At 71.8% G+C, this 56,205-nt stretch carries 55 protein-coding genes and 1 pseudogene (1 of these 56 only partly in view); 32 read left to right on the top strand and 24 right to left on the bottom strand.

Going from position 1 to position 56,205, the window contains the following annotated elements:
* Positions 1–511 carry the 5' portion of a helix-turn-helix domain-containing protein gene (locus tag ABNF97_RS30615; RefSeq protein WP_130460528.1) on the bottom strand. Its footprint begins 86 nt before the window's first position, so only the first 511 of its 597 coding nucleotides appear in the window; the start codon lies at positions 509–511; its stop codon lies off the left edge, out of view.
* Between the two features lie 191 nt (positions 512–702).
* On the opposite strand from ABNF97_RS30615, the gene rapZ reads away from it, so the two are divergent.
* The 8 genes from rapZ (at position 703) to ABNF97_RS30575 (ending at position 7,760) form a co-directional block, all read left to right on the top strand.
* Positions 703–1,704, top strand: coding sequence for an RNase adapter RapZ (gene rapZ / locus ABNF97_RS30610; RefSeq protein ID WP_130460527.1), 1,002 nt, complete (start codon positions 703–705; stop codon positions 1,702–1,704).
* Positions 1,701–2,687, top strand: a complete 987-nt coding sequence (locus ABNF97_RS30605; RefSeq protein ID WP_130460526.1) for a uridine diphosphate-N-acetylglucosamine-binding protein YvcK — start codon at positions 1,701–1,703, stop codon at positions 2,685–2,687. The genes rapZ and ABNF97_RS30605 overlap by 4 nt, the downstream gene beginning before the upstream one ends.
* 75 nt (positions 2,688–2,762) lie before the next feature.
* Positions 2,763–3,743 (top strand): DNA-binding protein WhiA, encoded by a 981-nt coding sequence (gene whiA, locus ABNF97_RS30600; protein WP_107263068.1) that lies wholly within the window; start codon positions 2,763–2,765, stop codon positions 3,741–3,743.
* A gap of 268 nt (positions 3,744–4,011) precedes the next feature.
* On the top strand, positions 4,012–5,016 hold the full coding sequence (gene gap / locus ABNF97_RS30595; protein WP_130460525.1) for a type I glyceraldehyde-3-phosphate dehydrogenase: 1,005 nt from the start codon (positions 4,012–4,014) through the stop codon (positions 5,014–5,016).
* On the top strand, positions 5,013–6,212 hold the full coding sequence (locus tag ABNF97_RS30590; RefSeq protein ID WP_130460524.1) for a phosphoglycerate kinase: 1,200 nt from the start codon (positions 5,013–5,015) through the stop codon (positions 6,210–6,212). Before gap ends, ABNF97_RS30590 begins: the two co-directional genes overlap by 4 nt.
* Before the next feature lie 32 nt (positions 6,213–6,244).
* Positions 6,245–7,009 carry a triose-phosphate isomerase gene (gene tpiA, locus ABNF97_RS30585; protein ID WP_130465587.1) on the top strand — a complete coding sequence of 255 codons (765 nt, stop codon included), beginning with the start codon at positions 6,245–6,247 and terminating at the stop codon, positions 7,007–7,009.
* Positions 7,010–7,060: 51 nt separating this feature from the next.
* Positions 7,061–7,315: a preprotein translocase subunit SecG gene (secG, locus tag ABNF97_RS30580; RefSeq protein WP_130460523.1), complete on the top strand. Its 255-nt coding sequence runs from the start codon at positions 7,061–7,063 to the stop codon at positions 7,313–7,315.
* 100 nt (positions 7,316–7,415) lie between these two features.
* Entirely contained in the window at positions 7,416–7,760 is a 345-nt protein-coding gene (locus ABNF97_RS30575; protein WP_130460522.1) for an RNA polymerase-binding protein RbpA, read from the top strand.
* 94 nt (positions 7,761–7,854) lie between these two features.
* On the opposite strand, the gene pgl is transcribed toward ABNF97_RS30575, so the two are convergent.
* From pgl to tkt, 6 genes are all read right to left on the bottom strand, one after another.
* Entirely contained in the window at positions 7,855–8,619 is a 765-nt protein-coding gene (gene pgl, locus ABNF97_RS30570) for a 6-phosphogluconolactonase (protein ID WP_130460521.1), read from the bottom strand.
* On the bottom strand, positions 8,616–9,599 hold the full coding sequence (locus tag ABNF97_RS30565) for a glucose-6-phosphate dehydrogenase assembly protein OpcA (RefSeq protein WP_130460520.1): 984 nt from the start codon (positions 9,597–9,599) through the stop codon (positions 8,616–8,618). Before ABNF97_RS30565 ends, pgl begins: the two co-directional genes overlap by 4 nt.
* A gap of 39 nt (positions 9,600–9,638) precedes the next feature.
* Positions 9,639–11,153 (bottom strand): glucose-6-phosphate dehydrogenase, encoded by a 1,515-nt coding sequence (gene zwf / locus ABNF97_RS30560; RefSeq protein WP_130460519.1) that lies wholly within the window; start codon positions 11,151–11,153, stop codon positions 9,639–9,641.
* Positions 11,154–11,202: 49 nt separating this feature from the next.
* A complete protein-coding gene (locus ABNF97_RS30555; protein WP_130460518.1) occupies positions 11,203–12,876 on the bottom strand; it encodes a phosphoglucose isomerase-related protein in 1,674 nt (557 codons plus the stop codon).
* A gap of 144 nt (positions 12,877–13,020) precedes the next feature.
* Complete coding sequence (gene tal, locus ABNF97_RS30550) at positions 13,021–14,199, bottom strand: transaldolase (protein ID WP_130460517.1); 1,179 nt, start codon at positions 14,197–14,199, stop codon at positions 13,021–13,023.
* 15 nt (positions 14,200–14,214) lie between these two features.
* The gene (gene tkt, locus ABNF97_RS30545) at positions 14,215–16,353 is read right to left on the bottom strand and encodes a transketolase (protein ID WP_130460516.1); all 2,139 of its coding nucleotides are present in this window, start codon (positions 16,351–16,353) and stop codon (positions 14,215–14,217) included.
* Positions 16,354–16,615: 262 nt separating this feature from the next.
* On the opposite strand from tkt, the gene ABNF97_RS30540 reads away from it, so the two are divergent.
* From ABNF97_RS30540 to ABNF97_RS30530, 3 genes are all read left to right on the top strand, one after another.
* Positions 16,616–17,563: a heme o synthase gene (locus tag ABNF97_RS30540; RefSeq protein ID WP_349340641.1), complete on the top strand. Its 948-nt coding sequence runs from the start codon at positions 16,616–16,618 to the stop codon at positions 17,561–17,563.
* Between the two features lie 195 nt (positions 17,564–17,758).
* Positions 17,759–18,094 (top strand): hypothetical protein, encoded by a 336-nt coding sequence (locus ABNF97_RS30535; RefSeq protein ID WP_130460514.1) that lies wholly within the window; start codon positions 17,759–17,761, stop codon positions 18,092–18,094.
* Positions 18,095–18,096: 2 nt separating this feature from the next.
* Positions 18,097–19,014 (top strand): ATP-grasp domain-containing protein, encoded by a 918-nt coding sequence (locus ABNF97_RS30530; RefSeq protein WP_349340647.1) that lies wholly within the window; start codon positions 18,097–18,099, stop codon positions 19,012–19,014.
* A 54-nt stretch (positions 19,015–19,068) separates the two neighbouring features.
* On the opposite strand, the gene ABNF97_RS30525 is transcribed toward ABNF97_RS30530, so the two are convergent.
* Positions 19,069–20,019: a COX15/CtaA family protein gene (locus ABNF97_RS30525; RefSeq protein ID WP_502930573.1), complete on the bottom strand. Its 951-nt coding sequence runs from the start codon at positions 20,017–20,019 to the stop codon at positions 19,069–19,071.
* A 107-nt stretch (positions 20,020–20,126) separates the two neighbouring features.
* On the opposite strand from ABNF97_RS30525, the gene ABNF97_RS30520 reads away from it, so the two are divergent.
* The 10 genes from ABNF97_RS30520 (at position 20,127) to ABNF97_RS30475 (ending at position 29,236) form a co-directional block, all read left to right on the top strand.
* The gene (locus ABNF97_RS30520; protein WP_486484441.1) at positions 20,127–20,891 is read left to right on the top strand and encodes a helix-turn-helix transcriptional regulator; all 765 of its coding nucleotides are present in this window, start codon (positions 20,127–20,129) and stop codon (positions 20,889–20,891) included.
* Positions 20,888–22,318 carry a Fe-S cluster assembly protein SufB gene (gene sufB, locus ABNF97_RS30515; RefSeq protein WP_130460511.1) on the top strand — a complete coding sequence of 477 codons (1,431 nt, stop codon included), beginning with the start codon at positions 20,888–20,890 and terminating at the stop codon, positions 22,316–22,318. Before ABNF97_RS30520 ends, sufB begins: the two co-directional genes overlap by 4 nt.
* Positions 22,319–22,376: 58 nt before the next feature.
* On the top strand, positions 22,377–23,540 hold the full coding sequence (gene sufD / locus ABNF97_RS30510) for a Fe-S cluster assembly protein SufD (protein ID WP_349340639.1): 1,164 nt from the start codon (positions 22,377–22,379) through the stop codon (positions 23,538–23,540).
* Positions 23,540–23,869, top strand: coding sequence for a Rieske 2Fe-2S domain-containing protein (locus ABNF97_RS30505; protein ID WP_130465585.1), 330 nt, complete (start codon positions 23,540–23,542; stop codon positions 23,867–23,869). Before sufD ends, ABNF97_RS30505 begins: the two co-directional genes overlap by 1 nt.
* Positions 23,866–24,639: a Fe-S cluster assembly ATPase SufC gene (sufC, locus tag ABNF97_RS30500; RefSeq protein ID WP_130460509.1), complete on the top strand. Its 774-nt coding sequence runs from the start codon at positions 23,866–23,868 to the stop codon at positions 24,637–24,639. The genes ABNF97_RS30505 and sufC overlap by 4 nt, the downstream gene beginning before the upstream one ends.
* A 22-nt stretch (positions 24,640–24,661) precedes the next feature.
* The gene (locus tag ABNF97_RS30495) at positions 24,662–25,969 is read left to right on the top strand and encodes a cysteine desulfurase (RefSeq protein ID WP_349340638.1); all 1,308 of its coding nucleotides are present in this window, start codon (positions 24,662–24,664) and stop codon (positions 25,967–25,969) included.
* Positions 25,969–26,460, top strand: coding sequence for a Fe-S cluster assembly sulfur transfer protein SufU (gene sufU, locus ABNF97_RS30490; protein ID WP_349340637.1), 492 nt, complete (start codon positions 25,969–25,971; stop codon positions 26,458–26,460). The genes ABNF97_RS30495 and sufU overlap by 1 nt, the downstream gene beginning before the upstream one ends.
* Positions 26,457–26,834, top strand: a complete 378-nt coding sequence (locus ABNF97_RS30485) for an iron-sulfur cluster assembly protein (protein WP_130460506.1) — start codon at positions 26,457–26,459, stop codon at positions 26,832–26,834. Before sufU ends, ABNF97_RS30485 begins: the two co-directional genes overlap by 4 nt.
* A gap of 181 nt (positions 26,835–27,015) precedes the next feature.
* Entirely contained in the window at positions 27,016–28,458 is a 1,443-nt protein-coding gene (locus ABNF97_RS30480; protein ID WP_349340636.1) for a CBM96 family carbohydrate-binding protein, read from the top strand.
* A 130-nt stretch (positions 28,459–28,588) separates the two neighbouring features.
* Positions 28,589–29,236, top strand: a complete 648-nt coding sequence (locus tag ABNF97_RS30475; RefSeq protein WP_130460504.1) for an acVLRF1 family peptidyl-tRNA hydrolase — start codon at positions 28,589–28,591, stop codon at positions 29,234–29,236.
* Positions 29,237–29,293: 57 nt separating this feature from the next.
* Here ABNF97_RS30475 and ypfJ read toward each other — a convergent pair whose 3' ends face one another.
* A complete protein-coding gene (gene ypfJ, locus ABNF97_RS30470) occupies positions 29,294–30,199 on the bottom strand; it encodes a KPN_02809 family neutral zinc metallopeptidase (RefSeq protein ID WP_349340635.1) in 906 nt (301 codons plus the stop codon).
* 280 nt (positions 30,200–30,479) lie between these two features.
* Between ypfJ and ABNF97_RS30465 the strand changes: the two genes are divergently transcribed.
* The 4 genes from ABNF97_RS30465 (at position 30,480) to ABNF97_RS30450 (ending at position 35,803) form a co-directional block, all read left to right on the top strand.
* Positions 30,480–32,087: an ABC-F family ATP-binding cassette domain-containing protein gene (locus ABNF97_RS30465; RefSeq protein ID WP_349340634.1), complete on the top strand. Its 1,608-nt coding sequence runs from the start codon at positions 30,480–30,482 to the stop codon at positions 32,085–32,087.
* 553 nt (positions 32,088–32,640) lie between these two features.
* Complete coding sequence (locus ABNF97_RS30460) at positions 32,641–32,868, top strand: helix-turn-helix domain-containing protein (RefSeq protein ID WP_007462679.1); 228 nt, start codon at positions 32,641–32,643, stop codon at positions 32,866–32,868.
* A gap of 40 nt (positions 32,869–32,908) precedes the next feature.
* On the top strand, positions 32,909–33,679 hold the full coding sequence (locus ABNF97_RS30455; RefSeq protein WP_502930572.1) for an enoyl-CoA hydratase/isomerase family protein: 771 nt from the start codon (positions 32,909–32,911) through the stop codon (positions 33,677–33,679).
* A gap of 168 nt (positions 33,680–33,847) precedes the next feature.
* A complete protein-coding gene (locus ABNF97_RS30450; protein ID WP_349340645.1) occupies positions 33,848–35,803 on the top strand; it encodes an ABC transporter ATP-binding protein in 1,956 nt (651 codons plus the stop codon).
* Here ABNF97_RS30450 and mug read toward each other — a convergent pair.
* The 7 genes and pseudogenes from mug to ABNF97_RS30415 all read right to left on the bottom strand — a co-directional run bounded on the left by mug (position 35,788) and on the right by ABNF97_RS30415 (position 40,509).
* Positions 35,788–36,375, bottom strand: a complete 588-nt coding sequence (gene mug / locus ABNF97_RS30445; protein WP_349340632.1) for a G/U mismatch-specific DNA glycosylase — start codon at positions 36,373–36,375, stop codon at positions 35,788–35,790. The two genes, ABNF97_RS30450 and mug, sit on opposite strands and share 16 nt — an antisense overlap.
* Complete coding sequence (locus ABNF97_RS30440) at positions 36,372–36,497, bottom strand: hypothetical protein (protein ID WP_349340631.1); 126 nt, start codon at positions 36,495–36,497, stop codon at positions 36,372–36,374. The genes mug and ABNF97_RS30440 overlap by 4 nt, the downstream gene beginning before the upstream one ends.
* Positions 36,498–36,595: 98 nt before the next feature.
* Positions 36,596–37,357 (bottom strand): SDR family oxidoreductase, encoded by a 762-nt coding sequence (locus tag ABNF97_RS30435; RefSeq protein ID WP_130460499.1) that lies wholly within the window; start codon positions 37,355–37,357, stop codon positions 36,596–36,598.
* 41 nt (positions 37,358–37,398) lie between these two features.
* Positions 37,399–37,880 (bottom strand): annotated as a pseudogene (locus ABNF97_RS30430) (SCO6045 C-terminal-like domain-containing protein); the annotation flags it as partial.
* 80 nt (positions 37,881–37,960) lie between these two features.
* Positions 37,961–38,815: an MbnB/TglH/ChrH family RiPP precursor modification enzyme gene (locus ABNF97_RS30425; RefSeq protein ID WP_502930571.1), complete on the bottom strand. Its 855-nt coding sequence runs from the start codon at positions 38,813–38,815 to the stop codon at positions 37,961–37,963.
* Positions 38,803–39,729 (bottom strand): TIGR04222 domain-containing membrane protein, encoded by a 927-nt coding sequence (locus ABNF97_RS30420; protein WP_349340628.1) that lies wholly within the window; start codon positions 39,727–39,729, stop codon positions 38,803–38,805. The genes ABNF97_RS30425 and ABNF97_RS30420 overlap by 13 nt, the downstream gene beginning before the upstream one ends.
* Positions 39,730–39,930: 201 nt before the next feature.
* Entirely contained in the window at positions 39,931–40,509 is a 579-nt protein-coding gene (locus ABNF97_RS30415) for a TetR family transcriptional regulator (RefSeq protein ID WP_130460495.1), read from the bottom strand.
* Positions 40,510–40,615: 106 nt separating this feature from the next.
* Here ABNF97_RS30415 and ABNF97_RS30410 point away from each other — a divergent pair, with 106 nt between their 5' ends.
* The 3 genes from ABNF97_RS30410 to ABNF97_RS30400 all read left to right on the top strand — a co-directional run bounded on the left by ABNF97_RS30410 (position 40,616) and on the right by ABNF97_RS30400 (position 43,457).
* Positions 40,616–41,482 carry a carbon-nitrogen hydrolase family protein gene (locus tag ABNF97_RS30410; protein ID WP_349340627.1) on the top strand — a complete coding sequence of 289 codons (867 nt, stop codon included), beginning with the start codon at positions 40,616–40,618 and terminating at the stop codon, positions 41,480–41,482.
* Positions 41,483–41,564: 82 nt separating this feature from the next.
* Entirely contained in the window at positions 41,565–42,209 is a 645-nt protein-coding gene (locus ABNF97_RS30405) for an HAD-IA family hydrolase (RefSeq protein ID WP_130460494.1), read from the top strand.
* A gap of 297 nt (positions 42,210–42,506) precedes the next feature.
* Entirely contained in the window at positions 42,507–43,457 is a 951-nt protein-coding gene (locus ABNF97_RS30400; protein ID WP_502930570.1) for a serine protein kinase RIO, read from the top strand.
* 4 nt (positions 43,458–43,461) lie between these two features.
* Here ABNF97_RS30400 and ABNF97_RS30395 read toward each other — a convergent pair whose 3' ends face one another.
* Complete coding sequence (locus ABNF97_RS30395; RefSeq protein ID WP_130460493.1) at positions 43,462–43,707, bottom strand: DUF2630 family protein; 246 nt, start codon at positions 43,705–43,707, stop codon at positions 43,462–43,464.
* 271 nt (positions 43,708–43,978) lie between these two features.
* Between ABNF97_RS30395 and ABNF97_RS30390 the strand changes: the two genes are divergently transcribed.
* Both ABNF97_RS30390 and ABNF97_RS30385 read left to right on the top strand, forming a co-directional pair.
* Entirely contained in the window at positions 43,979–44,623 is a 645-nt protein-coding gene (locus tag ABNF97_RS30390) for a hypothetical protein (protein WP_349340626.1), read from the top strand.
* Positions 44,624–44,629: 6 nt separating this feature from the next.
* Positions 44,630–45,586, top strand: coding sequence for a nucleoside-diphosphate kinase (locus ABNF97_RS30385; RefSeq protein ID WP_349340625.1), 957 nt, complete (start codon positions 44,630–44,632; stop codon positions 45,584–45,586).
* Between the two features lie 15 nt (positions 45,587–45,601).
* Here the strand turns inward: ABNF97_RS30385 and ABNF97_RS30380 are convergent, their stop codons facing one another.
* The 5 genes from ABNF97_RS30380 to ABNF97_RS30360 form a co-directional block, all read right to left on the bottom strand.
* A complete protein-coding gene (locus tag ABNF97_RS30380) occupies positions 45,602–46,384 on the bottom strand; it encodes a TIGR03089 family protein (RefSeq protein ID WP_349340624.1) in 783 nt (260 codons plus the stop codon).
* A gap of 196 nt (positions 46,385–46,580) precedes the next feature.
* The gene (locus ABNF97_RS30375) at positions 46,581–49,427 is read right to left on the bottom strand and encodes an aconitate hydratase (RefSeq protein ID WP_502930569.1); all 2,847 of its coding nucleotides are present in this window, start codon (positions 49,425–49,427) and stop codon (positions 46,581–46,583) included.
* Positions 49,428–49,627: 200 nt separating this feature from the next.
* Entirely contained in the window at positions 49,628–51,169 is a 1,542-nt protein-coding gene (locus tag ABNF97_RS30370) for a PfkB family carbohydrate kinase (protein ID WP_349340623.1), read from the bottom strand.
* A gap of 43 nt (positions 51,170–51,212) precedes the next feature.
* Entirely contained in the window at positions 51,213–52,826 is a 1,614-nt protein-coding gene (locus ABNF97_RS30365) for a PfkB family carbohydrate kinase (RefSeq protein ID WP_130460488.1), read from the bottom strand.
* Positions 52,827–52,882: 56 nt separating this feature from the next.
* Entirely contained in the window at positions 52,883–53,095 is a 213-nt protein-coding gene (locus tag ABNF97_RS30360; RefSeq protein ID WP_130460487.1) for a hypothetical protein, read from the bottom strand.
* 55 nt (positions 53,096–53,150) lie between these two features.
* Here ABNF97_RS30360 and ABNF97_RS30355 point away from each other — a divergent pair, with 55 nt between their 5' ends.
* On the top strand, positions 53,151–53,795 hold the full coding sequence (locus ABNF97_RS30355; protein ID WP_349340622.1) for a hypothetical protein: 645 nt from the start codon (positions 53,151–53,153) through the stop codon (positions 53,793–53,795).
* A 2-nt stretch (positions 53,796–53,797) separates the two neighbouring features.
* Positions 53,798–54,472, top strand: coding sequence for a cellulose-binding protein (locus ABNF97_RS30350; RefSeq protein ID WP_349340621.1), 675 nt, complete (start codon positions 53,798–53,800; stop codon positions 54,470–54,472).
* On the opposite strand, the gene ABNF97_RS30345 is transcribed toward ABNF97_RS30350, so the two are convergent.
* Together ABNF97_RS30345 and ABNF97_RS30340 are read right to left on the bottom strand one after the other, a co-directional pair.
* The gene (locus tag ABNF97_RS30345; protein ID WP_349340620.1) at positions 54,432–54,896 is read right to left on the bottom strand and encodes an ankyrin repeat domain-containing protein; all 465 of its coding nucleotides are present in this window, start codon (positions 54,894–54,896) and stop codon (positions 54,432–54,434) included. The two genes, ABNF97_RS30350 and ABNF97_RS30345, sit on opposite strands and share 41 nt — an antisense overlap.
* Before the next feature lie 135 nt (positions 54,897–55,031).
* On the bottom strand, positions 55,032–56,045 hold the full coding sequence (locus ABNF97_RS30340) for a phosphotransferase (RefSeq protein ID WP_349340619.1): 1,014 nt from the start codon (positions 56,043–56,045) through the stop codon (positions 55,032–55,034).
* Between the last annotated feature and the right edge of the window lie 160 nt (positions 56,046–56,205).

Here is a 56,205-nt window from a genome sequence, read left to right as displayed (position 1 = left end):
GCCGGGTCGACGGGTCGGTCAGCCGTTCGTCGTACTCGGCGAGCAGGGCTTCGATCCGTCGGGTCAGTTCGGCCAGTTCCGCCGCGGTGACGTGCACGAGCGCGTCGCCGAAGCCGAGCACCGCACGCCAGTCCGCCGGTTCGTAGGCCCGTCGGGCCAGGTGCGCCCGGGCCCGGGCGACGTAGTGGTCCAGGATCATCGCGTTGAGGTGGTTGGCCGCTGCCCGGGTCTCCGGATCGTCGGAGAGGTCGTCCCAGGAGGTGCTGAGCGCGGTCGCCTGCCAGGGTCGCTCCCGGGCGTCTGCGCCCTCGGACCGTTCGGCGAGACCGTACTTGGCGAGCTGGCGCAGGTGGTAGGAGCAGTTCGGCACGCTCTCGTCGAGCCGGTCGGCGGCCTGGGTCGCGGTCAGTGGGCCCTCCCGGCGGAGCAGCCCGAGCAGGGCTATCCGGAGCGGGTGCGCGTACCCCCGCAGGGCTCGGGGGTCGGTGAGTTGGATCTCCGGCCTCGACATACCCTAAAGATATCTCTAGAAAGACTTCTCTAGCAAATGTCGGCGTTCACTCGCCCGGGCCCGGTGGCCGGGGAGATCCCGACGGCCGGGTAGATTACGTCTCCTACCTCGCCGGGTGGTCGACCCTCGCCGGACCCGCCCCCGGGCGGCGTACCGTCGATCCGGCAGGCGGGTATGGCTGGGGGTGGAACATGAGTGAGACTCGGCTGGTAGCCGACGAGTCGCCGACGGGCGCGGAAGACCAGAACAGGGAGTTCGGGGGAGAACCGGCATCGGACCTCGGGCGGCCGACGCGGGCCCGGTCCGCGGCGGAGGCGGCGGAACCGACCCGCTCGGACACCACCCTGGTGGTGGTTACCGGGGTCTCCGGCGGCGGCCGCAGCACCGTCGCCCGGGCACTGGAGAACGTCGGCTTCTACGTGGTGGATAACCTGCCCCAGGCGTTGATGATCGACATGGCCGAGTTGGCGTTCCGGGCCGGTGGTGCGGCCCGGAAGACCGCCATGGTGCTCGACGTACGCAGCCGGGCGTTCTCCACCGACCTCGCCGGGGCGATCCGGGCGCTCAAGGACCGCGGCTTCCAGCCCCGGGTGGTCTTCGTGGACGCCGACGACGAGGTGCTGATCCGGCGCTTCGAGAGCGTTCGGCGCTCGCACCCGCTCCAGGCCGACGGCCGGCTGGCCGACGGCATCGCGATAGAGCGTGGCCTGCTGGAGGAGGCTCGCGACCAGGCCGATGTGATCATCGACACCTCGCACCTGAACGTGAACCAGCTCCGCCGCCGGGTCGAGGAGCTGTTCGGCGGCGAGGACGCCCGCCGGCTCCGGGTGACCGTGCTCTCCTTCGGCTTCAAGTACGGCCTTCCCCCGGACGCCGACTTCGTGCTCGACGCCCGCTTCCTGCCCAACCCGTACTGGGTACCGGAGTTGCGCGAGCACACCGGCCGGGAGGAGGACGTCAGCCGGTACGTGCTCGGCCAGCGCGGCGCGGTGACCTTCGTCGAGACGTACGCCCGGTTGATCAACGCGACCGCGCCCGGCTTCGAGCGGGAGGGGAAGCGCTACCTGACCGTGGCGGTCGGCTGCACCGGCGGCAAGCACCGCAGCGTGGCGATCGCCGAGGAACTGGCCGCCCGGCTGCGCCAGGCCCGGATCTCGGCCACGGCGCACCACCGTGATCTGGGGCGCGAGTGAACCTTTCCCGACCTGATCGGCGACAGCGGGTGGTCGCCTTCGGCGGCGGCCACGGCCTGGCGGCGTCGCTGCGGGCGCTGCGCCGCTGCGCTCCCGAGTTGGACCTCGACATCACCGCGGTGGTGACCGTCGGCGACGACGGCGGTTCCAGCGGGCGACTGCGGCTCGAACGCGGCGCGCTGCCCCCCGGTGACCTGCGGCAGGCGCTGGTCGCGCTGGCCGCCGAGGAACCCGGCACCCGGCGCAGCGCCGCGCTGTTCCAGCACCGGTTCGTCGGCAGCGGCCCGCGTCCCGACCCGCTGGCCGGGCACGCCGTCGGCAACCTGGTGCTCTGTGGGCTGATGGAGCTGCTCGGCGACCCGGTGGCCGCCCTCGACCACGCCGCCGCCATGCTCGGCGCGATCGGTCGGGTGCTGCCGATGGCCTGCCAGCCGGTCGGCATCGAGGCCCGGGTCCGCGGCGCCGACCCGCGCCGGCCCAGCGCGGTGCAGACGGTACGCGGACAGCACGCGGTGGCGGTGACCGACGGCCGGGTCGAGTCGGTCCGGCTCACCCCGGAGGGGCCGATCGCCTGCCCGCAGGCGGTGGCGGCGGTTCGCGAGGCCGACTGGCTGATCTTCGGCCCGGGAAGCTGGTACACCAGCGTCATCCCGCACCTGCTGGTGCCGGAGCTGGCCGCGGCGATGGTGGCCAGCCCGGCCCGCCGGCTGGTGACGCTCAACCTCGCCAACGAGGCGGAGACGCTCGGCCTCTCCCTCGCCGACCACCTGGCGGCGCTCGGCTGGTACCTGCCCGGGCTCACCGTCGACGTGGTACTGGCGGACGGAAAGGCGGTGGGTGACCCCGAACCGGTACATCGTGCGGCAGAATCCCTGGGTGCGCGGCTCGTGCTCGCCCCGGTGGCCGTACCGGACGGCGGGCCCCAGCACGATCCGGCAGCGCTGGGCGCCGCGCTGGTGCCTCTCCTGGGCGCCGATCGTTAAGCACCTACGAATCAACAACCAAGCACCTACGAATCACCGGCACCCGCCGGGACCGGCCCACGAGGTGACGACAAGATGGCGATGACGGCTGCGGTCAAGGACGAGCTGAGCCGGGTGGACGTACCCAAGCCCTGCTGTCGGCGGGCGGAGATGGCCGCCCTGCTGCGCTTCGCGGGCGGACTGCACATCGTCTCCGGACGGGTGGTGGTCGAGGCGGAGCTCGACACCGGCGCGGTGGCCCGCCGGCTGCGTCGGGAGATCGCCGAGGTCTACGGATATCCGAGCGAGATCCACGTACTCGCCTCCGGTGGGCTGCGCAAGGGCAGCCACTACATCGTCCGGGTGGTCAAGGACGGCGAGGCGCTGGCCCGGCAGACCGGCCTGCTCGACGTACGCGGCCGGCCGGTACGCGGGCTGCCCCCGCACGTGGTGGCGGCGAACGTCTGCTGCGCGGTCTCGGCCTGGCGGGGTGCCTTCATGGCGCACGGCTCGCTGACCGAACCGGGCCGCTCCTGCGCGCTGGAGATCACCTGTCCCGGTCCGGAGACCGCGCTCGCCCTGGTCGGGGCGGCCCGGCGGATCGGCATCACCGCGAAGTACCGCGAGGTGCGCGGGGTGGACCGGGTGGTGGTCAAGGACGGCGACGCGATCGCCGCGCTGCTGACCAGGATCGGCGCGCACTCCAGCGTGCTCTCCTGGGAGGAGCGCCGGGTACGCCGCGAGGTGCGGGCCACCGCCAACCGGCTGGCCAACTTCGACGACGCCAACCTGCGCCGCTCGGCCCGGGCCGCGGTCGCCGCCGCCGCCCGGGTGACCCGGGCCCTGGAGATCCTCGCCGAGGACGCCCCGAACCACCTCACCTCGGCCGGCCGGTTGCGGCTGGAACACCGGCAGGCGTCCCTTGAGGAGTTGGGCGCCCTGGCCGACCCCCCACTGACCAAGGACGCGATCGCCGGGCGCATCCGCCGGCTGCTGGCCCTGGCCGACAAGCGCGCCCGTGACCTGGGAATCCCGGACACCGAGGCGGCGGTCACCCCGGACATGCTGGCGGTCTGACGCTCTCCGGCGCGGTACCGTACCGCCGTCGGTGGAGTCGATTGGCCGGATTGTGCCCCGACGCAACGCGCAGCGGCGCGCTCGGATAAGGTCGCAGCGTACGGCGACGGGGCCGGTACCGGCCTTCTCCGCCGTGCTGACCGCCCAGAGGTCGCGGTGAGACGGCCGGGGTGACATCCAGCGGCCGGCTCCAACGGTCGGCGCGCCCACCTTCGCCGCCGCGCGCTCTCACCGGCGGTGAACCGAAACACACGAGGAGATGGACCCAGTGACCATCCGGGTTGGCATCAACGGATTCGGCCGGATCGGCCGCAACTTCTTCCGCGCGGTGCTCGCGTCGGGCGCCGACGTCGAGGTGGTCGGCGCCAACGACCTGACCGACAACGCCACGCTGGCGCACCTGGTCAAGTACGACAGCATCCTCGGCCGGCTGCCGCAGGAGGTCAAGGCGAGCGCCGACGAGATCAGCGTCGGCGGGCACACCATGAAGGTCTTCGCCGAGAAGGACCCGGGCAAGCTGCCCTGGGGCGACCTCGGCGCCGACGTGGTGATCGAGTCGACCGGCTTCTTCACCGACGCCACCAAGGCGAAGGCGCACATCGACGGCGGCGCCAAGAAGGTGATCATCTCGGCGCCGGCCAAGAACGAGGACGTCACGGTCGTGATGGGGGTCAACCACCAGAAGTACGACCCGGCCAAGCACAACATCATCTCCAACGCCTCCTGCACCACCAACTGCCTCGCGCCGATGGCGAAGGTGCTGCAGGACACGGTGGGCATCGAGAAGGGGCTGATGACCACCATCCACGCGTACACCCAGGACCAGAACCTCCAGGACGGCCCGCACAAGGACCTCCGCCGGGCCCGGGCCGCCGCGCTGAACATCGTGCCGACCTCGACCGGTGCCGCCAAGGCGATCGGCCTGGTGCTGCCGGACCTCAAGGGCAGGCTGGACGGCTTCGCGCTGCGGGTGCCGATCCCGACCGGCTCGGCTACCGACCTGACGATCGAGGCCGGCCGGGACACCTCGGTCGAGGAGATCAACGCCGCGATGAAGGCCGCCGCCGAGGGTCAGCTGAAGGGCATCCTCACCTACACCGAGGACGAGATCGTCTCCGCCGACATCGTCACCGACCCGGCCTCGTGCATCTTCGACTCCGGGCTGACCAAGGTGATCGGCAACCAGGTCAAGGTCGTCGGCTGGTACGACAACGAGTGGGGCTACTCCAACCGCCTCGTCGACCTGGTCAAACTGGTGGGTACTGGGCTGTGAGCATCCGCAACCTCGACGATCTGCTCGCCGAGGGGGTCTCGGGTCGGCGCGTGCTGGTGCGCGCCGACCTGAACGTGCCCCTCGACAAGCAGACCGGGCAGATCACCGACGACGGCCGGATCCGGGCCGTGCTGCCGACGCTGACCGCGCTGCGGGACGCCGGGGCCGCCGTCGTCGTCTGTTCCCACCTGGGCCGCCCCAAGGGGGCGCCCGACCCGAAGTACAGCCTCGCCCCGGTCGCGGCCCGGCTCGGCGAGCTGCTCGGCACCGAGGTCGCGTTCGCCACCGACACGGTCGGCGAGTCGGCCCGCAAGGCGGTCGAGGGGCTCGGCGACGGCCAGGTCGCGCTGCTGGAGAACCTGCGCTTCAACGCCGGCGAGACCAGCAAGGACGCCGACGAGCGGGGCGCCTTCGCCGACCAGCTCGCCGCGTTCGCCTCGGCGTACGTCGACGACGCGTTCGGCGCCGTGCACCGCAGGCACGCCAGCGTCTACGACGTACCGGCCCGGCTGCCGCACTTCGCCGGCCGGCTGGTGCTGCGCGAGGTCGAGGTGCTGGCCCGGCTGCGGCACGAGCCGGACCGCCCCTACGTGGTGGTGCTCGGCGGCTCCAAGGTCTCCGACAAGCTCGCCGTGATCGAGGCGCTGCTGCCCACCGTCGACCGGCTGCTGATCGGCGGCGGCATGTGCTTCACCTTCCTGCGTGCCCAGGGGCACGAGGTGGGGAAGTCGCTGCTCGAGGAGGAGATGCTCGACACCTGCCGGGACCTGCTGGAGCGGGGCGCCGACCGGATCGTGCTCCCGGTCGACGTGGTGGCGGCGAGCGAGTTCAGCGCCGACGCCGACCACGACACCGTGCCGGTGAACGCGATCCCGGCCGACCGGCTCGGCCTGGACATCGGCCCCCGGACCGTCGCGGAGTTCGCCGACATCGCCGGTACGGCCCGGATGGTCTTCTGGAACGGCCCGATGGGCGTCTTCGAACTGGCCCCGTTCGCCGCCGGTACCCGTGGGGTCGCCGAGGCGATCATCTCGGTCAAGGGCTTCACGGTGGTCGGTGGCGGTGACTCCGCCGCGGCCGTCCGCGCGCTCGGTCTGGACGAGTCGTCGTTCGGGCACATCTCGACCGGCGGGGGAGCCTCGCTGGAGTACCTGGAGGGCAAGGCCCTCCCCGGCATCGTCGCTCTGGAGCAGTAGTGGCCACCCCCGCACCCACCCGCCGCCCCCTGATGGCCGGCAACTGGAAGATGAACCTCAACCACCGGGAAGCCAACCTGCTGATCCAGAAGCTCGCCGCGAGCCTCAACGAGAAGCAGCTGACCGACGTGGAGACGGTGGTGCTGCCGCCGTACACCGACCTGCGGACGGTGCAGACCCTGGTCGACGGCGACAAGCTGCTGATCGGGTACGGCGCGCAGGACATCTCGCCGCACAAGGGCGGGGCGTACACCGGGGAGATCTCGGGTGCGCTGCTGGCCGCGCTGGGCTGCACGTACGTGGTGGTCGGGCACTCGGAGCGGCGGACGTACCACCACGAGGACGACGCGCTGGTCAACGCCAAGGTGAAGGCCGCACTGGCCAGCGAGCTGACCCCGATCGTCTGCGTCGGTGAGGGCCTGGACATCCGCGAGCAGGACGGGCAGGTGGCGTACGTGCGCGGCCAGCTCGACGGTTCGCTGGCCGGGTTGACCGCCGAGCAGGTGAGCAAGCTGGTCGTCGCGTACGAGCCGGTCTGGGCGATCGGCACCGGCAAGACCGCCACTCCGGAGAACGCCCAGGAGGTGTGCGGCGCGATCCGGCAGCGGATCGCCGAGGTGCACGGTCAGCAGACCGCCGACCAGGTCCGGGTGCTCTACGGCGGGTCGGTGAAGGCGGCCAACATCGCCGCGATCATGGCGCAGCCGGACGTGGACGGCGCACTGGTCGGTGGGGCGAGCCTGGACGCCGAGGAGTTCGCACAGATCTGCCGGTTCCCGGAGCACATCGCGCGCTGACGGTCGCTATCCTTGACGAGCCCCGCGTAGCTGAGAGGACTGACCCCTACCATGCCGATCTGGTTCGCATACACGTTGGTCGTGTTGCTGGTGATCACGAGCGTGCTGCTCACCTTGCTGATCCTGCTGCACCGGGGCAAGGGTGGCGGGATGTCGAGCATGTTCGGCGGAGGGGTCAGCTCCAGCCTGGCCGGCTCCTCGGTGGCCGAGAAGAACCTCGACCGATACACCGTTCTGGTGGGCCTTGTCTGGTTCGCCTGCATCGTCGGACTGGGTCTCTGGCTGCGTCTCGCCGAGACGACCTGACGACCCGGGCGTACAAACTGCGCGCGGTCCGCTAACGTGGGCCGCGCGCAGTTTGTCATACCCCGCAGGGGACCCCCTCTGACGAACGGAGCGAGCAGTCGTGCCCAGTGGCAGTGCCATCCGTGGCAGCCGAGTCGGTGCCGGCCCAGCCCGGCCGACCGAGCGATGCGAACCGGCCCCCCGCCGTGCGGTCACCTACTGGTGCGGCAGCGGACACATCCTGGAGATCCTGTTGGCGGCCGAGGCCGAGACGCCGGAGACCTGGGACTGTCCGCACTGCGGGCAGCCGGCCGGACAGGACGTGCAGAATCCACCTGGGCGGCAGCGGGCGGAGCCGTACAAGTCGCACCTGGCGTACGTGAAGGAGCGGCGCAGCGAGGCGGACGCCGAGGCGCTCCTCGCCGAGGCGTTGGCGGCGCTGCGGGCCCGGCGCGGCGAAGCCTGACCGGACCCGGGGCTGCCTGGCCTGACCGGGCCCGCAGGGTCGCGAGCCGTCCGCTCGCTCGCGGTGGCTGCTGCGCTCGCGGTGGCTGCCGCGGTCAGCGAAGGCTGCGGAAGCTCGGTCTCACCTCGGCCGCCGCCGCCCGGTCCAGCAGCCAGCGGGTCCGCTGCACCCCGGCGACCCCGGCCGCCGGCACCTGCACCGGCCCGGCGCCGTGCAGCGCCATCCCGACCGCGCGGGCCTTGCCGCCGCCGCTGGCGATCAGCCACACGTCCTCGGCGGTGTTGATGGCGCTCCGGGTCAGCGTGATCCGCACCGGCGGCGGCTTCGGGCTGCCCCGTACCGCGCTCACCGGCCGGCTCTCGTAGCCGACCGGGTGCTCCGGGAAGATCGAGGCGACGTGGCCGTCCTCGCCCACCCCGAGCATCAGTACGTCGAAGTAGGGCAGGGCGGCCGTACCCGGGCCGGCGGCCGCAGCGAGCTCGGCCGCGTACCGGGCCGCCGCCGCCTCCGGATCGGCACCGTCCGGGCCGTCCGAGGCGGGCATCGGGTGCACCCGGGCCTGCGGCAGCGCGTCGAGCAGCGCCTCCCGGGCCTGGGTCTCGTTGCGCTCCGGGTGCCCGGCCGGCAGGAAGCGTTCGTCACCCCACCAGACGTCGACCCGGGACCAGTCGACCGCGTCCCTGGCCGGCAGGTCGCGTACCGCCCGGTGCACCGCCGCCGCGATCCGCCCGCCGGTCAGCACGACGCTCGCCTCGCCCCGTTCCGCCTGGGCGTCGATGATCCTGACCAGCAGCCGGGCCGCGACCGCCTGGGCGAGCAGTTCGGGGTCGGCGTGCACCACCACCGTGGTCTCGGTCATGCCACCCCCTGCGGCTGCTTCGTCGGGTCCTTCCAGACGTGCACCCGCTGGGCCGGCCGGCGATCCAGCCCGGCGATCCCGGCGGCGGCACCCAACGCCTCGGCGTAGATCTGGTCCGGGTCGAGCCGGCGCAGTTCCTCGGCGAGTTCGTCGCCGAGCGGGCGGCGTACCAGCGGCAGATGCCGGTCGGCCTGCCCGCTACGCCGGAACGTCGCCTGGTTGTCGTCCCGGGTCAGCACCAGTTCGTCACCGTTGGCGCAGCGCAGCTCCACCGAGCGCATCCGGGGGAACTCGCTGGTGTGCTCCCAGTGTGGGTGCAGCCCCAGCCGGGCCTTCAGCCAGCCGATCATCAGGGCCGCGGTCGGGTCGGTGTGCGGCGCGACCACGGTGGCCGAGGTGATCCGGTTGCCCTCGGTGGTGTCGAACGCCCCGGCGACCAGGGTGCGCCACGGGGTGATCCGGGTCCAGGCGAGGTCGGTGTCGCCGGGTGCGTAGTCCCGGGCTCGCTGGCGCAGCGCCTCCACCGGATCGGCCGCCTGCGCCGAGTCGGTGATCCGGCGGTCCGCCACCACACCGAGGAAGTCGTTGGCGATCTCGGCCGGCGGTTCGCCGTGCCACCAGGTCACTACCGGTACGTCCGGAACCAGCAGCGGCATCACCACCGACTCGGCGTGCAGGGCGAGCCGGCCGTACATCCGGGTCACCACCGCCTCGCCCGGGCCGAGCCGGCCACCGACCACGATCTCGGCGTCCAGCCGGTTGCGGTCGCGTTCGATGTCGGAGCGGACGACCACCACCATCCGGCACGGGTGCGCGGCCGAGGCGATCGTCACCGCCGCCTCGGCCTCCCGGACCCGCGGCTCGTCGACGACGACGATCAGGGTCAGCGCCATCCCGCTGGCCACGCCGCCCGCGCTGCGCCGTTCGGCGGCCAGGGCCTTCACCACCTCGTTACCGGTGGTGTCCCACAAGCCGATCAACGGTGCCTCCTGGTTGTTGTCGTTGCGATCCTCGGCGGGTCACGCTCGCCGCCACGCCCGGCCCTCCCGGGCCAGCAGCTCGTCCGCGGCGCGGGGACCCCACTCGCCGGCCCGGTACGGCTCCGGCTTGCCGCCCTCCCATGCCTCCTCCAGCGGGTCGATGACCTGCCAGCTCTGCTCGACCTCGGCGGCGTCCGGGAAGAGCGTCCGGTCACCGATCAGCACGTCGAGCACCAGCCGCTCGTACGCCTCGGGACTGGCCTCGGTGAACGCCTCGCCGTACTGGAAGTCCATCGCGATGTCCCGGACCTCCATGGTGGTACCGGGAACCTTGGAGCCGAACTTGAGCACCACGCCCTCGTCGGGCTGGACCCGGATCACGAGCTGGTTGTTGCCGAGCATCTCCATGTCGGCGGGGTTGAAGGGCAGGTGCGGCGCCTTCTTGAACATGATGGCGACCTCGGTCACCCGGCGCGGCAACCGCTTGCCGGCCCGGATGTAGAACGGCACCCCGGCCCAGCGCCGGTTCTGGATGCCGAGCCGGACCGCCACGTACGTCTCGGTGGTCGACTCCGGCGGCACACCCTCCTCGTCGAGGTAGCCGACCGCCCGCTTGCCGGCCACCCAGCCGGGCAGGTACTGCCCGCGTACCGTGCCGGTGTGCACGTCCTCGGGCAGGGTGATCGCGCGCAGCACCTTCAGCTTCTCGGCCCGGATCTCGCTGGCGTCGAAGCTGGTCGGCTCCTCCATCGCCACCAGGGCGAGCAGTTGCAGGAGGTGGTTCTGCAGCACGTCCCGGGCGGTGCCGGTGGCGTCGTAGAAGCCGGCCCGGGTGCCGATCCCGACATCCTCGGCCATGGTGATCTGCACCGAGTCGACGTACTTCGAGTTCCACAGCGGCTCGAAGAGGCTGTTGGCGAAGCGCAGCGCGAGGATGTTCTGGACGGTCTCCTTGCCCAGGTAGTGGTCGATCCGGAACACGTCGTCCCGGGTGAAGACGTCGTCGACGAGGTCGTTGAGCGCCTTCGCCGAGGGCAGGTCGTGCCCGAACGGCTTCTCCACCACCACCCGCCGCCAGCCGCCGCACTTCTCGTTGTCGGCCATGCCGGTCCGGGCGAGCTGCTTGAGCACGGTCGGGAAGGCGGCCGGCGGGATGGAGAAGTAGAAGGCGGCGTTGCCGGCGATGCCGTGGCTGTCCCGCAGCTCGTCCAGGCAGTTCGCCACCTTGTCGAAGGCGTCGTCGTCGTCGAACGCGCCGCCGACGAACTTCATGTTGCCGGCGAGCCGGCCCCAGACCTCCTCGCGCCAGGGTGTCCGGGAGTGCGCCTGTGCGGCCTCCCGGGCCATCGTCTCGAAGTCGCCGTCGCCCCAGTCTCGCCGGGCGAACCCGAGCACCACGAAGCCCGGCGGCAGCAGTCCCCGGTTGGCCAGGTCGTAGACCGCCGGTAGCAGCTTCTTGCGGGCCAGGTCCCCGGTGACGCCGAAGATCACCAGTGCGCACGGCTCCGGGATCCGTGGCAACCGCCGGTCCTGCGGGTCGCGCAGCGGATTCACGTATCCCCCTCCTCGCTCAGTCGGTCAGTGTCAGCATGCCCGGTCCTCGTCAACTCCGCAGGCCCCGTACCGCGTCGAGCAGGTGTGGGAGTCCGGCGCCCCGGTCGGTCAGGTGCAGCCGGAGCACCGGCCGGCCCCGCTGGGCGAGAGCCTCGCGGTCACCCGCGGCCTGCGCGGCCTGCAACTGCCCGAACGAGTACGGCTTGCCGGGCACCGCCAGGTCGTCGGCGACATCCCCGGTGATCTGGAGGTACGACCCGAGCTGCGGACCACCCTTGTGGTACTGCCCGGTCGAGTGCAGGAACCGGGGTCCCCAGCCGAAGGTGACCGGCCGACCGGAGGCGGCGGCGAGTCCGGGGCGGACCTGCGCGGTCTTGGCATCGGCGAACCGGTCCAGGTACGCCATCACGGCCAGGTAGCCGCCCTCGCCGAGCCCGTCCAGCAGCAGCCGCAGCGCCCCGGTCAGGTCGCCGGGGAGCGGGTCGGTCCCCTGCGGCTCGCCCGGGAACCAGTACCCCTCGATCCCGCCGTCGACGAAGGTCGGCGTCTCGATCGGCAGCCCGGTGTCGAGCAGCCGGTTGGTGTTCTCCTTGGACTCGGTCACGTTCGGCTGGTTGAACGGGTCGATCCCGAGTACCACCCCGGCGACGGCGGTGGCGTACTCCCAGGCCAGGAACTGTGCGCCCAGCGGGCCGTTCACCGCCAGGTCGGGCCGGAGCCCGCCGCCGGGCACCGCACCGGCGGCGAGTCCGCCGCCGTAGGTGACGGTGAGTACGTCCGGCCCGGTCGCACCGGGGCTGCTCGGGTCCTCGACCACCACCGGCAGGATCCCGACGCCGTTCTTACCGGTCGACTCGGCGATCAACTGCTCGGCCCAGTCCCCGAGGCCGTCGATGCCGGTGCCGTCCGAGACCAGCGCGACCTTGTCCCGGCCAGTGGTGGCGGCGGCACCGAGCGCGGCGCCGAGCGCCAGCCCGGGGTTGTCCCGCGGCCCGCCGAGTGACCCGGCCAGCTCTTCGGCCTGGTCCAGCAGCTCGGCCACCTCGACCCCGGCCAGCGCCGACGGGACCAGTCCGAACGCGGTCAGCGCAGAGTAGCGCCCGCCGACGTCCGGATCGGCGAGCACCACGAAGGCGCCCATCTCGGCGGCGGTGTCGGCCAGCGGCGAGCCGGGGTCGGTGACAATCACGAAGCGCCGGCCGGCCTCCGCCTCGGTCAGCCCGGCGTCGAGGAACGCCTGCCAGTACGCCCGGCGGTGGCTGTCGGTCTCCACGGTCGAGCCGGACTTGCTGGCCACCACGACGACGGTCCGGTCCAGCCGGTCGGCGATCGCCGCCCGCACCTGCCCGGGGTCGGTGGTGTCCAGCACGGTCAGCGACCTGCCGAGGGTACGGGTGATCACCTCGGGGGCCAGCGACGAGCCGCCCATCCCGGCCAGTACCACGTGGTCGAGGTCGGCCAGCTCGGACTTCAGCTCGGCGAGTTGGGGAAGCAGTTCCCGGCTGCGCCGGAAGGTGTCCACCCAGCCGAGCCGGATCGCCGCCTCGGCCCGCGCGTCCGGTCCCCACAGCGTGGGGTCCTTGCCGACCAACCGGGCCGGTACGTCCGCGGCGAGCAGGGCGGCCCGGGCCGAGGCCGGGGCGGCGGCGTCGACCGCCTCCGCACCGTAGACGGCGAGTCCGGCCGCCCCTTCGCACCCGCCGTCGAGCAGATCCTCACTCATGCCGGCACTCCGCTTCGCTCCGTGCCGTCATGAGGCACATCGGCACTGAGCTGGCTGATTCGCTCGCTACGCTCGCTCATGACAGCACTCCGCTTCGCTCCGTGCCGTCATGAGGCACATCGGCACCGTGCTGGCTTCGTCCGCTCACGCGTTGCCTCCTGCCCTGGCGGCCGCCTCGGCGTTCTCCCCGGCGGCGTGGTTCGGCTCCCCGGCGCCCTCCGCGGCGGCCTGCAGCGACTTGCGCATGCCGTCCAGCAGCTCCAGCCAGCTCGTCTCGAACTTCTCCACGCCCTCCCGCTCCAGGGTGGCGATCACGTCGTCGAAGTCGACGCCGGCCTCGGCCAGTCCGGTGAGGACCTCCCGGGCCTGCGAGTAGGCGCCGGTGACGGTGTCCGGGCGTACCTCGCCGTGCTCGGCGAAGGCGTCGATGACCGGCTCCGGCATGGTGTTGACGGTGCCGGGGGCGATCAGCTCCTCGACGTAGATCACATCGCGGTACTCCGGGTTCTTCGTGGAGGTGGAGGCCCAGAGCGGGCGCTGCGGGTGGGCGCCGGCGTCGGCCAGCGCCCGCCAGCGGTCCGAGGAGAAGACCTCGGAGTACCGCTCGTAGGCGAGCTGCGCGTTGGCGACCGCCGCCCTGCCCTTCAGCGCGGCCAGGTCCGGCCGGCCGAGCTTGTCGAGTCGCTTGTCCACCTCTGTGTCGACCCGGGAGACGAAGAACGAGGCCACCGAGGCGATCTTGCTCAGGTCGTGCCCGTTCGCCTTCGCCTGCTCCAGTCCGGCCAGGAACGCCTCCATCACCTGCGAGTAGCGCTCCAACCCGAAGATCAGCGTGACGTTCACGCTGATCCCGGCGGCCAGGGTCGCGGTGATGGCCGGCAGCCCGGCCTCGGTCGCCGGGATCTTGATGAACAGGTTCGGCCGGTCGATCAGCCACCACAGGGCCTTCGCCTCGGCCACCGTCGGCTCGGTCCGGTACGCCAGCCGCGGGTCCACCTCGATCGAGACCCGACCGTCCACCGCGGCGCTGCTGTCGTACGCCGGACGCATCACGTCACAGGCCCACCGCACGTCGTACGTGGTCAGCGCGCGAACCGCCTCCTCGACGCTGACCCCGCGCACCGCCAGGTCGCGCAGCTGCCAGTTGTACTCGTCCGCGTCACTGAGCGCCTTGGCGAAGATGGTCGGGTTGGTGGTCACCCCGACCAGATGCTTCTCCCGGCGCAGCTGGTCCAGGTTGCCAGAACTCAACCGAACCCTTGAAAGATCGTCGAGCCAGACCGCCACTCCCGCGGCGCTGAGCTCACCCAACCGGTCAGTCATGTCTGCAACGCTCCCTCAGTTGCCGGTGGTCTCACCGGTGATCTGGCCGACCCGGGTCAGCGACGCGTGTGCGGCCGCGACGATCCGGTCGGCGGTGAATCCGAACTGTTCGAAGAGCACGCTGTGCGGTGCGCTCGCGCCGTAGTGCTCCAGGCTGACCGCCTCGCCGGCGTCGCCGATCACGTCCCGCCAGGACATCGCGATGCCGGCCTCGACGCTGACCCGGGCCCGCACGTCGCGGGGGAGTACGGCGTCCTGGTAGGCCGAGTCCTGCTCCCGGAACCACTCCTGGCAGGGCATCGAGACCACCCGGGTCGGGGTGCCCTCGGCCTCCAGCCGTTCCCGGGCGGTCAGGCAGAGCTGCACCTCGGAGCCGGTGCCGATCAGGATCACCGCCGGCTGCGCGTTCGACGCCTCGGCCAGCACGTAGCCGCCCTTGACGGTCTGGTCGGCGCCGGCCAGCTCGGCGCGGTCCAGGGTCGGCAGCGGTTGCCGGCTCAGCGCCAGCGCGGACGGCCGGTCGGTGTTCTCCAGCGCCCGCCGCCAGGCCCAGGCGGTCTCGTTGGCGTCGGCCGGCCGGATCACGTCCAGGCCGGGGATGGCACGCAGCGCGGTCAGGTGCTCGACCGGCTGGTGGGTCGGGCCGTCCTCGCCGAGACCGATCGAGTCGTGCGTCCAGACGTAGACCACCGGCAGTTTCATCAGCGCGGCGAGCCGGACCGCCGGGCGCATGTAGTCGCTGAACACCAGGAAGGTGCCGCCGTACGGGCGGGTGCCGCCGTGCAGCGCGATGCCGTTCAGGATCGCGCCCATCGCGTGCTCGCGGATGCCGAAGTGCAGCGTGCGGCCGTACTCGTTGCCGGGGAACGCCTTGGTGGCGTACTCGCTGGGAACGAAGGACGGCTCGCCCTCCATGGTGGTGTTGTTGCTCTCGGCCAGGTCGGCCGAGCCGCCCCAGAGCTCCGGCAGCACCGGGGCCAGGGCGTTCAGGACCTTGCCGGAGGCGGCCCGGGTGGCGATCCCCTTCGCGTCCGCCGGGAACTCCGGCAGCGCGTCGGTCCAGCCCGCCGGCAGCGTACGGGTGGCGAGCCGGTCGTGCAGCGCCTTGCGCTCCGGGTTGGCGTCCGCCCACGCCTGGTACGCGGTCTCCCACTCGGCGTGCGCGGTTCGCCCCCGCTCCAGCACCTGCCGGGCGTGCGCCAGCACCGCGTCGTCGACCTCGAAGTGCCGTCCCGGGTCGAAACCGAGCAGCTTCTTGGTCTCGGCCACCTCCTCGGCGCCGAGCGCCGAGCCGTGGATCTTGCCGGTGTTCTGCTTGGTCGGCGCCGGCCAGCCGATGATGGTGCGCAGCGCGATGAACGACGGCCGGCCGGTCTCGGCCCTGGCGGCCAGCAGCGCGGCGTGCAGCGCCTCGACGTCCTCGTGGTAGTGGCCCTGGTCCGCGTCGCCGCTGCGCCAGTCGACGGTCTGCACGTGCCAGCCGTACGCCTCGTAGCGGGCGGACACGTCCTCGCTCTTGGCGATCCGGGTGTCGTCCTCGATCGAGATCTCGTTGTCGTCGTAGATCAGGATCAGGTTGCCCAGCCGCTGGTGCCCGGCGAGCGCGCTGGCCTCGTGGCTGATCCCCTCCTCGATGTCGCCGTCCGAGGCGATGCACCAGATGTGGTGGTCGAAGGGGGAGGCGCCGGGCGCGGCGTCCGGGTCCAGCAGGCCACGCTCGCGCCGCGCGGCCATCGCCATCCCGACCGCGTTGCCGAGCCCCTGCCCGAGCGGGCCGGTGGTGGTCTCCACGCCCCGGGTGTGCCCGTGCTCGGGGTGGCCGGGGGTGAGCGAACCCCATTGCCGCAGCGCCTTGAGGTCGCCCAGGCCGAGGCCGTAGCCGCTCAGGTAGAGCTGGATGTAGAGGGTGAGGCTGCTGTGCCCCGCCGACAGTACGAACCGGTCCCGACCGGTCCAGTCGGGGTGCGTCGGGTCGTGCCGCATGACCCGGTTGAACAGCAGGTAGGCGGCGGGCGCAAGGCTCATCGCCGTACCCGGATGGCCGTTGCCGGATTTCTCCACGGCGTCCATGGCCAGCACGCGGACGGTGTCGACGGCACGCTGGTCGAGATCGGACCAGGTCAGCGAGGTTTGCTCGGGTCGATTGTCAGCCACGATCGTGTGTGCTCCTCGGCGTGATGGGCGGAACCCTCCCTCATGACCCTAGCGACCGCTTCCGCGCGCCAACCCCCGGATCTCGTCCAGCGGCCACGCGGTTCGCCGGAAGTGTGATCGTTCGCACCGGGGAAGGGTCGCCCGGGCAGCGAAAACGACGACGCGTAGGCTGTCGGTCGGCGTGCAGGCCCGGTCGGCCGCCCGCCAACCGCGCTGCCTCCGCAGCCAATCACCGTGTGTCAACGCCGGAAGGTGGCAATCCGTGAGCATGATCACCGAGCGCCCCGTGACCGGCGATGCCCCGGCCGCGGGGGCCCAGGGCGAGGTCACCCGGCGACCGGACGTGCGCGCCCGGATCCGGGCCTACGTCGCGCTGACCAAGCCACGGATCGTCGAGCTACTGCTGATCTCCACGGTGCCGACGATGATGCTGGCCGCGGACGGGATTCCGTCGCTCTGGCTGGTCGGCGTGGTGCTGGTCGGCGGATCGCTGGCTGCGGGCGCGGCCAACGCGCTCAACTGCTACATCGACCGGGACATCGACCAGGTGATGAAGCGGACCAAGCGGCGCCCGCTGCCGACGCACATCGTGGCGCCCCGCAGTGCGCTGGTCTTCGGCCTGGTGCTGGCGGCGGTCTCGGTGACCCTGATGGCGGTCTTCACCAACTGGCTGGCCACCGCGCTGACCCTCGGTGCGATCGCCTACTACGACCTCGTCTACACCCTGTGGTTGAAGCGGACCACCTGGCAGAACACCTTCTGGGGCGGCATCTGCGGCTCGGCTCCGGTGCTGATCGGCTGGGCGGCGGTGACGGGCTCGCTCTCGGCGCAGGCCTGGGGGCTGTTCGCGGTGGTGTTCTTCTGGCAGCTGCCGCACTTCTACGCCCTGGCAATCAAGTTCAAGGACGACTATGCCCGGGCCGGCATCCCGATGCTGCCGGTGGTGGCCTCGGTCCGCCGGGTCACGACCGAGATCGTGGGCTACACCTGGTTGACCGTGGTGGCGTCGGTGCTGGTCTGGCCGCTGGGCATGGGCCCGGTCTACGGGGTCACCGCGCTGGCGGCGGGCGGGATGTTCGTCGTCGAGGCGCACCGGTTGAGCCAGCGGGCCGCCCGGGGCGAGTCAATCAAGCCGATGCGGTTGTTCCACTGGTCGATCACGTACCTGACGGTCCTCTTCGCCGCGGTCGCGGTCGACGCACTGCTGTAGCCTTTCGCGGCTTTTGCCCCTGTTCGTCCTGTTCACCCGTCATTGAACGTGAATAATGGTTTTGAATTAATCGCGTATACGCGGAAAAATCGCCCAAAGCTGGTGAGTGGTTCCGGTAAACGTCGTCGTAATTGGGATCACAAATTATCGGTAGCTGCCCCGCGCGGCCGGCGAAGTCTGCTTAGGCTTCGCGTTATGGCAGAAGGTTCCGATACGACGCCGACGGGCGAGCAGACCGTCGCGGGCCAGACACCCAACGGTCTGGTCGCCGGCATCCAGTCGTTCGCGGCTGGGCACGGTGGCGCGAAGGCGGTCATCGAGTACGTCGGCAAGCGGGGCGCACGCATTGTCCTGGTGGGGGAGGACGGCGTGTGGGCTGACCAGTTCGCGGAGAGTACCGACGTCGCGCGACTGGCCTGCGCCAAGGCGGGGGTCGCCGTGGAGAACGAATGGGAGCGGGAACTGATGGACCAGATGCGTCCGAGTAACGACCTATGGCGGTCGATGGCTCGACGTGCCCTGGCTCGTTGATAATTTTGTCCGATAACATCCGCGCGACCCGGGGCCAGCGGCCCCGGGTCGCTCTCGTTACCTGTGCCGAACTTCCTGGACTCGACCCCGATGACCGGCTCCTGCTGGAGCCGCTCGCCGAACGCGGCATCCGGGTCGAGCCGGCGGTATGGGACGACCCGGGCGTGGACTGGGCCGGCTACGCCCTGGCGGTGCTCCGCTCGCCGTGGGACTATCCGACCCGGCGCGCCGAGTTCGTCGCCTGGGCCGAGACCGTGCCCCGGCTGGCCAATCCGGCCGACCTGGTGCGCTGGAACACCGACAAGCGCTACCTGCGGGAACTCACCGAGGCCGACCTGCCGACCGTGCCGACGACCTGGCTCGGCCCGGACACCGCCTGGACCCTCCCGTCGGCGCCCGGCGAATACGTCGTCAAGCCCGTCGTCGGCGCCGGAAGCCTGGACACCGGCCGGTACGACCTGGCCGACGCGGAGCAGCGCGACCTTGCCGCCGCACACGTGCAGCGACTCCAGGCGGCGGGTCGGTGGGTGATGGTGCAGCCGTACCTGGCCGCCGTGGACACCGCCGGGGAGACCGCGCTGCTCTACGTCGCCGGCCCGGACGGGCTCCGGTTCAGTCACGCGGTCCGGAAGGGGGCGATCCTGGTCGGCCCGGACCACGGCGTCGAGGGGCTGTTCCGGCCGGAGGAGATCACCCCGCGTACCCCGGCCGAGCCGGAACTCGCGGTCGCCGAGCGGGTACTGGCGGCGTTGCCCGGCGGGCCGGAGCGGCCGCTCTACGCCCGGGTGGACCTGATTCCGGGCCCGGACGGCGCACCGGTGCTGGTCGAGCTGGAACTGACCGAGCCGTCGCTCTTCCTGGCCCACGAGCCGGGCGCGGCCGACCGGCTGGCCGACGCCATCGCCGCCCGCCTCGGCTGAGGGTGTGACGAAGGGCCCCCGCTACAACGGAAGACGACAGGAGGGGGCCCTTCCTCACACCCGTTCGAGTAGCCGGGGGTCGGTGGTGGGGGGTGGGGCGGCGGCCGGGGCGGTGCGTTGCCGGGTCGACCAGAGCACCGCGAGGGCGGCGAGCCAGACCAGGCAGGAGCCGAGCATGTGCGTGCCGACCAGCGTCACCGGCAGGCCGGTGAAGTACTGCACGAAGCCGATCAGGCCCTGGCCGAGTTCGGCGAGGACCAGCAGGCCGGCCGCCCGGACCGCGCCGGCCGGTGCGCCGACCGCGCGGAACGCGAACCAGATGGCGATGGAGAGACCGAGCAGCAGGAAGACCGAGTCGGCGTGCACCTGGGAGATGGACTCCGGATCCAGGCCGTTACGGGCCGCCCCGGAGTCGCCGGAGTGCGGGCCGCTGCCGGTCACCCAGGTGCCGACCACGAGTACCGCGGCGGCCACCCCGGCGGTCAGCCAGGCGAGTGCCCGCAGCGGTGCCGGTACGACGAGCCGGGCCGGCCCGTCTGGTTCGAGGGTCCGGCGCCAGAACGCGTACGCGGCCGCGATCACCGCCATCGAGGCGAGGAAGTGCAGCCCGACCACCCACGGGTTCAGGTCGGTGAGCACGGTGATCCCGCCGATCACCGCCTGCGCCGGGATCCCGAACGCGGCGCCGACGCTGAGCAGCCGGAGTTGCCGGCGGGCGGGGCGCTGCCGCCAGGCGGCGACGACTCCGGCGATGACCACGGCGGCGAGCACGAAGGTGAGCAGCCGGTTGCCGAACTCGATCACCCCGTGCACGCCCATCTCGGCGGTGGTCACGTACGAGGAGTCGGTGCAGCGGGGCCAGGTGGGGCAGCCGAGTCCGGACTTGGTCAACCGGACCGCACCGCCGGTCACGACGATCAGCACGTTCCCCACCACGGAGGCGAGGGCCAGCCGCGACAGGGTGGGTTTGCCAGAAAATTCGCCGAATCGGCTCACGGCGGCCATGGTACGTGCAAATGTGATCATGCTGGGCGGCGCGTCCGTCGTCCGGTGGTCTGGATCACCGGACCCCGGATTTGCAGACCAAGGACGAAATACGTAACGTTGGCGTAGTGAAAAACCTGGCGGCGTTCTCGGAGCAGGAGCGGGTGACCCATCCGGTCACCGGTTCCGCCGTGGCCGCCGCCGGTGGGGGCGCCGGTCCGGACGGCCGCCCCACCCGGGACCGGGTGACCCAGCTGCTGCTGGAGCACGGCGCGGCCACCGCCGCGCAGCTCGGCGCGGAGCTGGGGCTCAGTCCGGCGGCGATCCGCCGGCACCTGGACGCGATGCTCGCCGACGGCGACGTGATCGCCCGCGACCAGGTCGTGCGTGGCCAGCGCGGTCGGGGGCGTCCCGCCCGGATCTTCCGGCTCACCGATTCCGGTCGGCGTCGCTGCGGCACCCACACCTACGACGGGATGGCCACCGCCGCGCTGCGCTGGATCTCCCGGCACGGTGGGCCGGACGCGGTCGAGGCCTTCGCCGCCGAGCAGGTCGCGGCGCTGGAGGCGCGTTGCCGGGCCGCCATGGAGGGCGCCGGGGACGACCCGCTGGCCAGGGCCGAGGCACTCGCCGGGGCGCTGACCGCGGAGGGCTACGCTGCCAACGCGTCCACGATCGCCTCCGGCGGGCAGCTGTGCCAGCACCACTGCCCGGTGGCCCACGTGGCCGTCGAGTTTCCCCAGCTGTGCGAGGCCGAGACGGCGGTCATCTCCCGCCTGGTCGGCAGCCACGTGCAGCGCCTCGCCACCATCGCCCACGGCGACGAGGTGTGCACCACGCACATCCCGGCCCAGCCCAAACCTTCCGCCAGCAGTGTGAGGACAGATAGATGACCGAGCAGATCGTCCAGCCCATGACGCAGGAGGAGCAGCTCGCCGCTCTGGGTCGCTACGAGTACGGCTGGGCCGACTCCGACATCGCCGGTGCCGCCGCCCAGCGGGGCCTGAACGAGGCCGTGGTCCGGGACATCTCCGCCAAGAAGGACGAGCCCGCCTGGATGCTCGACCTGCGGCTGAAGGGGCTGCGGCTGTTCGGCCGCAAGCCGATGCCGAACTGGGGCGCCGACCTGGGCGGGATCGACTTCGACAACATCAAGTATTTCGTACGGTCCACCGAGAAGCAGGCCGCGAGCTGGGAGGACCTGCCCGAGGACATCAAGAACACCTACGACAGGCTTGGCATCCCGGAGGCCGAGAAGCAGCGGCTGGTCGCCGGTGTCGCCGCGCAGTACGAGTCCGAGGTGGTCTACCACAAGATCCGTGAGGACCTGGAGGAGCAGGGTGTCGTCTTCCTGGACACCGACACCGCGCTCAAGGAGCACGAGGACCTCTTCAAGGAGTACTTCGGCACGGTGATCCCGGTCGGCGACAACAAGTTCGCCGCGCTGAACACCTCGGTCTGGTCCGGCGGCTCCTTCATCTACGTGCCGAAGGGCGTGCACGTGGAGATCCCGCTCCAGGCGTACTTCCGGATCAACACCGAGAACATGGGGCAGTTCGAGCGGACCCTGATCATCGTCGACGAGGGCGCGTACGTGCACTACGTCGAGGGCTGCACCGCGCCGATCTACTCCTCCGACTCGCTGCACAGCGCGGTCGTCGAGATCATCGTCAAGAAGAACGCGCGCTGCCGCTACACGACCATCCAGAACTGGTCGAACAACGTCTACAACCTGGTCACCAAGCGGGCGGTCTGCCACGAGGGCGCGACCATGGAGTGGGTCGACGGGAACATCGGCTCCAAGGTGACCATGAAGTACCCGGCGGTCTTCATGACCGGCGAGCACGCCAAGGGCGAGGTGCTCTCGGTGGCGATGGCCGGTGAGGGCCAGCACCAGGACGCCGGTGCCAAGATGGTGCACGCCGCGCCGCACACCTCCAGCACGATCGTCTCCAAGTCGATCGCCCGGGGTGGTGGCCGGACCTCCTACCGGGGCCTGGTGCAGGTGCTGGAGGGCTCGCACCACAGCAAGAGCACCGTCAAGTGCGACGCGCTGCTGGTCGACACCATCTCCCGGTCGGACACCTACCCGTACGTCGACATCCGCGAGGACGACGTGGCGATGGGGCACGAGGCGACCGTCTCCAAGGTCAGCGAGGACCAGCTCTTCTACCTGATGAGCCGGGGCCTGAGCGAGGACGAGGCGATGGCGATGATCGTGCGCGGCTTCATCGAGCCGATCGCCAAGGAACTCCCGATGGAGTACGCACTGGAGCTCAACCGGCTGATCGAGCTGCAGATGGAGGGTGCGGTCGGCTGACGCCCGCACCGCCCGTCGATCCGCCTTGCGACCTCGTCGAGACAAGACCAAGGAAGAGATGACTACCGAAGCATTCGCGCCCGCGCCGGTCGCGCAGACCAAGGCGCAGACACTCCGCTCGTACGACGTCCGCGACTTCCCGGCCCTGACCGGCCTGGAGGAGGAGTGGCGGTTCACCCCGCTGAAGCGGCTGCGTGGTCTGGCCGACGACACCTTCACCCCGGTCGACGGCCGGCTGCGCTACGAGGTCACCGCGCTGCCGGACGGGGTGACGTTCGGCGGCGTGCCCCAGGGTGACGCCCGGATCGGCAGCGTGCTGACCCCGTTCGACCGGATCAGCGCGCTGGCGCACGGCCGGGCCGGCGAGGCGGTGGTCGTCGCGGTGGCCCCGGAGACCCGGCCGGCCGAGCCGGTGACCGTGCGGCTGGTCGGGCAGGGCGCCGATGGTGCCTCCTTCGGGCACACCTTCCTCGACGTCGGCCGGTTCGCCGAGGTCACCCTGGTGCTGGAGCAGACCGGTTCGGTGACCCTGGCCGACAACGTCGAGGTCGCGGTCGGCGAGGGCGCGAAACTGACCCTGGTCACCGTCGCCGACTGGGCGCCGGACGCGGTGCAGGCCCAGCACCTCAAGGTCCGGCTCGGCCGCGACGCCGAGGTGACGCACATCCAGGTGAGCCTGGGCGGGGACCTGGTCCGGCAGTACACCAGCGTGGAGTACACCGGCCGGGGCGGCGAGGCCGAACTCTACGGCCTCTACTTCGCCGACGCCGGTCAGCACCTGGAGCACCGCCAGATGGTCGACCACAGCGTGCCGGACTGCCGCAGCTACGTCGGCTACCGGGGCGCGTTGCAGGGCGCGGACGCGCACACCGTCTGGGTCGGCGACGTGCTGATCCGGGCCGCCGCCACCGGCACCGACACGTACGAGATCAACCGCAACCTGGTGCTGACCGACGGCGCCCGCGCCGACTCGGTACCCAACCTGGAGATCGAGACCGGTGAGGTGGCCGGCGCCGGGCACGCCAGCGCGACCGGGCGTTTCGACGACGAGCAGCTCTTCTACCTGATGTCCCGGGGCATTCCCGAGGACGAGGCACGCAAGCTGGTGGTCCGGGGCTTCTTCGGCGAACTGCTGAACAAGATCCCGGCCGAGGAACTGCGCGACCGGCTGGGCGAGCAGATCGAGACCAGGCTGATGAAGGCCGGGGCCGGCGGTTCATGATGATCCGGATCTGTTCGACCGAGGACGTGCCGAAGGGCAGCGTCATCTCCGCGGACGTGGACGGGACGGAGATCGCCGTCGTGCACGCCGAGGACGGCAACTTCTACGCCATCTACGACGAGTGCTCGCACGCCGCCGTCCCGCTCTCCGAGGGCGAGGTCGACGGCTGCACCCTGGAGTGCTGGCTGCACGGCTCCCGCTTCGACCTGCGTACCGGCGAGCCGACCGGACTGCCGGCGACCGAACCCGTACCCGTATACCCCGTCGAGATCCGCGACGGCGACATCTACCTGAGTCTCACACCGAGCAATGGAGTTACCGCACCATGAGCGTTCTGGAGATCCGTGACCTGCAGGTGTCGGTCCGGCTGCCCGAGGGCGAGCTGAAGCCGATCCTGGCCGGGGTCGACCTCACCGTGCGGGCGGGGGAGACCCACGCGATCATGGGCCCTAACGGGTCCGGCAAGTCGACGCTGGCGTACTCGATCGCCGGCCACCCGAAGTACGAGATCACCGGCGGCGAGGTGCTGCTGGACGGCCAGGACGTGCTGTCGATGGCCGTGGACGAGCGGGCCCGGGCCGGCCTCTTCCTGGCCATGCAGTACCCGGTCGAGGTGCCCGGGGTGTCGGTGGCGAACTTCCTGCGTACCGCGAAGACCGCGATCGACGGCGAGGCGCCGAAGCTGCGTACCTGGGCCGGCGAGCTGCGCGGCGCGATGGAGCGGCTCCAGATGGACCCGGCGTTCGGCCAGCGCAACGTGAACGAGGGCTTCTCCGGCGGCGAGAAGAAGCGGCACGAGATCGTCCAGCTCGAACTGCTCAGGCCGAAGGTGGCGATTCTCGACGAGACCGACTCCGGCCTCGACATCGACGCCCTGCGGGTGGTCAGCGAGGGAGTCAACCGGGTCCGGGAGACCGGCGAGACGGGCCTGCTGCTGATCACCCACTACACCCGGATCCTCCGCTACATCAGGCCGGACTTCGTGCACGTCTTCGTCGCCGGCCGGATCGTCGAGGAGGGCGGCCCGGAACTGGCCGAGAAGCTCGAGGCCGAGGGCTACGAGCGGTACGCCACCGGCGCCGGCACGGCCCGGGTCTGAGGGCCGGAAGGGCGCCGTCGAGATGACCACGATCGCGATCCCGCCGGGGATGCCACAGTACGACGACGCGCCGCGCTACGACGTCGAGGCGGTACGCGCCGACTTCCCGATCCTGCGGCGCGAGGTCAACGGCCACCCGATGGTCTACCTCGACAGCGCGAACACCTCGCAGAAGCCCCGGCAGGTGCTGGACGTGCTGCGCGAGCACTACGAGCGGCACAACGGCAACGTCTCCCGCTCGGTGCACACGGTCGGGACGGAGGCGACCGAGGCGTACGAGGCGGCCCGGGCGAAGGTGGCGACCTTCGTCAACGCGCCGAGTCCGGAGGAGGTGGTCTTCACCAAGAACTCCACCGAGGCGATCAACCTGGTCGCGTACGCCTTCTCCAACGCCTCGCTCGGCGGCGCGGCCGGCGACCCGAGGTTCCGGCTCGGGCCGGGCGACGAGATCGTGATCTCCGAGATGGAGCACCACTCGAACATCGTGCCGTGGCAACTGCTCTGCGAGCGGACCGGCGCCACGCTGCGCTGGTTCCCGGTCACCGACGGCGGCCGACTCGACGAGTCGGGGCTGGCGGAGCTGGTCAACGAGCGGACCAGGCTGGTCTCGATCGTCCACATGTCGAACATCCTCGGCACGATCAACGCCACCGCCCGGATCGCCGAGCGGGTCCGCCAGGTCGGCGCGCTGCTGCTGCTCGACTGCTCGCAGTCGGTGCCGCACCTGCCGGTGGACGTGGTCGACCTGGATGCCGACTTCATCGCGTTCACCGGGCACAAGATGTGCGCGCCGAGCGGGATCGGGGTGCTCTGGGGCCGGGGCGAGCTGCTGGCCGCGATGCCGCCGGTCTTCGGCGGCGGTTCGATGATCGAGACGGTGAGCATGTCCGGCTCGACGTACGCGCCGCCGCCGGCCCGGTTCGAGGCGGGTACACCGCCGATCGCCGAGGCGGTGGCGCTGGGTGCGGCGGTGGACTACCTGACCGGGATCGGCATGGAGGCGATCCAGTGGCACGAGAAGGAGCTGACGGCGTACGCGCTGGACGCCCTGGCGACGGTGCCCGGACTGCGGATCTTCGGCCCGGCGGTACCCGTCGGCCGGGGCGGGACGATCTCGTTCGCGCTGGACGACATCCACCCGCACGACGTGGGTCAGGTGCTGGACGCCGAGGGCATCGAGGTGCGGGTCGGTCATCACTGTGCGCGACCGATCTGCGTCCGGTTCGGCGTACCGGCGACGACCCGCGCCTCGTTCTACCTGTACACCACGACCAGCGAGGTCGACGCCCTGGTGCGCGGTCTGGAACAGGTACGGAAGGTGTTCGGGTAATGCAGGTGGACCAGCTCTACCAGGAGATCATCCTGGATCACTACAAGCATCCGCACGGGCGTGGGCTGCGCGAGCCGTACGCTGCCGAGGCGCACCACGTCAACCCCACCTGCGGGGACGAGGTGACCGTCCGGGTCGCGGTGGACGACGACACGCTCAGTGACGTCTCCTACGACGGTCTGGGCTGCTCGATCAGCCAGGCGTCGGCGAGCGTGCTGCACGAGCTGCTCAGCGGTAGGGACACCGGGGCGGCGTTGGCGGTGCACTCCGCGTTCGTCGAGCTGATGTCCGGGCGCGGGCGGGTGACCCCGGACGAGGAACTGCTCGGCGACGCGGTGGCGTTCGCCGGGGTGGCCCGCTATCCGGCGCGGGTGAAGTGCGCGCTGCTGCCCTGGATGGCGTTCAAGGACGCCGCGGCCCGGGCCGGCGTGGATGTCGAGGTGGCCGGCGACGAGAACGGTATCGAGCGGAGCGAGGTGAAGACGGCATGACTGATCAGGACACGACGACCGGGTCGGCCGCGTCGACGGGGTCGACCGGCAGGGCCGCGGTCGCCGACATCGAAGAGGCGATGAAGGACGTCGTCGACCCCGAGCTGGGCATCAACGTGGTCGACCTCGGTCTGGTCTACGGCGTACACGTCGACGACGAGAACGTCGCTACCCTGGACATGACGCTGACCTCGGCGGCCTGCCCGCTGACCGACGTGATCGAGGACCAGGCCCGGCAGGCGCTGACCACCGGCCCCGGCGGTGGCCTGGTCGACGACATCCGGATCAACTGGGTATGGCTCCCCCCGTGGGGGCCCGACAAGATCACCGACGAGGGCCGCGACCAGCTGCGGGCGCTCGGCTTCAACGTCTGAGGTACGGGGAGGGGCTCCTCCGCTCCCATCGCGGGCCGGCACCGGCCAGCCCACCCGGGTCGCCACGACCCGCGCCGACAGTTCGTGTGCGGGATCTGTGCGTCCGGGCGGCAGGCTGACCGATCGAGAAATGCCATCGATCGAGAAATGCCGTTGCCCGTTTCCGCGTGAGGAGCCTGGATTGGAACCGTTCGAACCCCGGTTGGTCCGACGACCGAGGTACCTGGCGTGGCTGCCGGTCGTCACGGTGGCGTCCGTGCTGGTCGGCGGCGCCCCGGCAGCCGGCGACACCGCCCGCCGCGCGCCGGCCGAGCTGCCGACCGGCGCCGTCTCCGCGTCGACCGACGTACGTGTGCCGGCCACCGTCGACACGTACGTGGTGCAGGAGGCGCCGACCACGGTGTACGGCTCCGCCACGAAACTGGCGGCGTCCAACTGGTCCACCCCCTGGCACTCCCAGATCTACCTTCGGTTCTCCCTGCCCGCCCCGCCGGCCGGTCAGCGCCTCTCCGCGGCCCGGTTGGAGCTGACCTTCCAGAAGCTGACGCAGCAGCCGTCCGCGCTGGAACTGCGGCAGGTGAGCAACTCGACCTGGTCCGAGGCGATCACCTACGCCACCCGGCCGGCCACCGGCGCCGTCCTGACGACGACGGCCATTCCCGGGTCGGGAGCGACCCAGCTCTCCGTGAACGTCCCGACCGCGGCCGCGACCACCGGTCCGGTGTCGTTCGCGTTGACCAACCCGACCGCCCAGTCCGCGGCCGTCTTCCACTCCCGTGAACACGGCGCCGACGGACCGGCCGTCGTGCTCTCGTACACCTCCGTCTCGGGAACGACGCTCTGCGGCGCGTCCTTCGCCCGGGAGAACGGCGAGAGCTGGGCGGGGGCACTCGCCCGGGAGGATTCCCTGTTCAACGGGTTGGAGGCGGTCCGGTTCTTCCACGGCAGCGTGCCGCCGGCCTGGCCGGGACCGCTCGACGTCGGTGACCGCACCTTCGTGGTGTCGTTCAAGGGCAACGCCCGCGACCACGCGGCCGGCGTGCACGACGCACACATGCGGCAGTGGTTCGCCAGCGCGCCACGGGACCGCGACATCTACTGGATCTACTACCACGAGCCGGAGGACAACATCCGGGACGGCGAGTTCACCGCGGCGGAGTACCGCGCGGCGTGGCGGCACATCAAGGCCCTCGCCGACGAGGCCGGCAACCCGCGACTGCACGCCACCCAGGTGCTGATGCAGTGGACGCTGGTAGCCGAGTCCGGGCGGAACTGGCGGGACTACTACCCCGGCGACGGCGTGCTCGACGTACTGGCCTGGGACGTCTACAACTACGACAGCACCGCCGCGAAGGGCCGCTATCTCGCCCCGGCGACCCTGCTCGACCCGGTGCTGGCGGCGAATGCCTCGGTGGGTCTGCCGTTCGGCGTCGCCGAGATGGGCAGCCACATCGCGGCCGGTGACAACGGCAGCGGACGGGCGGCCTGGGTGACCGCGATGAACGACTATCTGGCGGCGAACGGCTCGCTGTGGAATCTCTGGTTCGACCTCGACTGGTCGACCGGGGACTACCGGCTGCGTGACTCGGCCGGTGCGGCGGTCTGGCGCCAGTTCTGCTCCTAGCCGACCGGCAGCACCGCGCCGACAGGCGCCGGTCAGCGCGGTGGGCGTCGGCGGGATCCCCCGCCGGCGCCCACCGGCCGGTCCGGACCCGGCGGCCGGGTTCCGGTGGCCGACGTCGTACCGTTCGGGGATGAACAGCCGACCCGCCGCCGGCGGTGGCCGCTGGGTGGACGTGCCCCCGGCCCGGCTCGCCCGCTGGCTCGACGGTTTCGCCGAACGGCACGGCGGGCCGCCCGAGGTCGCCACCGGGCCGGACGGGCCGCGGCTGACCGCCCCGGACGGCACCCTCGCGGTGCTGCACCCGCCGCCGGGGGTGCCCGGCGACGGCGACCTGCCCGTCTTCCTGGCAGCCGTCACGGCGCCCCGGCGGCTGGGGCTGCTGCTGGCCCGCAAGGGAGCGGTGGCGGTCGGCGTCGCCCAGGGCGACCGCCTCGTCGTCTCGAAGGTGGACAGCCGGTACGTGCAGGGCCGCACGGCCGCCGGCGGCTGGTCCCAGCAGCGGTTCGCCCGGCGGCGGGACAACCAGGCGAGGGCCGCCGCCGCGGACGGCGCGGAGCTGGCCGTCCGGCTGTTGCTGCCCGAGGTCCGCCGGCTCGCCGCGGTGGTGGCCGGCGGTGACCGCCGGGCGGTGGAGATGATCCTGGCCGACCGCCGGCTGGCCCCGCTGGCGGCGCTGCGGGCCGAACGCCTGCTCGACATACCCGAACCCCGGCACGCCGTCCTGGTCGAGGCGATCCCCGCCGCCCGGGCGGTACGGGTGCTGGTCCGCGACCCGTAGCCCGGGCGGGCCGGCTCGGCTGGTCCGCGACCCGTAGACCGGGCGGGCCGGAGTGGCTCAGCGGGCGGTGCCGAAGGTGTCGCAGGAGGTCGGGTCGCCGCTGGCGTAGCCGGTGCCGAACCACTTCTGCCGGTCGGCCGAGCTGCCGTGGGTGAACTGCGACTCGTCGATCCGGCCGCCGGACCTGCGCTGGATCGCGTCGTCGCCGATCGCCGCCGCCGTGTCCAGGCCCTCCTGGATGTCCCGCTCGGTGAGGCTGGTGAAGATCTTCACGCCCCGGTCGTCGGCGGTGCCGGTGGCGTTGCGGGCCCAGGCCCCGGCGTAGCAGTCCGCCTGAAGCTCCAGCAGCACCGAGAGGCGGTTGGCCTCGTCGGGGTTGGCCTGCCGCCGGTCGCGTACCCGTTGCTCGGTGCCGAGCAGGTCCTGCACGTGGTGCCCGTACTCGTGCGCCAGCACGTACGGCTGGGCGAACTCGCCGGGGGCGCCGAGCTGCTCGGCGAGTACCCGGTAGAAGCTCAGGTCGATGTAGACCAGGTCGTCGAGCGGGCAGTAGAACGGCCCCATCCCCGAGTCGGCCCGGCCGCACGCACTGTTCACCGCCTGCTCGAAGAAGACCGTGTCGGATTCCTGGTACGGCTGGTCGAAGTGTTGCGGCATCGCCCGCTGCCAGTACGCCTGAATCGAGTTGACGTAGAGGGTGTTGCGGCAGTCCAGTTGGCGCAGCGCGTCGGTGGCGTCGCAGCGCTGTTCGAGCGCGGTGTTGTCGCCCTGCTCGGCGCCGCCGCCGCCGGTGAGCTGGCTGATGCCGAAGCCGCCGCCGACCAGGGTGACCAGGACGGCGATGATCAGGCCCACCACCCCGCCCCGGCCACCGCCGATCGGGATGGGGATCCCCCCGCCGCCGGACCCGCGCCGGTCCTCCACCTGACTGGTATCGATCCGTGCGTCCTCGTTGAGTTCCATCGCGTACCCCGATCGCCCGATCGTCGATGTTCGCTCGATGTCGTGCTCGCCGGCTGTCGCCCGACCCGCCGATGTCGCGGATGTGACCGCCGGATGTCGCGGACTGTCGATACCCGGTGATCTTGATCCGTAATCCGGCCCCGGTGCCGGCGGGCCGCCCGGTACAATCGCACCGTGCTGCTCTGCGAAGGCTGAACGCCCCGCGCCGACGGATCTGTGGTCCGCCGGCTCGTCCGTGTGCCCTGAGTCAGCCTTCGACCCCGAGAGCGAGTCCTCCGAAATGATCACTGCGAGCGGCCTGGAACTCCGTGCCGGCGCCCGGATCCTGCTGTCCGACACCACGCTGCGGGTCCAGCCCGGCGACCGGATCGGCCTGGTCGGCCGCAACGGCGCCGGCAAGACCACCACCCTCAAGGTGCTGGCCGGCGAGGGCCAGCCCTACGCCGGGCAGATCGACCGGCGTAGCCAGGTCGGCTACCTGCCGCAGGACCCGCGTACCGGCGACCTCGGGGTCACCGCCCGGGACCGGGTGCTCTCCGCCCGGGGCCTGGACGTGCTGATGGCCCAGATGAAGGAGATCGAGGAGCGTCTGGCCGACACCGCCGGCGACGACCGGCTGGTCCGCCGGTACGGCGCGCTGGAGGACCAGTTCGCCTCCCTCGGCGGCTACGCCGCCGAGGCGGAGGCGGCGCGGATCTGCGCCAACCTCGGCCTGCCGGACCGGGTTCTCGCGCAGACCATCGGCACCCTCTCCGGCGGCCAACGCCGCCGGGTCGAGCTGGCCCGGATCCTGTTCCGGGACGCGGCCGAGAACGGCGGCGGCATCCTGCTGCTCGACGAGCCGACCAACCACCTGGACGCCGACTCGATCACCTGGCTGCGCGGCTTCCTCGCCGCGCACAAGGGCGGCCTGATCGTGATCAGCCACGACGCCTCGCTGCTGGAGGCCGTGGTCAACAAGGTCTGGTTCCTGGACGCCACCCGCTCGGTGGTCGACGTCTACAACGTCGGCTGGCGGAAGTACCTGGAGCAGCGGGAGACCGACGAGCGGCGGCGCCGCCGGGAGCGGGCCAACGCCGAGAAGAAGGCCGGCGCGCTGATGGCCCAGGCCGACAAGATGCGGGCCAAGGCGACGAAGACGGTGGCGGCGCAGAACATGGCCCGGCGGGCCGAGAAGCTGCTCTCCGGGCTGGAGGAGGCCCGGGTCGCCGACAAGGTGGCCAAGGTGCGGTTCCCCAGCCCGGCGCCGTGCGGCAAGACGCCGCTGACCGCCAGCGGGCTGTCGAAGTCGTACGGTTCGTTGGAGATCTTCGCCGACGTCGACGTCGCCGTCGACCGGGGTTCCCGGGTCGCGATCCTCGGGCTCAACGGTGCCGGCAAGACCACCCTGCTGCGGATCCTCGGCGGGCTGCTGGAGCCGGACACCGGCGAGGTGCGGCCGGGCCACGGGCTGCGGCTGGGCTACTACGCGCAGGAGCACGAGACGCTCGACGTGGACCGCAGCGTGCTGGACCACATGCGCAGCGCCGCCAACGAGCAGTCCGACACCAACCTGCGGAAGATCCTCGGTGCGTTCCTCTTCTCCGGCGAGGACGTGGACAAGCCCGCGGGGGTGCTCTCCGGCGGTGAGAAGACCCGGCTGGCCCTGGCCACCCTGGTCTGCTCGGGCGCGAACGTGCTGCTCCTGGACGAGCCGACAAACAACCTCGACCCGGTGAGCCGGGAGCAGGTGCTCGACGCGATCGCCCGCTATCCCGGGGCGATCGTGCTGGTCACCCACGACCCGGGGGCGGTGTTGGCGCTCAAGCCGGACCGGGCGATCCTGCTGCCCGACGGTGACGAGGACGCCTGGAGCGACGACCTGCTCGAGTTGGTCGAGCTGGCCTAGCGGCGGTCCGGCCGCCGAGCGGGCCGGGGAATCCGCGTACTGACCGTCGACGATCTGCCGGATCGGCAACTTCCCGCCCCCGAAGAGCGGACGATGAGGACGGTCAGTACGACAATGTCTCGCGCTTGCCGGTGGCCGGCACAGACGAGACCGTGCGGACCGGAACTCCCATTTTGCGGATTCCCTCCCCGGGAATCCGAGCCGGGAACGGAACTCTCCGGTAGGCGAGCCGAAACTTGACGTCGGCGGAACGAAACTCGCCGGATGATGAGGCGAAGCTCCCGTGACGTGGAAGGAAACCCGACCAGGCGGCCGGAAACCATGTGAGTCAGCCTCACCTTTGGTGGGCTGCCACTCGAAATCCCTGCTGACGTGCGGTGCCGGTCCGGCAGGTGGGTGTGGACGGTGGCAGCGGCGCAATCACTGAATCGGGAAACTGACACTGCTGTGCGTGTCGGTTGGCGAAGAGTTGATATCTAGCGCATGATCGTTCGAGGCGGTCTAATAGGTGGGACCGTATCGAACCGCACAGTCTGGGACGTGAGGAATCAACATGGCAGCCACTGGCACAGCCACCAGCACTGAGAAGGGTCGCCGGATCGTCGGAGCCGAGCGCCAGACGCTCGCCAAGGACCTGGTCAAGCGGTATACCTCCGGCGAAAGCATCCGCGCCCTGGCGGCCTCGACCGGCCGTTCCTACGGGTTCATCCACCGGGTGCTCACCGAGTCTGGTGTACAGCTTCGTCAGCGTGGCGGAGCGCGTCGTCGGAAGAAGGCGTGATCCGTTCAGCAGCCTGGTCCGGACCCGTACGCCTGCGGACTTGTGCGTGACCGTCGGCGTACGACTCAACTGCGACGGGCCGGTCGCGACAGTGACGTTGTGCCGGCCCGACGTACTCAACGCACAGACCCCACAGATGTGGCGGGCGATGCGGGACTTCTCCCGGGACCTCCCGGGTGACGTACGCGTCGTGGTGGTACGGGGCGAGGGTCGAGCCTTCTCCGCCGGGCTCGACCTCTCAGTGGCGACAGATCGGTCGGGGGCGGAGAACTCGCTGGCCGAGATGGCCACGTTGCCGCCCGAGGAGTGTGCCGAGCGGATCGCCGGCTTCCAGGCCGCTTTCACCTGGCTGCACCGACCCGACCTGGTCTCGGTCGCGGCGGTGCAGGGTCACGCCATCGGGGCCGGTTTCCAACTCGGGCTCGCCTGCGACCTGCGGGTGCTGGCCTCCGACGCCACCTTCGCGATGGCCGAGGTCACCCTCGGCCTGGTCCCCGATCTCGCCGGCACCAAGCGGCTGGTGGACCTGGTCGGTTACGCCCGGGCCCTGGAGATCTGCGTGACCGGCCGGCGGATCGACGCGGCCGAGGCCGCACGGCTCGGCCTGGCCACCGTGGTCGTGCCGCCGGAGGACCTCGACGCGGCGGTCGGGGACCTGACCGCGGCGATCCTGAGTGGCAGCCGGGACGCGGTGGTGGAGATCAAGGCGTTGCTGGCCGGCGCATCCGGGCGCTCCCCGGCGGAGCAGCAGCGGGCCGAGCGCGAGGCACAGGTCCGGCGCATCCGTGATCTTGTCGGAGCCGGCGAATAGGCTGACCCGTCGACGGCGTGCTTGATCATCCGGCGCGGTGTGATCAACGGGCGATTCGGGAAGAATCGCGCCACCGCTCCGGTTGTCGTAGTCGTCGAGGACGGTCGTGGTCGTCTTCGACGGCGGTGGTCGTCGAGGACGACGGGGAGGTCGCGCGTGGTGAACCCGATGGGTGCCGGTGCCAGCATGGGCGGTTGGAACATGCTGCGCTCGTTGCGCAACCGCGACGAGGTGACCGCACACCGGGTGAGTCGGCGCAGCGTCCGGCGGGTGGTCGAGTTCGCCCGACCCTACCGGCGCGACATCGTGGTGTTCCTGGTCACGGTGATCTTCGCCGCGGTCATCGGGGTGGCGACCCCGGTCCTCGCCGGTGACGTGATCAACGCGATCTCGGGGGGCGGCGCCGACGCGGGCGGCGTGGTCGTCCGGCTGGCCCTGGTGATCGCCGGCCTGGCGGTGCTGGACGCACTGCTCTCGCTGGCCCAGCGCTGGTACTCGGCGCGGATCGGCGAGGGGATCATCCTCGACCTGCGGACCCGGGTCTACGACCACGTCCAGCGGATGCCGTTGCAGTTCTTCACCCGCACCCAGACCGGTGCGCTGGTCAGCCGGATCAACAACGACGTGACCGGCGCGCAGCGGGCCTTCACCAGCACCCTCTCCGGGGTGGTCAGCAACATCATCCAGCTCGTGCTGACCGCCGCGGTGATGTTCACGCTCTCCTGGCAGATCACCGCGCTCTCCCTGGTGCTGCTGCCGATCTTCATCATCCCGGCCCGCCGGGTCGGCCGCCGGCTGGCGGAGATCACCCGGGAGTCGTACGACCTCGACGCCAAGATGAACGCCACCATGACCGAGCGGTTCGGGGTGGCCGGCGCGCTGCTGGTCAAGCTCTTCGCCCGGCCGGAGGTCGAGGCACGGCGCTTCGGCGACCGGGCCGAGCGGGTCCGTGACATCGGCATCCAGTCCGCGATGTACTCCCGCACCTTCTTCGTGGCGATGCTGCTGGTGGCCGCGCTGGCCCAGGCCCTGACCTACGGGCTCGGCGGCTGGCTCGCCGTCCGGGGCGAGGTCAGCGCCGGCACGGTGGTGACGCTCGCGCTGCTGCTCACCCGCCTCTACGGACCGCTGACCGCACTGTCGAACGTCCGGGTGGACGTGATGAGCGCGCTGGTCTCCTTCGACCGGGTCTTCGAGGTGCTCGACCTGGCCCCGTCGATCGCCGAGAAGCCGGGCGCGGTCGAGATCCCGCGCGGCACCGGGCGGCTGGAGTTCTCCGACGTACGGTTCCGCTATCCGACCGCCGCCGAGGTGTCGCTCGCCTCGCTGGAGGAGGTCGCCACGCTGGACCGGACGGTCAACGAGCCCGTGCTGCGCGGCGTCTCGTTCACCGTCGAGCCGGGCCAGATGGTGGCGCTGGTCGGCCCCTCCGGTGCCGGCAAGTCCACCACCTCGATGCTGGTCTCCCGGATCTACGACGTGACCGACGGCGCGGTCCGGGTCGGCGGCATCGACGTCCGGGACGCCACCCTCGACTCGCTGCGCGACACCATCGGGGTGGTGACCCAGGACTCGCACCTGTTCCACGAGACGATCGCCGAGAACCTGCGCTACGCCAAGCCCGACGCGACCGACGAGGAACTCTGGGCGGCCCTGCGCGGCGCCCAGGTGGAGGAGTTGGTCCGCTCGCTGCCGGACGGGCTCGACACGATGGTCGGCGAGCGCGGCTACCGGTTCTCCGGCGGCGAGAAGCAGCGGATCGCCATCGCCCGTCTGCTGCTCAAGGCCCCGTCGATCGTGATCCTCGACGAGGCCACCGCACACCTCGACTCCGAGTCCGAGGCGGCGGTGCAGCGGGCGCTGTCGGTGGCGCTGAGCGGGCGTACGGCGCTGGTCATCGCGCACCGGCTCTCGACAGTTCGGGAGGCCGACCAGATCCTGGTACTCGACCGCGGACGGATCGTCGAACGGGGCCGGCACGACGAACTGGTCGCCGTCGGCGGCCTCTACGCCGAGTTGTACCGGACCCAGTTCGCCGTCGCCGACTCCCCGGCCCCGTACGCCGACGCGGTCGGCCCGGAGCCGGTGGTCACGATGCCGCGCCCCGACTACGACCCGGTCTGACCCACCTCCTGGCGGACCGCCGCCCGCAGCGCCGCGAACTCGGCGGCCAGCGCCGCACCGGTGAAGTGTGCGTTCAGCCCGCTCGGGTTCGGCAGCACCCACAGGTGTGCCCCGCCGAGCGTCTCCGGCTGCCGTCCGATCTTCGCCGTACGCCGTCCGAATGCCGTCCGGTACGCCGTCACCCCCAGCAGAGCCACCCAGCGCGGCCGGTACCGCCGGACCTTGCCGACCAGCAGCCGTCCGCCCTCGACCAGTTCGTCCCGGGTCAGCTCGTCGGCCCGGGCGCTGGCCCGGGCCGCCAGATTGGTGAGGCCCAGCCCGTAGCCGAGCAGTTCGGCCTGGTCGGCCGGATCGACCAGGCGTGACGTGAACCCGCCCCGGTACAGCGCGGGCCAGAACCGGTTGCCGGGTCGGGCGAAGTGCCAGCCGGTCGCGGCCGAGTAGAGACCCGGGTTGATGCCGCAGAAGAGTACGTCCAGGCCCGGGGCGATCAGGTCGGGGAGCAACCGGTCGGCCGCCGCAGCGACCTCGGCCGGGGTCGGCCGGGGCCTGGACCGCGGCGCCGCCGTCACGGCCGGCCGTTGTTCCGGGTCGCCAGGAGCACCACCACCAGCACGGCGACCAGCGCCAGGCAGCAGAGCCCGCCGACGGCGAGCACGATCATGCTGATGAGTCCGATGGCCCCCACCTCCATGACAACGGATGGCAACTCTATCCGGGCCAGCGCCCGAGCCGGGACGCCGGGAGCGGCCGAACAGCGTGCGCGGCCCGGCCCGGGACGCCGAGACCGGCTCAGAGGCTGCGCAGCGCGCCGCCGTCGACCGGCAGGGTGACCCCGGTCAGGTAGCTGGCGGCGGGGGAGAGCACGAAGGCGGCGACCCGGCCGAACTCGTCCGGGTCGCCGAGCCGGCGCAGCGGTATCGCCTCCTCCGCCTCGGCCCGGGCCCGCTCCGGGTCGCCACTGGCCGCGAAGAGGGCCCGGTTTCGGTCGGTGAGGATCCGGCCCGGCAGCAGGCTCAGCACCCGTACGCCGCGCGGGCCGTACTCGTCGGCCATGTCCTTGGCCACCCCGGCCAATCCCGGCCGGAGCCCGTTCGAGATGCCGAGCCCGGGGATCGGCGCCCGCACCGAGCTGGAGAGCACCAGGCCGAGCGCGCCACCGGCGGGCAGTGCCGCCGCGATCGTCCGGGCCACCCGGACCGTGCCGAGGAAGACGGTCTCGAAGGAATCCCGCCACTGCGCGTCGGTGGCCTGGGCGGCGCTGCCCGGTGGCGGTCCGCCGACCGAGACGAGCCCGCCGTCGAGCCGACCGAACCGCTGCACGGCGGTGTCGACCAGGCGGGTCGCGGTGTCCGGGGCGGCCAGGTCGGCGGCGAGCCCGACCACCCGGTCCTCCGGGCCGAGCAGTCCTGCCGCCTCGGCCACCTGGTCGCGATTCCGGGCCGAGATCACCACCCGGGCGCCGTCGGCCACCAGGGCGCGCGCGGTGGCGAGGCCGAGTCCCTTCGATGCGCCGGTGAGCACGTACACCCGATCGGCGAGTCCGAGGTCCATGGCCGAGATCCTATGACCCGGGCGGCGGCGAGCCGATCTTCGGGTTGGCGACGCCGGGGACGTTCCACATCCGTACCCGGCCGGCGACCTGTACCACCAGTACGGTCCCGGTCCGGCGTAGCGCCGGGCGCCGGCGCCGGCGCGGGGGCGTGCGGCCGTCGTACCGCCAGCCGGCCTCCCGGGCGGCGAGTTCCTCGGCGGCCCGCCACGGCAGCGCCCCGTCGGCGGCCAGGTGCCGGGCCAGATCCCAGCCGTCCCGGATCGAGCCGGAGGTCGGACGACCGGCCGCCCAGGCGGCGAAGACGGCCGGCCAGCGCCGGCCGTGCCCGGCGGCGAGCAGCGGCCAGTGCCGGGCGACCTCGCCGGCCCGCTTGTGCAGCAGCGCCGAGCGGGCCACCGCGACCAGCCGGGCGTCGAACCCCGGGGGCAGCGGTGCCCCGGCCACCAGGGCGGCCACCAGCGCGGCCTGCCGGTCAGCCAGCGTCCGGGCCGGGCCCGCCCCGGTCCGGATCTCGTCGGTCATCTCAGCTCACCGCCGTCCATCTCAGCTCACCGCCGGTCAGCCGGCGTCCCGGCCGGGCCCGGTCCGGATCGGTGTCCATCTCAGGTCACCGTCGGGTAGCCGGCGGCGGCGGCGATGGCGTCGAGTTCGGCGCGGAGCACGGCGGCCGGTGGGAAGTGCCCGTCGCGCTCCAGCAGCAGTGCCGGCGGCCGGTGCCGGGCACAGAGCTCGGCGACCAGGTCGAGTACCTCCGGCGGCACCGGGTCGGTGTGCGTGTCGTGGTAGATCCCGTCGTTGGCCGCTCCGCCGGCGACGTGCACGTAGCCGACCCGCTCCAGCGGCAGCCGGTCGAGCAGGTCGAGCGGGTCCGCGCCACGGTTGCGGGCGTTGGCGTAGACGTTGGCGACGTCCAGCAGCAGCAGTGCGCCGGTGCGGTCGAGGATCTCGGTGAGGAAATCCGCCTCGTCCAGCTCATCGTCCGGCCAGTCGAAGATGGCGGCGATCGGCTCCAGGGCCAGCGGTACGGAGAGTTCGGCGCGTACCCGGGCGACGTTGCCGACCACCGCGTCGACCGCCTCCCGGGTCCGCGGCAACGGGAGCAGGTGCCCCGCCTCGATCCCGCCAGCCCGGACGAAGGCGATGTGCTCACTGGCCAGCGGCGCGTCCAGCAACTCGGCGGCCCGGGCGAACTGGCGTACCCGGGCCGGCTCGACCGGATCGGCACCGCCGAGGGAGAGCCGTACCCCGTGCGGTATCACCGCCACGCCCCGGCGGCGCAACTCGGCGAGGCCCGGCGGCAGCCCGGCGGCCGGTATCGACTCGGCGATCACCTCGACGAAGCGCAGGCCGGGCAGCTCCGCGACGAAGCCGGCGATCTCGGGTCGCCAGCCGATCCCGACGCCGTATCCGCCCTGCTCCGGCCCTGGCACAGCGTCCGCGCTCGTCATCCGCCGCATCCGCCCCCGCATCCACCGCCGCATCCGCCCCCGGATCCGCCGCCGCAGCCCGAGCTGTCCGCGCCGCCGGAGCCGCCGCCGGACGACCAGCCGCTGCCGCCCACCGCCGATCCGCTCATCGCGCGCTGCACCTCCGCCTCGGCCGCGAACGCCGGGTCGAAGGCGACCAGCGCGGCCGTGCCGAACAGCGCGATCCCCAACGCGGCGCCGGCGGCGCCGTAGGTGGCGTAGGCCGGCGACTGCCGCGGTGCGAGGTGCTGGTGCTGCCGGCGCAGGTCGCGCAGCAGCGCGTTCGCGGCCCGGGTCCGGCGGGGGACCGCGCCCAGCAGCACCACGGCGGTAGGGCCGAGCACCAGCAGGCTCAGCCCCAGGTAGCCCACCGGCTGGCCGCCGGCCACTCCGGCGAAGAGCCGGACCAGGCCGACCGCCACCAGGGCCAGCAGCAGTACCGGGCCGAGCCGGGCGATCGACCGGGCCGACGGTGGCGGCGCCAGACCGCTCCGGACCAGGCCGTCCCGGAGGCCGGCGAGCGCCACGAGGACCTGCGGGTCGTTGCCGAGGCTCCGTCCGGGTACACCCTGTGCGGCCGCCTGGTGCACGGCGGCCTCCATCGGTGTGGCCGGCACCGGCAGCGGCCCGGTCCGATCCAGCCGGCGCTGTGGTGTCGCGCCGACGGCCCCGGCGGCGCGCAGCCCGCCGAGCGTGGCGTGCACGGCCAGCCGGTCACCGCCGGCCAACCAGGCGAGCGGGATGGGATGCGGCGGCTCGGCCCCGGAGGGGCGGCGCCCGGCGAACCCGACCAGCCGGTGGAGCAGGGTGCCGAGCAGGACCAGCCCGGCGGTCGTGAGGTAGAGGGTGAGGAAGATCGGCCCGGGTACGCCCCAGGTCGCGGCCTGCGTCGTCAGCACATCCATCGGGGGTGACTCCTGGGGTACGGGAGTGGGACTGCCACCATTGTGGATCGGTTGCGCCAACCGGCTTCGTCGCGGTTCGGCAAACCTCCCACGGGCGACCCGCGACCGCACGGGCGCGACCGTTGGCCGTGCTCAGGCCGCCCGGCTGGCCGGGCTCAGGCCGCTTGGCTGGCCGCGCTCAGCCCGCTTGGTTGGCCGCGCTCAGCCGCCCGGGCGGCGGACCGCCTCCTCGACCAGGTCCAACACCGGGCCGAGGTCGTCGGCGGGCCGGGCCATCGCCAGCTGCACCACCAGACCGTCGTAGGCCAACTCCAGGAACCGGGCCAGCGTCTCGATCGGTACGTCGTCGCGCAGCACCCCGGCGTCCCGCTGCCGGGCCAGCCGCCCCCGGGTGGCCTCGGCGAGGCTGGCCGAACGCTCCGCCCAGCGTTTCGCGAACTCCGGGTCGGTGCGCAGTCGCCGGGACACCTCGAGCTGGCTGCCGAGCCAGCCGGTGGTGTCCGGTGAGGTGGCGTTGGCCAGCAGGTCGCGCATGACCTGCACCAGACCGTTGCGGGCCACCGTGGCGACCATGGCGGCGGCGTCGTCCTCGGCGACCGCCAGGAAGAGCGAGTCCTTGTCCCGGAAGTGGTGGAAGATCGCTCCCCGGGAGAGGCCGGTCGCCTCTTCGAGCCGGCGCACGGTGGCGCCCTCGTAGCCGTGCCGGGCGAAGCAGGCCCGTGCCGCGCCGAGAATCTCCTGTCGGCGGGCGTCGAGCTGGTCCTGACTTACCCTGGGCACCATCCGATGGTGCCAGGCGGCGACCCGGTATGCAATCCGTACGTACGTCTTGGGTCGCCACTCCGAGCCGGCGTGCCCGGGGCGGTCGGCGGCTATCATCGCGGCCGTGACGCAGACCATCGCCGGACCGCCGGCCGCTGCACTGCCGGTCGCCGCGATCCAGGCCGAACCGGAACCCGGGGACGTGGCCGGGAACGCGGCTTCGGCCGCCCGGCTGGTGGCGCGGGCCGCCGACGACGGTGCCCGGGTCGTCGTACTCCCGGAGCTGTTCCTGCCCGCGTACCATCCACCGACCCTGGCCGGCGACCCCGCCGGCACCGACGTGGCCGCCGACGACGGGGGACTGGTCGCGGACTCCCGGCTGAACCCGCTGCGTACGGTCGCCCGGGACCGCCGGGTGGTGATCGTGGTCGGCGCGGCGGTCCGGCACCCGGACGGCCGGCGAACCTGTTCGGCGCTGGTGGTCGACGGCGAGGGTCGGATCGACGCCGGATACGCCAAGCAGCACCTGTGGGGCCCGGACGAGAACGCGCTGTTCACGCCCGGAGGCTGCGGCGCGACCCTGCTGGTCGACGGTTGGCGGCTCGGTCTCGGGGTCTGCTACGACGGCTGCTTTCCCGAGCACGGTCGGGCGGCGGCGGCCGACGGGGCGCACGGCTACCTCTGCCCGAGCGCTTACCTGGTCGGCTCCGAACACCGCCGTGACCTCTACTACCGGGCCCGCGCCCTGGACAACACCATGTACGTGGTCTTCGCCAACGCGGTCGACGGCGCGGCGCCGTGGCGGTTCAACGGCGGCGCGGCGATCTACGACCCCGAGGGCGCGGTACTGCGCCGGGCCGGGGACCGCGGTGCGGCCGTCGTCGTCGCCCGGCTCGACCCGACCGAACTGCACCGGGTACGCGACGCGCACCGGATGCTCGCCGACCGGCTGCCCGGGCCGGGTGGGGTACGGGCCAGGTTGACCGGTTGAACGCCTGTCGTCAGCTCCGGCAACCGGGTTGTTTGCATGCTGGGACTGTTGTCCGACCGGGTGCGTCCCGTACTGTGCGCAAGTGCCGCTGTTGCTCCTCGATCTGGACAACACTCTGCTCGACCGGGCGGGTCCGTTCCGGACGTGGGCGCAGGGGTTCCTGGCCGAAATCGGAGCGCCCGAGAGCGACATCGACTGGCTCCTCTCGGTGGACGCCGACGGCCTGACGAACCGCTGGGACGTGGCCGACGCGATCCGTGACCGGTACCGCCTCCGGATCCCCTCCATCGACCTGGTCGAGGCGCTGCACGAGGGAGTTGTGGAATACACCAGGCTCGATCCGCTGATCGCCTGTGCGCTGCGTATCGCCGACGACGCCGGCTGGGTGCCGGTGGCGGTCACCAACGGCACCGAGCGGCTACAGGAGATGAAGATCAGGCGTACCGGCCTGGACCGCTACCTGGCCGACTGGGTGATCTCCGAGGAGGTCGGGGTGAGCAAGCCGAATCCCCGGATCTTCGCGCTCGCCGCCGAACGGGTCCGGATGCGGCTGCGTGGTGCCTGGATGATCGGGGACAGCCCGGAGGCCGACATCGGCGGCGCCGCCGCGGTCGGGCTGCCCAGCGTCTGGCTGCACCGGGGCCGCCGCTGGATGGAGCGCCGGTACGCCCCGACGAAAACCGTGGACGGGCTGATCGCCGCCGTCGCGGCGGTGCTCGCCTCCTGACCGGCGGCTGGGTCGCCGATCCTGACCGGCGGCACATTTGGCAAACCCGACCGGCGGCACGGTTGGCAAACCTGACCGGGGCACGACGGGCAAACCTGACCGGCGGCCCGGTCGGTAATTCGGTTGACCGCCGCTCCCGGGCCGGCGAGCATTGCGCGACGGAGGACCCTGCCTGGTCTCTCCGGGTCATATCGCATTCCGGGCGGTGCCCGGCCGAGTGGAAGGAGGGGTGACCGTGGCTGTCGTTGTGCTGCGTTTCCTGCCGTCTTCTTCCGACTCGACCAGAGGATTCCTCCAGTGCCACGCGATTATGACGACCACCCCGGTGCGGCCCGCTCCCGTGGCGGTCGCGCCACCCGCCGGTTCGACGACGACGAACCGCGCTTCCTGAAACGGAACCGGCACGCCACGGCGGCCGCGTTCGACACCAACGCCGACACCGACACCCCGGAGGTCGGTGACCGCTGGTCGACCTGGGACCAGGCGGTGCACGGACCGGAGCCGCACCCCGACTGGCTGGTCACCGAACTGGCCGCCGTCGACACCGAGCTGGGCGTGCTGAAGACCGGCAAGGAGGCGGACGTGCACCTGGTCCGCCGGGCCGTGCCGGGCGGTGACCGGAACTGCCTGCTCGCCGCCAAGCGCTACCGCGATCCAGAGCATCGACTCTTCCACCGGGACGCCGGCTATCTGGAGGGGCGGCGGGTACGCCGGTCCCGGGAGAACCGGGCGATGGAGGGACGCACCGCGTTCGGCCGGCAGATGATCGCCGGTCAGTGGGCCGCCGCCGAGTTCGCCGCGCTGACCCGGCTCTGGCAGGTGGGGCGGGAACTGGGCAACATCGCCGTGCCGTACCCGGTGCAGTTGATCGGGACGGAGCTGATGCTCGAGTTCGTCGGCGACCAGGCGCAGGGGCAGGCGGCGCCGCGGTTGGCCCAGCTCCGACCCGATCCGGTGCTGCTGCGCCGGCTCTGGGAGCAACTCGTCGACGCGCTGGTCGGGTTGGCCCGGGCCGGGCTGGCACACGGTGACCTCTCGCCGTACAACCTGCTGGTGCAGGCCGACCGGCTGGTGCTGATCGACCTGCCGCAGGTCGTGGACGTGGTGGCCAACCCGAGCGGACGGGAGTTCCTGGCCCGGGACGTACGGGTGGTGGCCGCCTGGTTCGCGGCGCGGGGACTCCCCGGTGAGCTGGTCGACCCGGGCGTACTGACCGAGCAACTGCTCCGGGAGGCGGGGGTGCGTTAGAGCCTCACTGCAGGTACTTCTCGACCTCGTTCACGCTGCGGGTTCCGGCGGTGTCCGGGTCGCTGCCGGCCTGCCGGGCGGCCCGGCGCCGACGTAGCAGGTCCCAGCACTGGTCGAGCGACTCCTCCAACTCCCGGAGCCGGTCCCGGTCCTCATCGGTCGAGTTCTCCACCTGCTGGGCGTGGTCGCGGAGCCGGCGCTCCTCGTCGACCAGCTCGGTGATCCGGCTCAGAATCGTCCTGTCGTCCATGACCAGGATCCTGACACAGCGTCGAAGGTGCCGCCCGGCATCCGGGTGGGTGAGCGGAGGGCTGCGGTGTCCGCACGGTGCGGCAGGGAGCACCGTGCGTCGTCGACCGGTGACGGCCGCTGCTATTTGGTCATTCGGCTCCGGCCGGGGTGTCCGTTTGATATGAACTACCAGACCCGGCGCCGGGATGCCCGCAGATCGGGGATCCTCGATGCCGGAAAGGTAGTCCTGTCCTCAGGGGACCAGACCCGGAACGGAAAGAGCCCGCATCATGGACCAAGCTACGTTGCCGACACCGCTTCGCGAGGCCGTCACGGTCACCACGGCCGGGGCCACCGGAGTTGCCCGGCTGGTGATCCAGGGTCTGCTCGACCTGGTCGACGATCCCGTCGCGGCGGCCGAGGCGACGGCGTTCCTGACCACCCGGCTGCCCGGCTACGCACCGATGTGGCACATCGCCAACGCCGTACGGTCGGCAGAGCCGGCCGAGGAGCTCCGCCGGATCCGGGCCGAACTGGACCACGCGGTGGAGAACACCGTCAAGGCGGCGGTCGCCTGGGTCGGCGAGCAGGGGGTGCCGGTCACCTACGCGCCGAGCAGTTCGATCGTGAAGGAGATCCTGGCCCAGCTGCCGGAGTCGCTGCGTACCGGCGAGCCGGCGGTCGCGCTGGCCGGCGCCGACGCGATCGGGCCGGACACCGTGCTCAACATCCGGGGCACCCGGGAACTGGCGGCGCAGTTTCCCACCCTGATCGTCACCACCGCGCTGAAGCTGGTTCCCGCGCCGGTCTTCGCCCGCCTCGGCGCGCCGGTCTTCGAGCACATCCCGCTGGACGGCTTCGTCGGCGTGGTCCTCGACGGTGAGTTGCTCAGCCCGGGAGAGGTCGGCAGGCGAGCCGCGGAACTGCGTGAGTGACCGGCGATGGCCACCCCCGGCGCCCAGGAGATCCCCGCCTTCCTGTCGACGCTTCCCCGGAAGCGATCCCTCTACGCGGTCGACACGTACTTCCGGGAGAGCTTCGAAGATCTGCTCGCCGTCGGCGGTGGCCGGATCGAGGAGTTCTGTCACGACCACGCACTGCTGCTGCTGAAGCCGGACGCCGTGGTCAGCCGCCGGCTCGGCCCGGTGCTGCACTGGGTGCTGGCGTACGGCTTCCGCATCGTCTGGGCGGCGACGGTGACCATCGACCGGCACGGCGTACGGGCGCTGTGGCAGTACGGTCTGAACGCCGCCAGTCGGGACCGGCGAGACGCCGCCGACCTCTACGTCACGGCGTGCGAGTGCCTGCTCCTGCTGCTGGCGCTGCCCGGCCGTTCCGAGCCGGCCTCGCTGGTGCTGAGCACCGCCAAGGGGCCGGCCGACCCGGTCCGCTGCCGCCCCGGTCAGCTCCGCTACGACGTCGGCAGCGTCAACTACCAGCTCAACCTGGTGCACGCAGCCGACGAGCCGGCCGACCTGCTCCGGGAACTGGCCGTGCTCTGCAACCACGACGTTCGGGCCGGCCTCTACCGGCACACCCTGGGCGGGTCGGCGGGCCGGGCCCCGGACGGTCGGTCGGAGGCGTTCGCCCTGGCCGACCGGCTGGAGGCGGCCACCCCGGAGGTGCACCTCGAACTGGACCGGACCCTTGCCGAGCTGGCCGACGGCGCCGAGGCACGCCGGCGGGCCGGCCCGGGTACGGCGGCCGCGGAGCTACTGTCGCTGCTCGGCCGGGTCCGGGCCCGCTGCTCCCGGGACTGGCGGGCGGTGGTGCGGCTGGCCGAGGCGAGCGGCGTACCGGTCAGCCGGTGGCAGCGGATCGTGCTCGCCACCCATCTGCTCGACCCCTACGTGCCCGGTGCGACCAGCCTGCTGCCGGACACCTCCACCACCGGCTGAACCGGAGGCGGGCGCTCACAGCACCCGGGTGACCCGTTCCGCCCGGCTGCGCCGCTCGATCGTGCCGGGGTCGAGATTGGCGCAGAGCACCACCGTGGCACCGGCGGCCAGCGGTGCCAGCAGCCACTTCGCCGGGTGCTCGTGCGCGGCCGCGTCGACCAGTACCCGGTCACCGGGGCGCAGGTCGAAGGTCTCCGTCGCCAGCGCCCAGGCCAGCCGGCCCCACTCGGCGTAGCTGGTCCCGTCGACGCTGGCCGCGTCGTCGGCCCGGAGCGGCACGTACGGCCGCGGGTCGGCGTCGTGCCGGCGCACCTCGGCGAGGTAGTCCCGGTAGCCGGTCGGCGGCTCGGTCAGCGGGGCGGCGTCGGGCGCGAACCCGAGCACGAACCGGTGCTCCGCCTCGGGCACGTGGTCGAGCCAGTCGTCGATCCGGCCCAGCGCGGCGTACGTGACGTCGAACGGCTCCTCGACGCCCGGGCCGAGCCGGGGCAGCCCGGCGGTGGCGGCGCCGTGGAAGCTCACCGCCACCCCGGCCGACCAGGTGCCGAGCAGTACGGCGGCGGTCTGCCAGTGCGGCGGAAGCAGCACCGCGGCCCGGGCTCCGATGCCCAGCCCGCACCCGTGGACCAGCAGGTTCGCCGTCCGGGCCACCCACTCGGTCAGCTCCTCGGCGGAGAGTTCGGCGCGTTCCCCGGTCGCGTCGTCGTAGTAGGTGAGCAGCGGCCGGGCCGGATCCGCCGCCAGTGCGGCGGCGAGCGGAGCCGGCACACTGCTCGGCCGGGTCGACATCTTCGGCATGGCGGGACCTCCAGTCGGGTGTCCGGTGGCGGCACGGACCGGAGCCGTCCCGCGCCGCACCGACGATACCGGTGACCGACCGACGGGACCGCCCGCCCGACCGTCACCGGAGCCGGGCCGGCCACCCCTCGCCGGTGACCGGCCCGGCCTCGCGGAGCTGAGCGCAGCGGTGTGCCGTGGCGTGCTGCGCCTGTTGTCAGGCGGCCAGCATCTTGCGCAGCACGTACTGCAGGATGCCACCGTGCCGGTAGTAGTCGGCCTCGCCGGGGGTGTCGATCCGGAGCACCGCGTCGAACTCGACCCCGGTGTCGGTGGTCACCCGGACGGTGCGCGGGATCTGGCCCTCGTTCAGCCCGGTCACCCCGCTGATCGAGAACGTCTCGGTGCCGGTCAGCCCCAGCGACTCCGCGTCGGTGCCGGCCGGGTACTGCAACGGCAGCACGCCCATCCCGATCAGGTTCGACCGGTGGATCCGCTCGAACGACTCGGCGAGTACCGCCCGTACCCCGAGCAACATGGTGCCCTTGGCCGCCCAGTCCCGGGACGAGCCGGAGCCGTACTCGGTGCCGGCCAGGATCACCAGCGGGATGCCCGCCTCCTGGTACGCCATCGAGGCGTCGTAGATCGAGGTCTGCTCGCCGGTCAGGTGGTTGACGGTGAAGCCGCCTTCGGGGAGCGCAGCCCCGCCCTCGCCCGGCAGACGCAGTTGATTGCGCAGCCGGATGTTGGCGAAGGTGCCCCGGATCATCACCTCGTGGTTGCCGCGCCGCGACCCGTACGAGTTGAACTCGTGCCGGGCCACGCCGTGCTCCGCCAGGTATCTGCCGGCGGGGGAGTCGGGCTTGATCGAGCCGGCCGGCGAGATGTGGTCGGTGGTGACCGAGTCGCCGAGCTTGGCCAGCACCCGGGCGCCGGAGATGTCCTGCACCGGCGCCGGTTCCCGGTCCATCCCCTCGAAGTACGGGGGCTTGCGCACGTACGTCGACTCTTCGTCCCAGGCGAAGGTGTCGCCCTCCGGGGTGGGGAGCGAGCGCCACTGCTCGTCTCCGGCGAAGACGTCGGCGTAGTCCTTGGTGAACATCTCGCTGCGCAGCGCGCTCGCGATGACCTCGTCGATCTCGGCGGCGCTCGGCCAGATGTCCCGCAGGTAGACCGGTGTTCCGTCGGCGCCGGTGTCGATCGGCTCGTTGGCCAGGTCGATGTCCATCGTGCCGGCGAGCGCGTACGCCACCACCAGCGGCGGGGACGCCAGGTAGTTCATCTTGACGTCCGGGTTGATCCGGCCCTCGAAGTTCCGGTTGCCGCTCAGCACCGAGACGACCGACAGGTCGTGCTCGTTCACCGCCGCGGAGACCTCGTCGGGCAGCGGGCCGGAGTTGCCGATGCAGGTGGTGCAGCCGTAGCCCACCAGGTGGAAGCCGAGCTTCTCCAGGTAGGGCGTGAGGCCGGCCCGCTCGTAGTAGTCCATCACCACCTTGGAGCCCGGGGCCAGGGTGGTCTTCACCCACGGCTTGCGGGACAGCCCCCGGTCGACGGCGTTCCGGGCCAGCAGCGCGGCGCCGATCATCACCTGCGGGTTGGAGGTGTTGGTGCAGGAGGTGATCGCGGCGATCACCACCGCGCCGTGGTCCAGCTCGTATTCGACACCGTCGTCGCCGGTGATCTGGACCGGGTTGCTGGCCCGGCCATTCGCCCCGGTGGCGGCGGAGACCAGGTCGCGGGGTGCGTCGGCGGGGTCGTTGACGTCGTTGGCCGGCGGGTCGCTGGCCGGGAAGGACTCCTCGCTCGCCTCGTCGGCCGGGCCGCGCTGGCCGTTACCGCCGTCGCCGACGTAGTCGACCAGCGCCGACCGGAACAGCGTCTTGGCGTTGCCCAGCGGCACCCGGTCCTGCGGGCGCTTCGGGCCGGCCAGTGACGGCTCGATGGTGGCGAGGTCGAGTTCGAGTCGCTCGCTGTAGTCGGGTTCGGCGGCCGGGTCGTGCCACAGGCCCTGTTCCTTGGCGTACGCCTCGACGAGTCTGACCTGCTGCTCGGAGCGGCCGGTGAGCCGCAGGTAGTGGACGGTCTCCTCGTCGATCGGGAAGATCGCGACCGTGGAGCCGTACTCCGGGGACATGTTGCCGATGGTGGCCCGGTTGGCCAGCGGCACGGCGCTGACGCCCGGACCGTAGAACTCGACGAACTTGCCGACCACGCCGTGCTGGCGCAGCATCTCGGTGATGGTCAGCACCAGGTCGGTGGCGGTGGTGCCGGCCGGCATCTCGCCGTGCAGCTTGAAGCCGACGACCCGGGGGATGAGCATGCTGACCGGCTGGCCGAGCATCGCGGCCTCGGCCTCGATGCCGCCGACGCCCCAGCCGAGTACGCCGAGCCCGTTGACCATGGTGGTGTGCGAGTCGGTGCCGACCACGGTGTCCGGGTACGCCTGGCCGTTGCGCTCCATGATCGTCCGAGCCAGGTACTCGATGTTGACCTGGTGCACGATGCCGGTGCCGGGCGGGACGACCCTGAACTCGTTGAACGCGGTCTGGCCCCAGCGGAGGAACTGGTAGCGCTCCCGGTTGCGGCCGTACTCCAGGTCGACGTTGCGGGCGAAGGCGTCCGGCCGGCCGAAGAGGTCGGCGATCACCGAGTGGTCGATCACCAGCTCGGCCGGGGCCAGCGGGTTGACCTTGGTCGGGTCGCCGCCCAGCTCGCGGATCGCCTCCCGCATGGTGGCCAGGTCGACCACGCAGGGCACGCCGGTGAAGTCCTGCATCAGCACCCGGGCCGGGGTGAACTGGATCTCCACGCTCGGATCGGCGCCGGGATCCCAGTCGCCGAGCTGCCGGATGTGTTCGGCGGTGATGTTCGCGCCGTCCTCGGTGCGGAGCAGGTTCTCCAGCAGGATCCGCAGGCTGTACGGCAGTCGCTCGTGCCCGGGTACCGTGTTGATCCTGAAAATCTCGTAGCTCGCGTCTGCGACGCGTAGCTGGCTCTTCGCACCGAAGGTGTCGAGGCTCGCCACGTCGTACTCCTTCACGCTGTCTTCGTCCCGGCCCATGCGGTCGGCGTCCGGGGGCGGGTCGGTCGGCCTCCCGGCCGGCGGGCGACCGGACGCAGTACCCAGCAGTCTTTCCTACCCAATACCTGCCGATCGGGCTCAGGTAACCCTTACCAAGGTTCTTTTCACCTAACAAAACCGTACGTCCGTCTTGTTATTTACGCAAGCCCGTCCGGATGGCGGGACGCCGGACTCCCTGGTCAGGGCCCGACCGCGCCGAAACCCTGGGCTCGGATCATCTCGTCGAGCTGGTAGAACGTCCGGCTGATGCCGTTGCGCGGAAAAGAGATCGTGTACGGCTGCGCGGCCTGGGGCACGAAGTCGCAACCCTCCTCGGCCAGCACCATCACCCGGTCGAAGCCGTGCCGCCCCTGGAAGAGCCCCACCTCGTGCACCACGTTCTGTCGGGCCAACCGTCGGCCGTCCCCGGTGAAATCCTCGGCGGTCAGGACACAGATCGCGAACCCGCACCGTTCGAGGTAGTCGGCGAGCGCCTCGGTCACCTGGCGCCCGCCCCACGACCCGCTCTCGAAGGAGTACACCGGCAGCTCGAACCGCTCCTCGATGAAGCGCTGCACCGCGAGCCACTCCGGATGCGCGCCGTGCGCGATGAAGACGCCGTTGGGCAGCCCCGCGGTGCGCCGCTCGCTGGCCAGCGAGCGGATGAACTCCTTGGTCACCTCGGCGAACTGCGCGTGACCGGCGCTGCCCACGTGCCGCAGCTTGTGCCGGGCCAGCCGCATGCCGAGCAGCGAACCGAGCTCGACCTGCAACCTGTCGCTGGTCAGCACGGTGAGCAGCCCCGCCGCGAAGACGTCGCCGGCACCCGTCGCGTCCTTGATGTCCACCGGCGCGACCTGCGTCTGGGCGTAGAAGTCGCTGACCAGCTTGCCGTCCTCCCGCTGGTACGACCAGATGCCGGTGGGCAGCTTGACCACCACCACGCCCTGCCCACCGGCGGTCCGGGCGACCAACCGGGCGGCGACCGTCTCGTCGGACTCGCCCTCGACGTGCCGGCCGAGCTCCCGGAACTCGCGGTAGTTGACCAGCAGATAGTCGCTCAGCCCCAGCAGCGCCTCGGTCTCCGCGCTCGCCGCCGCGCTCCAGACGTGCCCCGGGTCGAAGCAGATCGCGGTGCCGGAACCGGCCTTTTTGACCGCGCGTAGCACCCGGAGCAGCCGGGCCGGGGTCCGGTCGTCCAGGAACGAGGTGAGGTGCACCACCCGGGCCCCGGCCAGGTACGCGACCACCCGGTCGAACTCCCGGTCCAGATGGTCCGCGAGGTACTCGTTCGCGCCGGAGTGGGTGAGCAGGGTCCGGTCGCCCTCCTCGGCCAGCGACAGGCAGATCCCGCAGAGGTGCTCGCTGTCCTGGAAGACGAACCGGTGGTCGATGCCGAGCGCCTCGAACTGCGCCATCGTGGAGAGCCCGATCACCGGTACCCTGCCGGCCACCCCGACGTAGCCGAGTCGGAGATTGACCTGGGTCTGCGCGATCGCGAAGATCGCGTTGAAGGCCGATCCGCCGAGACTGAACGAGGTACCCCCGAGCAGGGTCTCCGGCCGGGCGAAGCCGGCGGCCTCGATGGCGGCGTGGATCGTCTCGGCGTCGACCGCTCGCTCGGTACCCGGTTCCATCGGTGGGCCGTTCCGTTCGACCAGCCGGGAGAGCCGTTCCGTCAGCGGCCGGGACGAGCCGGAGGCCGAAGCGGTGACGAGGTAGTCGAGATTCAGGGCACCCACCCCGACCACATCAAGGGCAAAACCGTCCAGGCTGGCACGATCGTCAATCCGAATTGGAGAATCTGTCACGTCTGCCATCCCATCGCCGCATCAGGCCCTCGCGCCGCAACATGCGTTCCAGTTCCAGGAACGTGCTGGTGATCCGGCCGGGAGGGAAGTCCATCCGGATCAGGCCCGCGATGTTCGAAAACGTATCGCAGCCCTCTTCGGCCAGTATCGCGACTCGCCCGAACCCGTAGCGACCCTGGAAGATGCCGGCCTGGTGAACGATGTTCTGGTCCGCCCGGCTCCGGCCGCCGGAACCGCCCTCCTTGGCACTGAGCAGACATACCGCGAAGCTGCACCGGGCCAGGGTCTGCCGCATGAGGTCGGCCAGGTTGTGTTCGTCGAGGTCGGAGGAGCTCAACTCGTACGTGGGCAGGCCACAGTTCTGTTCGATGAAACGTCGTACCACTCTCCACTGCGGATGTTCGTCGTGCGCGATGAAGACGCCCGGCGGCCCCGGTCCGCCCCCGCCGAGCCGCTCGGTCTTCTGCAGGAAGCCCTTGCTGAGGTCGGGCAGCCCGAGGTGGTCGCTGATCGTTCCCCGGTGGCGTTCCTTGTGTCGGGCGAGACTCAGCCCGACGAACGCACCGAGCTCGATCTGTAACCGGCGGGACGCCAGGGCGGAGAGCACACCCGCCGCGAAGACGTCGCCGGCCCCGGTGGCGTCCTCGAGCTCGGTCTCCCGCACCGGCCGCTGCAACTGGAACCGGGAGGCGAGCACGCCGGCGGGCACCGCACGGAACACCTCGATCACGTCATAGCGCTTGGTGACGAAGGCGGTGCAGCCCGGGCCACAGCGGGCCAGCGCCTTCCCGGCGATCAGGTCGTCCGGCTCGCCGTGGACGTAGCGGCCCAGTGCCTTGAACTCCCGGTAATTCACGAAGAGGAGGTTGGTGAGGCGCAGCACTCCCTCGACCGCCGAGCTGGGATGTTCGGCCCAGTCGAATCCGGGATCGAAGCTCAGGCAGAGTTTCGGATTCATTCGTTTGGCCTGGGTCAGCACCTCGAGGACCCGCGCCGGGGTCTTCTCGTCCAGAAATGACGTGACGTGCACGTATCGGGCGCTGGCCAAATAGCCGGCCAAGGCGTCGAGATTTTCCCGGATGAATTCGCACATCTCGAAGTTGGCGCCGGGATGGGTGAGCATGACCCGGTCGGTGTCGTCGATATAGGACAGGCAGAGCCCGCTGAGCCGGTCCGGCCGTTGGCTGACCCAGCGGCGGTCGATCTTCAACTCGTCCATCTGCCTGATGAACGAGAGTCCGGGGGCCTCCACCCGGCCTACCACGCCCACGTAGCCGAGCCGGAGGCTGACCCCCATCTGGGCCAGGGCGAAGATGGTGAGCCAGGCCGATCCACCCAGCGAATACCCGAGGGACGCGACCCCGAGGTGCGCGATCGCCTCGTTGATGACCTCCTCGTCGACCGGCCCCTCGCGGTTCCACTCGAACCGGGCGACGGATTCGGTGATCCGTTCCGCCATCCGTTGGGAGAGCCGCGACGCGCTTGCGATGTAGTCGACGTTCAGCGCGCCGAAGCCGACGATTTCGGGTGGGTCCGACGCGGGCGGGTGCCCGCCCGCCTGTTCCGCCCCGGGGCGCGGTCCCGCCATCTATCGATAATGTTGATTCGCTTTGCTCCCCGCAACCAGCCTGGCGGTGGGCGTACCTACTGTGCGGTTTGGGATTTGTTCGGGTCGGCGGTCGGGCCACTGCCGGTGGAAGTTGCACCATCGAGCGCCGCCACGTGCCGCTCCCGCAGCCGGTCGCGGATCTGTTCCGGCGTGTACGCCCGGCGGCGCCGCTCGGCCCGAGCCAGCACCACCCCGGTGGCGGCCACCCCGACGACACTCGCCACGCCGATTACCTTCCACCAACGCATCCGCCTAGGGTAGTCGGCATTGCCCGGGGCGGACGGGCGGACCGAGGTGGGAGCGATGGCCGAGGAGCGCAGCGAACTCAGCCTCGACGAGGCGGTCGAGCTGACCCGTACCGGCGACGTCTGGGTCTTCCGGGGGCGGAGCGTGCCGGATCGGGCGATCCAGTTCACCACGAACAGTCCGGTGAACCATGTCGGAATGTCCGTGGTCATCGAGGACCTGCCGCCGTTAATGTGGCACGCCGAACTCGGCCGGTCGCTGCCGGACATGTGGTCGGGCAACCACCACCGGGGCGTGCAGTTGCACGACCTGCGCGACGCCGTCCGGGTCTGGGGAATCCGGTACGGTCAGCGCGGCTGGCTGCGGCAACTCGAACCGGCGGCCGACGACGAGATGGAGAACGGGGTGCTGCGTACCATCGCCTGCCTGGACGGAACGCCTTTCCCGTCCACCGCCCAGCTCGCCTGGCGGTGGTTGCGCGGTCGGGCGCCCGCCGTGCGTCGCCGACCGAGTGACAGCACGCTGGAGACGGCGTACTGCGCCGAGGTGGTCGCGGCGACCTACCAGGCGATGGGGCTGCTCCCGGCCGGCCGCCGACCGAGCTGGTACGACCCCGGACGGTTCTGGAGCGGCGACGATCTCGAACTCTCCGCCGGCCGACGGCTCGGCGACGAGATCGCGGTGCGGGTCCCGACTTGCTGAACGTGCCCGAACCGACCCGGCCGCGGTTCCTCGCGGCGGCGCCGTGGATCGTCGTGCTGGCCGGCGTCCTGGTCATGACCGTGCTCTTCGTCTTCGCCACCGGATACCTCACCGGCGACCGGCGCACCGCCGGCGCACCCGAGCCGGCCTGGCCGTTCGCGCCGGGCTCGACCCCGGCACCGGAGGCCTCCGCTACCGACCCGGCGGGCGGTCCGTCGGCCGGTTCCCGCACCCCGACGCCGACCCCGGCGCGGCCGAACGGCGGCGGCAAGCCGGGGACGTCCCGGGCGGTGCCGACGCGTACCACCCCACCGCCTCCCCGGCCGACCGGCGCCGCACCGAAGTCGCCCGAGCCGCTGACCGGCCGCTATCGGGTACTCGCCGAGCACCGCGGCTCGTTCATCGCCGAGGTGCTGGTCCGCAACGAGTCCGGCTCGGCGCAGTCCTGGACCGTGGAGCTGCGGTTCGACAACCAGGTGAACGACCTGCGGTGGTTCTGGGTCGAGGGTGCACCCCGGCCGTCGGTGGACCGTGCCGACGGGCGATGGATCTTCCGGAGCGGGGCACCGCTGGCCGCCGGGCGCTCCGATCCGCTGCGGTTCCAGTTCGAACGCTGGGGTGACGACGAGCGGCCGATCAGCTGCACGGTGAACGGTCGGGCCTGCCAGCTCCGGTAGCCGCCCGGAGGACTTCGGCGGTCTCCCGGTGACCACCGCGGACCGCCCAGTCCAGGGCGGTGGCACCGGTACCGGAATCCTCCCGACGGCCCGGATCGGCGCCGTACGCCAGCAGGACACGCACCACCTCGGTGTGACCCCAGGCCGCCGCACCGGTCAACGGGAGGCCCTCGTCGCCCTGCCCGCTCTCGGTGTCCGGCGCCGCCCCGGCGGCCAGCAGCAGCCGGACGATGGGGGTCAGGCCCTGCACGGACGCCCGGTACAGCGGAGTGCTGCCGGCCGGGGTCGCCGCGTCCGGGTCGGCACCGGCGGCCAGCAGCGCGACCACCAGGGGCACGTCCTCCCCGAGCACCGCGTCGGCGAGCCGCTTGCCGAGCTTCTTGCGCCGCCGAGCCCCGAGCCTCGTCCGCCGTCGTGTCCGCACCGGCCCAGCCTAGGAACAACAGCCGCCGGGTGCCGCCGGATATTCGGCGCCACGGTCGGCCCGGGACCAGCGTGGCGTGGGGGAGCAGTGGCGCAGTAGCGCGGCGGCAGGCTCCGGTCGGGCCGTCTTCGCGGTTCAGACCCGGGTGGCCGGCAGGGTGCCGATGTGCTCCAGCACGGAGCGGAGGATCGCGAACGACTCGTCGTCGTCCTCGGTCCCGGTGTGCGGGGCCCGGAACCGGCTCGTCTCCTCGGCCACGTCGGCAAGGTGCCACCAGCTGCGATACAGCTCCAGCATCTCCGGCAGCGGCGTCACGCCGGTGGCCTCGGCATAGGCGGCGAGCACCGACCCGTCACCGGGCTCCATCAGCCAGAGGTCGCGCTCGGGCGGGGCGATCCGGACGGTGTCCCAGTCGATCAGCAGCCAGCCGCCCTCGCGGATCCGCATGGTGTTGCCGGGATGCGGCTCACCGTGGGTGAGCACCATCCGGGCCGGCCGGGCCCGGGCCGCCCGCACGAGTTCGCCGTGCCGGGCGAGCAGCCGGCGTACCGGTGCCGCGTACTCGACGAGCAGCCGGGCGGCGAGGCGGGCGTACGGGCCGGTGTCGGGGACCTTTCCGGTGCCAGCCAGGCCGAGCTCCAACTCGTCCCGGTGCGGGACGGTGAAGTCGTCGACCGAGGCACGGTCGCGGGCCGCCACCGGCGCCGCGTGCACCGCGATCACCCGATCGAGTACGCCCCGACGGTGCGCGGGGGAGGCCCACTCGCCCCACCGGAAGCTCTCCCCGGCGACGTACGGGTAGATCGCGACGGCGAACCGGTCCCCCGTCCGGACCACCGGCTCACCGTCGCGGGTCGGGATCGGCGCCACCACGAACCCGCAGCCCTGCTCCCGCAGTCGCCCGGCGGTGCCGAGCGCGGCCCGCAGCCGGGCGTACGCCGCGTCGAGCGGATCGTCCAGGCTGAGCCGCCTGGTGCCGAGGTCGTCGACGGAGACGAACCGCCGGCCGCCCTCGGGGAGGCTGACCTCCCAGTGGTGGCTGCCCCGCCCCACCGGGCGGTACTCCAGCGAGCCGATCCCCAGCCCCCACTCCCGAACCAGCACGGATCGGAGCACGTCCTCGGGAAGGTCGTCGGGCGGAGTCAGCATCCGCCCAGCCTGGAACCCCACGGGATCACCGGCAACCGGGTTTCGTCCCGGCCCCCCGCGTCGAGTGCGGGCGACGTCCCGGTCGGCCGGCAACGGGTGGCCCACGGGCGCACTCCTGGGCGGCGGGTCGGCGCGCCGCAATCGAGCCGACCCCCCCCGT

This window comes from Plantactinospora sp. B6F1, from assembly GCF_040120695.1.
Taxonomy (GTDB): Bacteria; Actinomycetota; Actinomycetes; order Mycobacteriales; family Micromonosporaceae; genus Plantactinospora.
The sequence above is the reverse complement of the archived record's forward strand: the minus strand, read 5'-3'. Positions and strand labels throughout refer to the sequence as shown.

Coding starts and splice junctions, on each gene's coding strand:
- ABNF97_RS30555 (WP_130460518.1), bottom strand. CDS start 12,876: ATGAGTGAGGATCTGCTCGACGGCGGGTGCGAAGGGGCGGCCGGACTC.
- ABNF97_RS30385 (WP_349340625.1), top strand. CDS start 44,630: ATGGCCACCCCCGGCGCCCAGGAGATCCCCGCCTTCCTGTCGACGCTT.
- ABNF97_RS30485 (WP_130460506.1), top strand. CDS start 26,457: ATGACTGATCAGGACACGACGACCGGGTCGGCCGCGTCGACGGGGTCG.
- secG (WP_130460523.1), top strand. CDS start 7,061: ATGCCGATCTGGTTCGCATACACGTTGGTCGTGTTGCTGGTGATCACG.
- pgl (WP_130460521.1), bottom strand. CDS start 8,619: ATGACCGAGACCACGGTGGTGGTGCACGCCGACCCCGAACTGCTCGCC.
- ABNF97_RS30475 (WP_130460504.1), top strand. CDS start 28,589: ATGAACAGCCGACCCGCCGCCGGCGGTGGCCGCTGGGTGGACGTGCCC.
- whiA (WP_107263068.1), top strand. CDS start 2,763: ATGGCGATGACGGCTGCGGTCAAGGACGAGCTGAGCCGGGTGGACGTA.
- ABNF97_RS30380 (WP_349340624.1), bottom strand. CDS start 46,384: ATGCCGAAGATGTCGACCCGGCCGAGCAGTGTGCCGGCTCCGCTCGCC.
- ABNF97_RS30420 (WP_349340628.1), bottom strand. CDS start 39,729: ATGGATGTGCTGACGACGCAGGCCGCGACCTGGGGCGTACCCGGGCCG.
- ypfJ (WP_349340635.1), bottom strand. CDS start 30,199: ATGGAACTCAACGAGGACGCACGGATCGATACCAGTCAGGTGGAGGAC.
- sufU (WP_349340637.1), top strand. CDS start 25,969: ATGCAGGTGGACCAGCTCTACCAGGAGATCATCCTGGATCACTACAAG.
- ABNF97_RS30505 (WP_130465585.1), top strand. CDS start 23,540: ATGATCCGGATCTGTTCGACCGAGGACGTGCCGAAGGGCAGCGTCATC.
- ABNF97_RS30360 (WP_130460487.1), bottom strand. CDS start 53,095: ATGCGTTGGTGGAAGGTAATCGGCGTGGCGAGTGTCGTCGGGGTGGCC.
- ABNF97_RS30450 (WP_349340645.1), top strand. CDS start 33,848: ATGGGTGCCGGTGCCAGCATGGGCGGTTGGAACATGCTGCGCTCGTTG.
- rapZ (WP_130460527.1), top strand. CDS start 703: ATGAGTGAGACTCGGCTGGTAGCCGACGAGTCGCCGACGGGCGCGGAA.
- ABNF97_RS30375 (WP_502930569.1), bottom strand. CDS start 49,427: ATGGGCCGGGACGAAGACAGCGTGAAGGAGTACGACGTGGCGAGCCTC.
- sufD (WP_349340639.1), top strand. CDS start 22,377: ATGACTACCGAAGCATTCGCGCCCGCGCCGGTCGCGCAGACCAAGGCG.
- ABNF97_RS30390 (WP_349340626.1), top strand. CDS start 43,979: ATGGACCAAGCTACGTTGCCGACACCGCTTCGCGAGGCCGTCACGGTC.
- ABNF97_RS30355 (WP_349340622.1), top strand. CDS start 53,151: ATGGCCGAGGAGCGCAGCGAACTCAGCCTCGACGAGGCGGTCGAGCTG.
- sufC (WP_130460509.1), top strand. CDS start 23,866: ATGAGCGTTCTGGAGATCCGTGACCTGCAGGTGTCGGTCCGGCTGCCC.
- ABNF97_RS30535 (WP_130460514.1), top strand. CDS start 17,759: ATGGCAGAAGGTTCCGATACGACGCCGACGGGCGAGCAGACCGTCGCG.
- ABNF97_RS30460 (WP_007462679.1), top strand. CDS start 32,641: ATGGCAGCCACTGGCACAGCCACCAGCACTGAGAAGGGTCGCCGGATC.
- ABNF97_RS30340 (WP_349340619.1), bottom strand. CDS start 56,045: ATGCTGACTCCGCCCGACGACCTTCCCGAGGACGTGCTCCGATCCGTG.
- ABNF97_RS30425 (WP_502930571.1), bottom strand. CDS start 38,815: ATGCGGCGGATGACGAGCGCGGACGCTGTGCCAGGGCCGGAGCAGGGC.
- tpiA (WP_130465587.1), top strand. CDS start 6,245: ATGGCCGGCAACTGGAAGATGAACCTCAACCACCGGGAAGCCAACCTG.
- ABNF97_RS30435 (WP_130460499.1), bottom strand. CDS start 37,357: ATGGACCTCGGACTCGCCGATCGGGTGTACGTGCTCACCGGCGCATCG.
- tal (WP_130460517.1), bottom strand. CDS start 14,199: ATGACTGACCGGTTGGGTGAGCTCAGCGCCGCGGGAGTGGCGGTCTGG.
- ABNF97_RS30365 (WP_130460488.1), bottom strand. CDS start 52,826: ATGGCGGGACCGCGCCCCGGGGCGGAACAGGCGGGCGGGCACCCGCCC.
- ABNF97_RS30525 (WP_502930573.1), bottom strand. CDS start 20,019: ATGGCCGCCGTGAGCCGATTCGGCGAATTTTCTGGCAAACCCACCCTG.
- ABNF97_RS30465 (WP_349340634.1), top strand. CDS start 30,480: ATGATCACTGCGAGCGGCCTGGAACTCCGTGCCGGCGCCCGGATCCTG.
- ABNF97_RS30495 (WP_349340638.1), top strand. CDS start 24,662: ATGACCACGATCGCGATCCCGCCGGGGATGCCACAGTACGACGACGCG.
- ABNF97_RS30440 (WP_349340631.1), bottom strand. CDS start 36,497: ATGGAGGTGGGGGCCATCGGACTCATCAGCATGATCGTGCTCGCCGTC.
- ABNF97_RS30395 (WP_130460493.1), bottom strand. CDS start 43,707: ATGGACGACAGGACGATTCTGAGCCGGATCACCGAGCTGGTCGACGAG.
- sufB (WP_130460511.1), top strand. CDS start 20,888: ATGACCGAGCAGATCGTCCAGCCCATGACGCAGGAGGAGCAGCTCGCC.